This window comes from Aquimarina macrocephali JAMB N27, from assembly GCF_000520995.1.
GTDB classification, from domain to species: Bacteria; Bacteroidota; Bacteroidia; order Flavobacteriales; family Flavobacteriaceae; genus Aquimarina; species Aquimarina macrocephali.
Window position 1 is genome coordinate 1 of the sequence record NZ_JACA01000036.1, and the last position, 57671, is coordinate 57671.

Sequence of the window (57671 nt, forward strand, 5' to 3'; positions counted from 1 at the left end):
TTTTTTTTGTGTTAATACGATCATGATTTTGATTTTTTTGTTTAGATACTTCTGGATATTCTTTTATTGCTTTATTATTTTACGAGTGATCACTCGATCCTTGGTTATTATTTTTAAAGTATACAATCCTGTTTTGTAAGCACTCATATTAATAGAAACTACACCTTTGTTATTTGGGATACGTTTTATAGTAGTACTTCTCCCATTATTTAATGCTGTTAAGGCTATAGTAACAGGTGATTTTTCTACCTGACCAGTTTGTATGTACAGTATATTTTGAACCGGGTTAGGATAGGTTGTTATCTCTTTTTGATGAAGATTTTCTTTTTTTGCTGTTCTGGTTTTTTCTGGGCAAAATTCTGTTTCAGGATCTTTTAACCAATTAGCCCCATTTGCCGGATGTCCTACTATACAATCAATAGAATTGTATCGAGCATTCATATAATCTAATTTACTGTTATTGGATGCTATCAAGCTAGTTAGATTATTACTGCTACATGTTAAAATCTCCAAAGTAGTGTTTTTACTTACATCTAAACTCTTTAGCTTATTACTATGACAACGTAATTGTTTCAATTTAGTATTCTTACTTACATTTAGACTTGTTAGATTATTAAAGGCAGGTGTTAAGTAAATTAATTTAGTGCTTTTACTTGTGTTTAAGCTTTTTAATTTATTATAAGAACAATTTAAATGCTCTAATTTAGTACTGTTACTTATATCTAATTGTGTTAGTTTATTATGTTCACAATACAATGTTTTTAATTCTTTTTGTCTGCCTAGTTTTAGTTCGGTTATCTTATTATTACGACAATTCAATTCCTGTACTTTCCTGCTATTTGGTAAAAACAGTTTATTTAACTTATTGTTACTACAATTTAATTCGATCAAATTACGGCTGAGTATTGTTAGTGATTCTAGGTTGTTTCGGTTACATGTTATCGTTTCTAATTTAGTATTCTTGCTAAGATCTAAACGGGTTACTTTATAGTTTTTATAGAAAAATAATGCTAATAATTTTGTGTTTTTGCTAAGATCGATTTCTCTAATACGAGTTTTCCAAATTGATAAACTATTAATGTTTTTAAAAGCTTCAATACCAATAAGGTTAGATACTTGACTGCCAGAAACAAATATATGCTGTGTATATGCCTGGGCTTCGCTAACTTCTATTTTGCCATTGTTATTGGTGTCAATATTATGATCTTCGAGTAATGCTCTTTTAAATCTGGCATCAGGAATAACAACTTCCTGCGCTTGTAGTGATAGGGTAAGTGTTATTAATGCAATACAACTGCATATCCATTTTTTTTGTGTTAATACGATCATGATTTTGGTTTTTTTTGTTGAACGGCGAATTTAAATACGGGAGTGATGATGTATGTCCTGATTTCTTGATTATAAAAGAATCAGGACACATTGAGACCTATAATTAGGGAGTTGTGTAGAAAAATAAAATCTTAAATTGTTTGTAAGTTGATGATTTTCCATTCGACTGAATGCCCATTACCAAGGTAAATTTTAACAATTTAAAATACGATAAATTCAGTTTTTGATAGCACTGATAAAAAGGTAAAGGATGAAAAAAATAACAATTCTATTAGTTCTTCTCTCAATTCAATTTGGGTTTTCACAAAGTAGTACAGAATTTTTTACTAAAGCAGATAGCTTTTTTAAAACCTATGTATCTAATGGGAGGGTGAATTATAAAACCATAAAAAAGGATCCATCTTCATTAAACGAATTGTTGGAGATGGCTGCAACCATAAAAGTTAGTACAAGCAAACCAAAAACGTATCAGGCTTTTTATATCAACGCTTATAACTTGGCAGTAATAAAAGGGATAGTGGATAAATACCCAACAAAATCACCATTAGATATTAAAGGTTTTTTTGATAAAACGATCTATATATTAGGAGGCAAAAAAACAACACTTAATGATCTGGAAAATAAGATCCTTCGCAAAAATTTCCCTAAGGAAGCTCGATTTCACTTTGTGTTAGTATGTGCAGGTTTGGGATGCCCTCCAATTATACCTTCGGCTTATAAACCGTCAACATTAGAAGATCAATTGCAACGTCAAACGGTAAAAGCTTTAAATAACCCTAATTTTATTAAAGTGAAGGGTAATAAAGTACGGTTGTCACAAATTTTTGAATGGTATAAGGTAGATTTTACTCAGAATGGATCAGAGGTAGATTTTGTAAATAAATTCCGAAAAGAGAAAATTCCGGCAAAAGCCAAAGTATCATATTACTCCTATGATTGGAGTTTAAATCAAGTTAAATAATCACAATTTTTTCAAAATAATCTATAACAACAAATAAGAATTTTTTTCAAAGTTTTTTATACGAAAGCTACTTTGAAAGAGAATACTTATGTAAAAAATCGCAATAATGAAAACCAAAAGAATACTAATTACAGCGCTAAGCATTTTTGTTATGGCCATAGGATTAGCACAGGATGAGGATTCTGGAAAATCAAATATCCAGGAGTTTACACCTTCTAAACTTTTAAAGAAAGGACAATGGGATATTAAATTTTTTAATAGCATATACACACAAACAGAACAAACCGACTCGGGATCTAAATCGGTAACTATAGATAGACAAACTTTTTTTACCAATACTACTGAAATATTTACCGGAATTAGTAAAAATTCTAGAGTTAATATTGGGCTTATCTTTCAGGTTAGAGCAAATACTTATGGAGGAGCAGGAGCATTGGAAGTACTGAATTTTAAAGATAATACTACTGATGCCAGAAGTGGACTTACTACAATTGCACCATCAATAAGAATACAGCCTTTTAAAAATGTTGCGAATTTTTCTTTTACCAGTTCGTTTTTTATCCCTGTGTTTGAAGATGTTCCAAATGCACCTTATTTAGATAAAAGAAGTTTTTTCTGGGAGACTAAGTTTTTCTATGATAAAACTTTTGGAGGTAACAAATGGCAGATTTTTACAGAAGCAGATTTAGGATATAATTTTGGAGAAAAGTCAGTAGATGCTGATCCAGCCAGTGAAAATATATCAGAACGATTTGCAAATAATAGTTTGTTTGTGCCATTAAGTGCTTTTTTGAGTTATTTCCCAAGTTCAAAATCTACAGTTTTTGTAAATGCCCAACAAGCTTTTTTGTTTGATTTAGGAAATGATTTTGATCAGGATTATACACAGTTAGGATTTGGTGGTAAATATCAGCTGACTAAAGTTCTTAATTTAGAAGCATCCTTCGGTAAGATTGTTAGGGGAAATAATTTTCAAGGATTAGGGCAAACATTTAGTTTAGGTTTAAGAGCGTTATTCTAGAATACTAGTATAAAAATCGTATTTTCAGCAGTAAAAAAAGAGCATGAAAAATATTTCTCTACTGTTGTTAGCCTTTATTTTTTGTACGTGTTCTGGGCAAGGACCTAAGATTAATGGGGTTAGTTTTGTGGGTTCTCCAGAGGAGATTACTTCTGTAGAGATTGATCCTGTTGTAGAAGTCAATGCCAATTGGGCTGCAGTGATGCCTTTTGGATTTATAAAATATTTAGAGACTCCCACTGTAGTTTTTAATATCGAAAGGCAATGGTGGGGAGAGCGAAGAGATGGAGCCAAAAAAACGATTGAATTACTGCATGATAGAAAAATTAAGGTGATGCTAAAACCTCAAATTTGGGTGTGGAGAGGAGAGTTTACGGGTAATATCAGTATGAAATCTGAAGAAGACTGGAAAACACTCGAAAAATCATACGAAGATTTTATATTACTCTATGCAGTATTGGCAGAAGAGATGCAGGTTCCAATATTTTGTATCGGTACAGAATTACATACGTTCGTTCAGAAAAGACCCGAGTTTTGGAATCATTTGATTACCAAAATACGATCGGTATATAAAGGAAAATTAACCTATGCAGAAAACTGGGATCAGTTTGATAAAGCACCTTTTTGGGATCAATTGGATTATATAGGTGTAGATGCTTATTTTCCAATTTCTCAAAGTAAAACACCAACAGTAGAGGAGTTTAAGGAAGGATGGCAAAAACATAAAAGTAATATTATCACATTACAAACCAAAATGAAGAAACCTGTTTTATTTACAGAATATGGCTATCGAAGTCTTCATTTTACAGGAAAAGAGCCTTGGGATTCTAGTCGTATTGATGGTAAAGTTGATCTCGAAGGACAAAATAATGCATTGACCGCTTTGTATCAGGAATTTTGGAATGAACCTTGGTTTGCAGGAGGATTTCTTTGGAAATGGTACCATAATCACAATAAAGTTGGAGGAGAGCGTAATAATCGATTTACGATACAAAACAAACCTTCAGAACAACTAATAAAAGAGTTTTACTCAACAAACAAATGAATCTTTCCCGAATTGTTTTCATCATATTTTTTACCACTTGTTTCGCCTTTGGGCAAAACAAAGTGGTTTCCGAAATTCGTATACAAGGAAATAATAAGACTAAGACTTCGGCTATCACAAGGCTCACCAATATTGAGCAAGGAAAGGCCCTGGATTCTTTACAGATCGAAGAGGATATTAAGAGATTAAAGAGATTACCTTCTATAGCACATGCCTACTACCAGGTTAATGAAAAAGAAGAAGGCTATGAGGTGATTTATGGGATAGAAGAAAATTTTACGATCATCCCTTCTGCCAATCTCTATACGACTAATAATGATGAATTTGCTTTTAGAGTGGGATTGTATGAGTTTAATTTATTTGGCCGAAATATAACCCTGGGAGGATTGTATCAAAATGATATTTACAGCTCTTATGGAGCAAATCTAAGGGCACCCTTTTTGTTTAGTAAGAAATTAGGGGTAGCATTTAATTATAGTAATCTTACTACCGAAGAACCTGTGTTTCTAGAAAATGGTACAGCAGATTATAAGTATAACAATACCTCGTATGAAGTATTAGGGTTATATCAATTTAATCTTCAGAATCGTATTGAGTTGGGAGTGAATTATTTTAATGAAGATTATACATATAAACGCGGTGCTACTGAAGCAGGAATACCACAAGATTTTGATGTTAATAAGCTATTATATAAGCTAATATATGAATACGATGATTTGGATTATGATTACCAATATGTGTCGGGATTTAAAAGCACATTAAATTTACAATATGTGGTGAGTACCGAAAACGTCTTACCCGATTTTCTTATTGGGTGGAACGATTTTTTATACCATAAAAGAGTAGGTAAAAAAGGAAATTGGTCTTCCAGGCTACGATTAGGGTTAGCGAGCAATGATGATTCTCCATTTGCACCGTTTGCAGTAGATAATAATCTTAATATTAGAGGTGTTGGGAACACTATTGATCGAGGAACGGGAGTGATTGTCCTTAATACCGAGTATAGACACACATTGTATGAAAAAGATTGGTTTGTGTTGCAAAGCAATGTCTTTGTAGATGGAGGAAGCTGGCGTAATCCGGGAGGAGATTTTGAGGATTTTGGAGAGTCTCAAAATTTCAGATTATACCCTGGTGTAGGTTTACGTTTTATGCATAAACGAATTTTTAATGCCATTTTTAGAATCGATTATGGGCATGGGGTTACAGACGATGCTACCAAAGGATTTGTATTTGGGATTGGGCAATATTTTTAATGATCTGTTTTATCCAATATAGCAAAGAGCTAGGCTTTGCATAAAGCAAAAACCCTATTGAGTTAATAGTATAAATGGTTAACCAAAATCATTTAAGCATTGATGCACTAATGGAGATCCCATACAACAACCATTGAATAATGAACCACCACCACAAAAGGTACATATTTTCAGGAGGATATGTTTGGCAATTTCCTGCTCGACCTCAATTAACAGATTCTTGCTCATCTTAGCTTAATCTTTGAGCACCACTTAAATTTAAAATGTTTTTTTAACATAATTAAGGTTTTAAAAATATAATTTTCCTGAACAATTAAAGACATTCAGGTTTATGTCTATTCTTACAAGAATTTTTTTTCTTCAAAATCGCCTTTTTGCACCCATACTCACCTATTCGTTAAAAAGAAGTTAATTAATTACCGAACGTTTGGTAAAAAACTATATGTTTATATATTTGTATTCGTATTAGAAGTAAAATATCAAGTTTAGACAAGATCAATTACTGGAAAGAGTAAACATCAAAACAGAATTATTATGGAACAGAAATTCCCACTACCTCCGTTTTCAGAAGAAACAGCAAAACAAAAAGTACAAATGGCAGAAGATGCCTGGAATACAAAAGACCCAGAAAAAGTTAGCCTGGCCTACACTATAGATAGCGAGTGGAGAAACAGAGATCATTTTCTGAAAGGAAGAGATAAAATCGTTGCGTTTCTTACCCAAAAATGGGAAAAAGAACTTACCTATAAATTAAAGAAAGAGTATTGGGCACATACAGATAATCGCATAGCGGTAAGATTCGAATATGAATATGAGAATGAAACAGGAGATTGGTATAGAGCATACGGAAATGAAATGTGGGAATTTGACGTAAATGGTTTAATGAAAAAGAGATATGCAAGTATCAATGATATTGCTATAACCGAAGGAGAGAGAAAGTATATTTAGAAATTATCTCAGCAAGAAACAAAACTTATCTCGGCGGGTTACCTAAACGAACATAGAACTCGTTAAAATACAACAGAAAAGAAAAGATAGTAATCGTACTATTTTTTTATATTATAAAATTACCGAACGTTCGGTAATTAAATTGAATTACTAACATTACACTTTTAGAATCATGAGAACAATAAAAATCACATTAGGAATTGCAGTACTTGCAATGATTACACTAACAATGTATTCTTTTACGAAGAATTTAGAAACAGGTAATAAGGATACTAAGTCACGACATACATCAACACTATATAAAACTGTTGAAGTAAATGGATTGGATATATTTTACAGAGAAGCAGGGGCAAAAAATAAGCCTACCATTCTATTGTTGCATGGGTACCCCACATCATCCCATATGTTTAGAAATCTGATTGTAGACCTGGCAGATGATTATCATATTCTGGCACCGGATTACCCTGGATACGGAAGATCAGAACAGCCATTGCTATCAGAATTTGACTATACTTTTGATAATATGGCTACTATTGTTGAAGGTTTTTTGGCCACACTAGAAGTGAAGAAGTTTAGTTTATACCTTATGGATTATGGTGCTCCTGTAGGGTTTAGGGTTGCTTCTAAATACCCTAATCGAATAGAATCATTAATTGTTCAAAACGGTAATGCTTATAATGAAGGTATTAGAGAGTTTTGGGATCCTCTTAAAACATATTGGAATGACCCATCGGTTAAAAATGGTAAAGCTTTAGAGGGTTTTCATAAGCTAGAAGGATTAAAGTGGCAATATACCCATGGTGTTCAGGAGGTTAATAAAATTAGTCCGGACAATTGGGAAATTGATTTGCAGCATTTAACACGAAAAGAAAATAATGAGATTCAATTAGCTATGTTTTATGATTACAGAACTAATATTCCGTTATACCCTAAATGGCAAAAATACTTACGAGATTATCAACCGCCCACATTAATTGTTTGGGGTAAAAATGATCATATTTTTCCAGCCGAAGGCGCATATCCTTATAAGAGAGATTTAAAGAATATAGATTTTCATTTATTAGATACTGGACATTTTGCATTAGAAGAAAAAGGAGATGAAATCGCAGGTTACATTCTTAAATTTTTAAAGAAAAATAACATTAAATAGAGCGTTTAAATCAATAAATAATACGAAACGACTTTTATATTAATCTATATAGAAGTCGTTTTTTTCTATGGTATGAAACGCCATTCAATCTTGATCCTGGTATTTGGAATACGCAACCTTTTTTCATGCCTGTAATCTACTAAGTATAAAAATATATGCAGATGAGATCTTTTTATGGTATTTTAATTTCCTTTACCTTTTTGTTTTTGTCATGCAATAGTGATGATGATACTATTACTGAAAATACGATTAAATCTTTAGTTTTCGGAAAATATTCTGGAGAGTGTCTTGAAAATTGTTTTAATGTATTTGAAATTGATACAGAAAAAATAGCAAAAGACAATACTGTAAATTACTATTCCAATGACTTTACATTTAAAAGCTCATTTGTGTATTCTAAAGAAGTATTTGAAAAATATAATTCATTGTTATCAGGCATTCCTGATGAATTAAAAAATGGAACTGGCAAGGTATATGGGTGTCCAGATTGCGTAGATCAGGGAGCGTTTTATTTTAGAATACTAATGTCTGATGGAAAAGTAAAGAAATATAATATTGATGTGGATACTACAGAAGACCAAAGTACAGAAATCGTAGTGTTTAAAAATAAGATTACTAATACTATTGAAGAACTAAGGCTTATAAATTAACAACCTTTTCTTTATAGTAGCGATATAAATCTTCAGAAGAAGCTCCCATCCATTTTCGCATATGAATATTTAAAAAATGATATTGTAAACGCCATACACCAATCTCTTCATAACGTCTGGCAGAAGTAATCACATGTTTGGGGATGATTACAAACTGGTTTATAGCAAAAAGGCGATCTACCAAATCATTATCTTCATAAACAATAAAAGACTCATCATAACCATCAATTTGCCGAAATAGAGCCAAGGTTATAAATTGACTCTGATCACCACCTCGACATCGTTTACTTTTAAATTGTGTTAACCATCCAAGAAATTGCAACCACCAATGATTAGAATCAAATTTCATTCTGAAACATCCTGCATTATTTCCTTTCTTAACCTCTGCTATAATATCGGTATCAAAACCTTGAGGAGGAAAAGAATCCGCATGAAGAAAGTACAGAATATCACCTTTTGCAGTATTACCGCCTGTATTTAGTTGTTTGGCTCGACCTTTTTTTGATGAAAGAAGCTTAATCAAAATTGATTCGTTCTCTACTATGGTATTTACAATATCTTGAGAACCGTCGACACTACCGCCATCTACAATGATAATTTCTTTTATATTTTCTTTAGTATCACAAGATCTAATTAAGTGAGAAATCAGACGACTAATTGTTTCTGCCTCATTTAATATGGGGATAATAATGGATATTTTCAATTTTACTAAGAATTCGATTATACTGTAAATTTACTCATTTAAGCTCCATTCATATTCTTTATTTACCTTTTGTTTTCTAATCTAGTACAACTGCTGCAGGATAATCTTTTGATTGCTCATTTAGTTTCCAATCGTATTCCTTATACCCTTTTTTTGATTGTTTGTCAATTTTTATTGCAGCGTATCTGTTAATAAAATCCTTAACATCACCACCATTTACTTTAAAATCCCTTTTGTACCAGGTAAATATTTTCGAAACTATTACTTTATCTTTTGTAATTGTATTTCGGGTAGGGTCATTAATAAACTTTTCAGTTTGACTATCCAGAGCGGTATTAAGGTTATCAGCAGTATATGCTCTGTTCCATACAACGGGACAAGAAATCGATGCACAGTTGATTGCAAAGTGAATTCTTGGGTCACCAAATTTCCTTAGAATTTTGTGTTCTAACTCACCTAAACTATACCATACTCCATCAATTTTGAAGAATTTTTTCCCCCAGGGATCTTCAAGATCTTTAATGCTTTTTAAGGGATAACTGTCTATAACAAGCTTTATAGTATAAGCATTATAAGCGTTGATCCAATACGCCAATTTCTCTTCTCTTGTCCAATTTTCTTGAGGCGGATTATCAGAAAGTTGTTTAAAATATCGGTATAATTGAGAGCTGTCTCTCATGAATCCGTTATAATCTACTTTTCCATCATCAGATACATTTAGTAGTAATGCTTGATCCCAAATGATATGATCAAAACTGTTTTGTGACTGAATCTGATTTATTGATAATATGGCAAATAGCACTAATATAATTTTTGGAGCTTTCATTTTTTTAGGTTTTAGATGGTTATTATTTAGTTTTTATTAACTCTTCTTTTAAAATCTATGGTTTTAGTAGAGAATCAGGAAATGAACTTACAGTTAAAATTTAGTTTTAGTTGATTTTTGGGTTAATAATCAGGTATGCGAGGTATAGAGTAAATAGGAAGTTTATGATAGAGAAAATGACTCTAACTATTTGATTGTCAGTTGTTGATGTTGAGGATGATTTTTTGGGTTAATAAAAATTTCTGCTAGTAGCAGGCATGTTTTTTTTAGGTAAATTTTAACTTTTTAAAAAGCCATAATCAACTACTTATTTTCTTAAAATTTTGTATTAGAATAAAAAACCAGACAAGAAATGAGTGAAATTCTATACTATTTTACTATTCGTTTAAACTCCAATTGTATTTTTTGAAGCTCTTTTTTGCGTTAGTATTAATAGTAATTTTGGAGTATTTATTTAAAAAATGAATTAAAGAACCTTCAGTTTTAAAATCTTTTGCAAACCAGGTAAATATTTTAGAAAGTTGAACACTATTAGAAGTTATTGTATTTTGTTTAGTATCATTGATAAAGTCAATAGTTAATTTTTCTAACTCCCGATCTACATTTTGAGCTGTGAACGCTTTGTTTAATAACCGAGGGCAAGAAATAGAAGCACAATTGATACCAAAATGAATCCTGGGATCCCCCATTTTTCGTAAAATTCTATGTTCTACATCATTAAGAGTATACCATTTGTTTCCTAGTTTAAAAAAACGCAAATCCCATGGATTCTTAATGTCTTTGATACTTTTTAAAGGATAATTATCGAGGATTAATTTTATGGTAAATGCATTATATACATTCATCCAATATGCCAATGTATCAGATTTACTCCAGCTTTTTGTTGGGATATTTTTACGTAATGCTGCCAGATAAGATTTAAGTGCCAAATGGTCTTGTTTAAAACCGATATAATTCACAATACCATTAGCAGAGACATGTTTCTGTAGCAAATCATTCCATGGTTGATGATTAAATGCTTTGACGATATTGACTTTTGGATCTTCCTTTATTGTAGTTGTTTCTTTTTGTTGTTGTGCAGCCTCCTCAACTTCTTCTTCTTCTTCTTCGGGTTCTACTTTTTCAATCGCTGTATCTGGTGCTTTTTCTTCTACTGGAACAATGATTTTAGGAGAATTTATTTTTTCTTCGGCTGTTGTGTGCTCACCGGGAGTAGTATTTTGAATGGCTTTTTTACTTCCGCCGCAGGCAACAAAAAAACAAATTAAGACGATAAAAAATAGGTTCTTCATTAAATAATCACTTTTTAATTTAACTAAGATACATTTCCTGTTGGATAATACTCCGAGTAGGATGAAGATTCTTTGAAAAACTAAATGTGATATACTTTTTGGTGTTTTTTAATTTTGAAATTCGTCAATTCGAGTGCTTCAACTTTAGGGGAAGAAGCACTTAAACTGACACTTTTTACCTTAACGCTACCAAATATAGAACCATAGATTATCAATCTGTATGAATCTCTAAGGGGTCTACCAAATTATCTGTAGTGTCATCATTAGGATTTGTTCTAACATAGAATCCATAATCGGCTTCTACACCATGTACATTTGGAATCTCCATAATACCTTTCTTTAATAATCTACCCAATTCTTCTGGATGAAGTCGATATCCACTAGCTAGGTTAATCATTCCTACCGAAGAACCATGGGCCCCTTCTATTTCGAATACATCGTGTTCTACATTGGCTATTTCATCACGATTGAGTCCTGAAAAAGCAAGAATACTATGTGTGTAGTGACCATTAAGAACCCAGGAATCTTGTCCAAAGTCCATAAAAGGGACTTCATCTTCTCCAGAAAGCCCTCCGACGTTACCAATCATATCCTGTAATGCTTCACCGACTTCTTCTCTAAAAGCTCCTCTTACAAGATCAGGTGCTTCGTCTGCCTCACTGATTTTTGGAGCAATCAAAGTAGCATCAAGTATCCAGCCAATAGGTCCTAAAACGAATAAAAATGCTCTCAACAGTTTGATATACCACGGGATATCTACATCAACATCAATTCCACTGGTAAATACATTTACAAATCCATCATGCCAGCGAATAGAGCCTTTTACATTGTAGAATTTTCTGAAAAATAGGAGTAAAACCCCATCCCATTCTATAGTTGCTCCCGATTTTTCGGCCTCACCACTTATCTGAATTCCCAAGTCATGCATACTCATTTGCATAGCATTTATAGTGGCTCCCTCGATACTTTCTCCTACTTTTTCTTGTGCTTTTTTTGCTAACACAGTGTCCATAGCATCTCTGGATATAATAATTTGGATCCCGGTATTTTCTGGAACAATGGAATGATTTTCTGGCATTTGAGCAGATTCTCCAGGTAATGCCAATGTGGCGATTAATGCAGGAGTGGTATCCAACATCGTACTATTGTTTACTTGTGGGTTTTGTGGCTGTCCCGGCGGAAACCCAACCTGTACATGTTCTATTTGTGAGACAGCTCCCAGATAGAAATCAGTATTCCAAGTGGATCTGTTAGGGATTTCATCTTCTTCAAAGACAGAGCCTTCTATTCCCCCTATCAACGAATTATAAATAGGAATATCCATATTTTTCAAGATATCATCGATCAAACCTGTGGCAAATGTACCTACAAGCCCACCGATATCTTCTGGTGTAGCTTCTTCTACCTCTTCAACAGATAAAGCAGCAACCGGTGATGAACCAGAAACACCCCGTACAAAAGGGCTAAGTTTCATCCAAATATCAAATGGAGAAGCATCAGAATCTCCATTTTTAAACTCACCGGTAATGTGTAAACCTAGCCTGGCATTATTAGTGGCAGGTTCTCTGACCTCTACGGTTGGTTCATTGATTTGAATTTGAATATCTCCAAATTCAAATGATGAAGGAATAACTTCTGTAGCATATAAATGAGTAACAATTCCCTTAATAATATCTACGTTGATACCGACCGCAATTTTTACTTCTCCTAAGTCCATACTCGTTTTTTTTGTTGTTAATACTGGAACTTAAAAAAAAGTATTATATAAATAGTGATCAAGGGGTTAAAGACTGATGTTTAGTGGGTTAATAAACTGTTTGTGATTTTGTTGTATAATTAATTCCTTTAAAAAATAAAGTTTAAAATGTAATGTCTAGTCTATAATACTGCTGTATAGACTATTCATAAAGACTGGCTAATGCTTGTGTGAATAGAGTGACTTCTTCGATAGTCCCTGTACTTATTCTACACCAATCAAAGAAAGGAGGAAACGGTCGACCTATTAAAACTCCTTTTTCTAACATTTCTTTATGTAATGTGCGTATATCTTTTCCAGACTTGAAGAAGATAAAGTTGGTATGCGATTTTACGTAGGGGAGTTTAAAAGTATCCAGAGTTTTATAAATCATATCTTTTGCTTCCCGGGTTTTTTGTAGACTAAAGTTATAAAACTCCTTGTCATTCAATGCTTCTTTAGCTGCGGCGATAGCAGGAACATTACTATAGGCCACCATATTTCTTCGAAGTTTTTCTGCTAAAGCTGGTTTTGCGATAAGATAACCAATACGAAGACCCGCCATACCATATACTTTTGAAAATGTTCTGGATACGATAACATCTTTTTCTTGTTTTACGAGTTCGACCATCGAAGGGTAATCAGGATCTTCGATATAGTCATAGTAAGCTTCGTCACTAAATAAAATAGTCTTATTACTAATAGCATCACAAAAATCTATTAGCTTTTTTGAAGGGAGAACAGTAGAAGTTGGATTGTTGGGGTTACAAAGAAAAACTAGTTTTGTTTTTGAAGAAATTCGTTTTTCGATCTCAGCCATATCATATCCTTTATCGTCACCTACAGGTACCCAATTTACTTCTGCACCCCATTGCTTGGCATATGTCATCATAGCCAGAAAAGTAGGTTTCCCCGCAATAATCTCTCCTCCATTCGAAGCAAAAGTAAGCCCTGTGATTTTTAACCCTTCTGTAGAACCACCGCAGATAATAATATGATCCTTGGTTACTCCTTCTTTTTGAGCTAAAATTGTGGCTAGTTCATCGGCATATGCATATGGATATCGACAGCTATGATCAAAAGCAGCTATAATGGCTTTTCTTACCTTTTCTGAAGGACCATAAGGATTCTCATTAGAACTTAATCGTATACGTTTTGATAGTGGTCTGGGATTGAATTTATTGATTTCTTCTAATGTTAGAGCATTAGTGATACCTAAACCTCCTAATAATGCAAAACTCCCTCCCAACGAAGTAGATTTTAACCATTGTCTTCTATCCATGATATTTTATCTTTAAAATGATTTGCTTTCTAAAGATAACAATTTATTGATTTTAAAGCTCTTAAGGGTTTGATTAAACTTCGTAAGTTTTGAAATTTGACTATACTATATGTTGAAGTAACTTAAATAATAATCCACTTACAATAGCTGCTATCGGAAGCGTGAGTACCCATGATAATAATATTTTAGAAATCATCTTAGGGTTTGCTTTTTTGGTTACGGTGCCAATCCCAAATATAGAACCAACAGATACATGTGTTGTAGAAACAGGTAAACCATGAATACTTGCTGTAGTTACTAATAGACCAGTAATCATATTAGCAGTAAACCCTTGTCCAGAATTCATAGGAGTGATTTTTTTACTCATAATAACACCAACTTTTTTGGCATTTATAAGCCCTCCTAATGCCATGGTTATAGCAACAGCAATCATTCCCCACTTAATATCCATAGAATTAATGATTAATAGTAACCCTACAATTTTAGGAGTATCATTAAGTCCTCGTGCAAAACTAACAATCCCGGCGCTTAGATAATGTAAACTGTCTAATATTTTCTGTGAATTAATACCTAATAATTTCCCGTTGTAGGTTTCTACTTTGGTGTGGTGGATAGAAGCTGTAATCTTGGTTTCTGTAGCAACTGTGTTCATATGATGTGCAGAAACTGTTATCGCTTCTGCTTCTTGCTTTTTATCAATATAGATACCACTGTTTTTTGTGATATTAAGTTTTTTCCTAATATATCTAAAAATGATATACAATAATAAACTTAATACAGCAGCCATTAATGGACTTACAATAAGAGGAACTAAAAACGTTTTCCCAAGTTTTGCAAAATTAAACTCGGTACCAATGGCCATTACTCCGGCGCCAAAAAGAGCACCTACAAGGCTATGAGTTGTTGATATAGGCATTCCTATTTTTGTGGCAATAAATACAGTAAAAGCAGCTCCAAGAGCAATGGAGATAGCAAAAATTGGCATTTGGATTAATTCATTAGGAACCAGTCCTTTTCCAGAAAAGTTTTTTACCAATTCTTCTGCCAAAAAGATAGCAGCAACAGAACCTGAGAATGTTGTTATTGTAGCCCAATTTATTGCTTTTTTGTAATTAGTAGTTCCGCTTCCGAAGAGTGTGGCAACGCCTTTAAAATTATCATTTGCACCATTACTATAAGCCAAGAAACAAGCAGCAATAAAAAGAAGAATCAATATCATCAGTATCCAGTTAAGAATTAGTTGTCCATAATCCGACGTATTGTATTGTATTACCTTACAGCATCTATGAAAGAAAACAAAAAAAGAAGCCGAAGGCAAATACTTGTCTTCGACTTCTCAGGTTATAGTTAATTAGCCCTCGCTTTTAACAGCATCCACCTCCATCATAATGGTAGGTAGATTCGCTAATAAATATATCATCTCTGTTTAAATCAGCTATAGCACCAGCGGTCTTATCACATATAGCTATTGGTTGATTCTTAAGTAATACGTGACCATTTTTATCATCAAAATAGTCTTCATCGCCATAGTATATTGCTGCTTTTCCTGTAAATATACAGGGGCCATCTTCTGGCATTGGATCTTTGATTGCAGCTACTTCTATAGATTCTATGTAGATCAATTCATCAGTATCATAATGTTTTGGATCCAAAATTCTATAAGGTTTACGTGCTCTTATTTCTATAGTACCAAAACCTACATCGGTTAACGCTTTTACATATTCTGCAATAGGTAAACTTCCGCTTAAGCATAAAGCTCTTAATCGCTCATCGTTACGTAATGTATCATTCATCGGTTGCTCGCAAGTTGGATCACTCATAACCAATCTTCCATGTGGTTTTAATACACGATACATTTCTTCGATTGCTTTTCGAAGATCATCTGCTTTAAAAATATTAAACAAACAATTTTGTGCGGCAACATCAATACTATTATCTTCTACAGGAAGATTAAGAGCATCTCCATATCTTAGATCAACAAACTCACTTTTAAACCAGTCATTTTGAGCTTCAGCTTCTTCAAAATTCTTACGAGAAGCCTCCAACATTTCATTAACAACATCAATCCCTATAACACCACCTTTTTGACGAGAAAAATATGAGAATTGTAATAATTCCATTCCACCTCCAACACCTACATATAAGGTTTTTGGAGAATTAGTTAGGTCACGTGCATTTACCGTACTACCACAGCCATAATTCATTTCCTGCATAATTTTAGGAATCTTAAGCCCGGGTAGTTCCCAGATTGGGTTAGTAGTACAGCATAAACCTATATCTGGAGTTAATGCTGCTTCTTTATACACATCGTGAGTGGTATTTAAGTAGCTCATATATTAATTTTTGTCTTTCCAATTAAGAAGGAAATATAAGTTATTTTGGGTTATAATCAGTTTTGTCGAAAAGCGAGGAAAAAACTTTCACTACTACTTACAATGATTTTATTAATTCTTTAAATAATAGTATCATTTCTGGCTCTGCTTTTCCTGCCATTGCAATAATTTCATCGATATTTATCGGTTTTAAATTATCGGGATCACATTCGTCAGTAAGAACAGAAACAGCTGCTACAGATAGATCCAGATGATTCGCTACAATCACTTCGGGAACAGTACTCATTCCTACTGCATCGGCACCGATAATTTTAAGATAACGATACTCTGCACGAGTCTCGAGTTGAGGACCTACTACAGACGCATATACTCCTTTATGAAGATTGATATTATTGTCTTTGGCGATAGATTCAAGTTTTGCACTTATATCTGCATCATAAGGAGCACTCATATCTGTAAAACGACTTCCTAACTGTTCTACACCTTTAAAAGCCAGAGGTGAGCTTCCTTGTAAGTTAATATGATCATCGATAAGCATTAATTCTCCTTTTTTGAAATTGAGATTAACAGCTCCAGAGGCATTAGAAACTAATAAAGTTTTGATCCCTAGTTTGTGCATGATACGTACCGGGTAGGTAACATCCTGAAGCGAATATCCTTCGTAAAGATGAAAACGCCCTTGCATGACTATTACATTTTTACCTTCTAGTTTTCCATAAATTAATTTTCCTTTATGAAATTCTACAGTAGCTGTTGGGAAATTTGGAATATGATTATAACTTACTTCTTTAATGATATCTATTTCATTAATTAATTGTCCTAATCCAGTTCCTAGTATGATTCCTATTTCAGGATTTTCAAAGCCTTTTTTCTGAAGGAATTCTGTGGTTTCTTCGATGTATTTGATCATATTGTTTTGTTAGCTTATAATACCAATTTAACTTTCTAATTACGCATTAAATAGTTTATTTTCCTCAATTTTTTTGTTAAAATATTTTACCATAACTAAGGCTATGCAAAAATATTTTGCCTTAATCTTGAAAAAATAATTCAATTTAATTATACGTCATCAAAAAATTAAATTGGTAGAAATTTTTGAAAAACAGCAATGTCTTTAATATCTTCATAATAATCAATATCATTGCGTTCTTCCAATAATTTTAGGTTTTCTTTTTGAATATTGTTTAGTGTATCCTTAAGAACGGTTTCTGTTCCCCAGGTTTTATTTTTAAAAACTTGTGAATTTAAGGATTTCATTCCAAATAAATAGTATCCTCCATCTTCTGCAGGGCCAATTACATACTCATGAGATGTCAAAGCCAGAAATGCATTTTCTATATCTTTTTGGGTTAAATCGTACATATCACTTCCGATAATGATAATATTTTGATATCCATTAGCAAAACCTGCTGCAAAAGCATACTCCATTCGCTGCCCCAAATCATCTCCAACCTGTTGCTTTTTGGTATAAATCTCTGGATTCCAGGAGTCGTTATCTCTTATTTGTACAGAATAATGAACTTCTTTATGAACTTCTACATTTTTAGTAATTTCAACTGTATGTTGTAGTAGGAATTTATAAATATCCAAAGCTGGCTGATCTCCAATAGTGGCTGCCAGTCTGGTTTTACATTTACCCAATTCTGGATTTCGGGTAAAGATTAGAAGTAGATTTTTTTCTTTCAATTCAAGGAGTTTTTTTTTCTTTATGTAACCATTTACTCCATTCTTCAGAATAGGTATGGACTTCATCTGTTAATTCTTCTTTAGAATTTAGAATAGGGAGGCCTTTATTTTTCCATTCAAAAATACCACCATACAAATTATAAACATTAATATATCCAGCATTTTTTAGCTGTTCTGAGATATCTTCTGATCGAATGCCAATACTGCAATAAACGACTATATGAGAATCTTTAGGGATATGTTGTTGTGTAATAGATTCTATTTTGAAATAATCATACCCAACATGAATTGCTTCTTTTAAATGACTTATCTGATATTCTTTTTTCTCTCTTACATCGAATACTAGTACTGTATCCTGAATGGCTTTTAATGTTGAAACCGAAATATAAGGAATACTTTCGTTATTGTATTGACGTAGCAATTCATCTAATGAATTCTGAGCACTAGCTATAATTGAAAAAAATAATGATATTGAAAGTATAAAAATCTTCATTTAGAATCTCAAGAAATATTAAGCTACTGTTCCCTGGCAACTACTTCCTGCTCCTGCCGTACATCCATAACAATGTTGCGAAATGATAATATTTCTGTCCTGAAGTAATTCTTCGTTATATTCACTTATATGTTTTACTTTACTTGCTACTTTGAGATCTAGCATCTGATTAAAATCACAATCATATAACCACCCATCCCAACTTACAGAGATGGTATTAGTACACATTATATTTGCTACCGCATCAGGATTATATGCTTCTACCAGAGCATACATATAATCTTCATAATTTTCTGAAGCGATTAGGTAATCCAAAAACCTACTGATAGGTAAGTTGGTAATGGCAAAAAGATTATGGAATTGGATATTGAAATCTTCTAACAACGCCTTTTTAAAATCTTTCTCCATTGATCCTTGGTCTCCTGGTAAAAATGCTCCCGAAGGATTGTATACCAAATCTAACCTTAAGCTACTGCCAGGCATACCATACCCTCTGTCATTAAGCTCCTGAAGAGCTTTTATAGACTTATCAAAAACACCATTGCCACGTTGCTTATCTGTTTTTCCTCTGGTCCAGTGAGGCATAGAAGAGACTACATGTACGTTATGTTTTTTGAAAAAATCAGGAAGGTCATAGTATTTTTTATTTGCTCTAATAATAGTAAGATTACTACGTACAATAAAATCTTTGATTCCTGCTTTACTTGCTTCTTCTACAAACCATCTAAAGTTAGGATTCATTTCTGGGGCTCCTCCTGTTAGGTCCAAGGTATGCGCACCAGTTTTTTTAATAACATCCAGGCATTGCTGCATGGTTTCTCTGGTCATAATTTCTTTACGATCGGGGCCTGCATCTACATGACAATGCTCACAAACCTGATTGCACATATACCCCACATTAATCTGTAAAACTTCAAGCGTATTAGGGCGCAAAGTAGTATGACCAATTTCTGATATTTTATCGGCAAATCTGGGGAGTTCACCACTAGCAAAAATTCCATTATTCAAGATTTCTAATTGCCTGTTGGCATTTGCTAACTGATCATTGCGCTTATGTAAAGATTGTTTTGTTTTAGCTTCTGACATCTTCCGTTCTTGGGTTATATTTCTTTTGGGACTAATCTAATTTGATTTCATTTAGTTTAAAACAAGCCAGGATAAGTGGCTTATAAATTTTTGTTCCTGGTAAGACCAAATCTATCTACATAGAAAGCTTATCATATTTGTTCATCATCTGTACTCCATGAACCAAAGTGGCACCACTTTCTATAGCAGCACCAGCATGTACCGCCTCCATCATCTCTTCTTTTGTAATCCCTCGTTGTAGCCCGTCTTTAGTATAAGCATCGATACAGTAAGGGCATTTCACAACATGAGAAACAGCAAGTGCAATTAATGATTTTTCTCGGGCACTTAGTGCTCCTTCTTCAAAAACCTTACCGTAGTAATCAAAGAATTTGGTACCTAATTCTTCACTCCATTCAGTGATTTTTCCAAATTTTCTTAAGTCGGCAGGGTCATAATATGTTTTTGACATATGGGATTGTTTTTTTTGAGTTACAGACATGTAATGTTATGTCGTTAATGGTATAGATATACTTACATTAGAAATTATTTATTTCTTTAAAAAGTATGTGAATTCTTAAAGATATGTAAGATAAAAAACCCTAATTAATAAATGAACTATTTTTTTGGCAAAAATATAGGAATTACACTACAAACTAATTACGATATTAATATTACGTTAAGAAAAAAGCTTAATTTAGGCGTTGAAGTTCGACAGTTCTTCTTTTAATACTATGAAGCCAAAATTGAAGCTATGAGGAAAAAAGTAACCCTAAAACAACTTGCCAGAGAATTAAACCTTTCTATTTCTACAGTTTCAAAATCGTTAAAAAACGACTCAGAGATCAGTCAAAAGACAATTACTCGAGTACATGAACTTGCTGACTTTTATAATTATAAACCAAATGCACTGGCAGTAAGTTTAAAAAGTAATAAGACCAAAACTATTGGAGTGATATTACCCGAAATTCTCAATCATTTTTTTGCAAAAGTCCTATACGGAATTGAACAGGAAGCTTCAGAAAATGGATATAAAATTGTGACTTGCATTACAAATGAATCTTATAAAAAAGAAGTAGAATATGTAGAGATGTTAAACTATAGTAGTGTCGATGGTTTTATAGTATCACTAAGTCATGAAACACAAGTTCTCAATGAATTCGAACATTTTAAAGAACTAAAAAGGGATAATGTACCCTTAGTAATGTTTGATAGAGTGACAGAAGAGATCGAATGTGATAAAGTGATTGTTGATGATAAACAGGCTTCAAAAACAGCGGCGAAATATCTTATTGATACTGGTTGTAAAAAGATAGCCGTAATTACAACAATTGGCGGCCTTAGCGTAGCTAAGTTACGTTTAGAAGGGGCAAAAGAAGCTGTAGGTGCCAATGATGAAGTATCCCTAATAGAATTGGTAGTGAAGGATTCTAATACTAATGAATATGAAATAGAGAAATTCCTTAAAAATAATGATATTGATGCGGTTCTTGGATTAGATGAAACAGCTGCTGCGATCACCATAAATATGTCACATAAATTAGGATATAAAATTCCTGAAGATATTTCGGTTATTGGATTTACCGATGGTTTGTTATCTAAATATTCGTACCCAAAACTTACTACCGTTTCTCAACATGCCGAGGATTTAGGAGTAAAAGCTGCTCAGATTTTAGTAAGCCAACTAGATGATTTTGTTGAAAATTATAAGACAAATACCGAGATTGTCAAAACATCCTTAATATTAAGAGATTCTACCTATTAAAATACAAGCCGAGGTAAACATCTAAATAATTATAGTGAATAAAGATAAGGGTACTACAAAAGAAGAAAATCCGATTAGGTTTTCGGTTTTGGATCGTGATGCACAGTTACAAAGTGCAAAAAACGAAACTTATGATCTTGTTGTGATCGGAGGAGGAGTTACTGGAGCAGGAACTGTTCTAGATGCTGCTTCTAGAGGTTTAAAGGTGTGTCTGGTAGAGAAAAATGATTTTGCCTCTGGTACCAGTAATAAATCTACTAAACTTATTCATGGAGGACTTAGATATCTAAAACAAATGGAAATAGGCCTGGTTAAAGAATCAGGAAGTGAACGGGCAACGGTACATAAATTAGCCCCACATTTGGTAATGCCAGAAAAAATGCTGCTTCCTATTATCGAAGGGGGCACGTATGGTAAGTTTATGGCATCCATAGGATTAAAAATCTATGATTTTTTGGCTAATGTAGAAGGTGATGATAAACGAAAAATGCTTAGCGCACAAGAAACATTAAATAAAGAACCTTTACTTAGTAAAGAAGGACTTACAGGAGGAGGGTATTACGCAGAATATAGGACAGATGATGCAAGACTTACTATAGAGTTACTAAAAAAAGCAGCTTCTTTTGGTGCTAATAGTATCAATTATTGTGAAATGACTTCTTTTAATTATGATGAAGAAGGTAAGATTAGAAGTCTAAAATGCATAGATCATAATACGAAGAAAAGTTTTTCAATTCGATCCGGGAATTATGTTTCGGCAGCAGGGCCTTGGGTAGATTTGCTGCGAGAAAAAGATCACTCGATGAGTAGTAAGCATTTGCATTTAACCAAAGGTGTACATCTTGTTTTCTCAAGAGAGCGGTTTCCTCTTACACAATCTATTTACTTTGATGTCTCAGACGGAAGGATGATTTTTGCTATTCCCAGAGGAAGAGCAACTTATGTAGGAACTACAGATACAAATTATAATGCGAATCTTAATCGGGTAGTTGCTACAAAAGAAGATGCAGGATATTTGCTGAAAGCTGTAAATCATATGTTTCCCGGTTTAAAACTTACCAAGGATGATATTGAGTCGAATTGGGCAGGAATACGACCTTTGATTCATGAGGATGGTAAAGACCCATCAGAATTATCTAGAAAAGACGAAATCTTTGTGTCAAAAACAGGATTGATTTCTATAGCAGGAGGAAAACTTACCGGATATCGTAAAATGGCACAACGCGTAATCGATACCGTACTTAAAACCATGAGTGATAAAACGAGCAGTAAGTTTTCCGAATCACATACCCAGAAAATACCGCTAACCAGTACACCTCTTAAAGATACCGAAGAAGTACATGCATACCAGCATAAGATTACTAAACAACTCAAAGCTTTAAAAATAGAGGATCCCTATTATGGTTGGTACCTTACTTCGACTTATGGTAAACAAGCAGATATCATTATTGGTAAAGTAAATTATTTTCTTAATGATGAGGTAGCAGAACGATTGATACGGGCAGAGCTATGGTATTGTGTGCATTACGAAATGACTAATAGCTTAGCAGATTTCTTTGTGAGAAGAACAGGAAGACTCTATTTTGATATTAATAGCGTTCATAGATATAGAATATTGATTCAGGAAGATCTTATCAAATACCTAAATTGGGATAAAATTCGTCTTGAAACCGAAAACATATATCTGGACTTACTGCTTCAAGATGCTGTTACATACTATGAAAAAGAATTTGAATAAAATGGGTTAAAACCTGCCAACCACTCCAATTTGTCTGGCACCTATTCGTAAATTCCATCGGATTTTGTGTTTTTTAGAGCCAAAAGCATAACGTTTATCCTTCTTTAGATAATTATCAACACTGTCAACAATAAATACACTCATTACTAACCCAAGTGTTACGTCGGTCAACCAATGTGCACCATCCCACAATCGCGAAACTGGAGTGATCAGGCCTAGAGCATAAATTCCACCCTTCACAAATAAGTTATCAAATTGTTTAGCAAATGCATGTGCTGTAGTAAACGCCAAAATTGCATGTCCAGAGGGAAAGGAGTGATGTCCAGCTTCATTAGACCAAAAACGGAAACTTAAGTTCCCTTTGCCTTCTAGTGGTCGTGCACGACCCACAGCAGTTTTACCTAATGTTTGAAGAAGTCCTCCTGCAGTTGCAGATGCAATAAGAAGAACGCCAGTTCGTCTGATTTTTTCATTTTTTGTAATAAGCCCTAAAGTATAAACGCTAGTTGTTAAACCATAGTTTAATATAGGTTTTCCAAATCTAAAACCAGCTTCTTTTATAAGATCAGGAACCCCATCTCCTTGTTTTGTGAATACCTTATCGGCAGGCTCTTCTACTGCCAAAAGAATAGCATTCCCGGCGATAACTCCACCAAAGGTTAGCCAGTCTTTTTCTTTCCACCTTAATGGACTTGTATAAACATGTTTTACACCACCATAAACAGACACACCATCATGCTTTATCATTTGCCAGGTGGTCATTTTATGTTGAGTGTCTAGTGTATCACTAACATTTTGAGAATCTTGCACATCGTGAGAATCCTGAGAATGAATTGTGAAAGTAGAAACGAGTAAAATGCAGATTAGCAGTATTTTAGTGTGCGTCATAGTAGAAATTTGCTATGCAAAAATAGTAACTTATTCATAATAAATCATATGACCAGAGCTATTTAAACAAAAAAAGAGTTGTGATGCAAGGATAAAAAATTAAATTTTTTGCAGATACATTTTTTGAAATTGAGAAGGAGACATACCGCTTTTTTGTTTAAATAATTTTGAAAAATGAGAATAATCATCATATCCTAAATCCCAGGCGATTTCTGTTAAATTATTTTCAGAATATAAAATTTGTCTTTTAGCTTCCAGAATAACTCTTTCTAAAATAAGATCTGTTGTCGTTTTTCCGACGGTCTCTTTACATATTCGATTTAGATGCTTTACACTTATATTCATAGTTTCTGCATATACAATAGCAGATTTTTGCCTCTTATATTTTTCTTCAATCAATTGCTCAAACTTATGTAGTTTCATCGTAAGGTTTTTAGAGTTTATCAGATCTTCCAAATTATCTTTTAGAACAAGACGTGATAATTCTATATAAATTAGATCAATAAGATTAACTAATTTCTGTTTTTTTAATAATGCGTTAGATCGAGATTCATTTAAAATAGAAACAAAAAGAGGCTCAATCAGTGCCTGTGTGTTTTTATCCAGATAGATACAGGGGGAGTTTTGATTTGAGAAAAAAAACGGAAATATAGAGAGATTTTTATTCTGGCATATTGCTTCGTAAAATTCTTTAGAATGAAAAATAATATACCCCTTGCCTTTTGTAGTAAATTTCCAAAAATGTGTCTGACCAGGCCTTAAAAGAAAAACACTACCGGGTTTAATTTGATAGGATTCAAAATCAATTTCGTGAACCCCTGTTCCTTCAATAAACAAAACAGAAAGATAGAAATTATGCTTGTGTGGATGTGATATTATATCTCGATTATTTAATAAATGAGTTGTAAAGTCATTTGCATAAAAATTTTCAATGCTTCCGGTATCGTGAAATTGTGTAATATCTAAAATAGGAAGATTCGTCATATATCAATAATGTCTTAATTATACAAATAAAAGTGTAAATAATAAAATATACAAATGCTAAAATATCTATATTTTGCAGTAAAAATAGTAGTTTTATGAAAACTGTGGTAAATATCTTAAAGGGAAAATGTTCAAAGTGTGAAGAAGGAGATATTTTTATTAAAAAAAGAGGGGTGTTTGCATTGCAATTGCCTAAAATGAATGAGAAATGTCCACATTGTAATCATAAATTTTTGATTGAACCAGGTTACTTTTATGGGGCAATGTATGTGAGTTATGGTCTAACTGTGGCTGAAGGAATTGTAATTTATTTGTTAAGTAGTTTTTTTATAGTAAAACCAATTCACTTCTTTATTATTTTATCTATCAGCGCCGTATTATTGAGTACTACAAACTATAAATATGCCAGAATATTTTGGATATATTTGTTTACTAAAAAAGAAAAAAAAGAATCAGAATTTACTAATTCATTTATTCGAGAAGGTACAAAAGAAACAGAATTACCATAACTATACTTTATATGATATTTTTAGGAAACATAAAGGAGTATCTTCAATTAGAGACAATCAATAGTCAAAATAGTAAAATACTAAATGAAACTATAGAAAGTAGTTTGACTATTCTATGGTTTGAATCTGATCAAAATGAACTCATAATTGATGGAAAGAAGCAAGCATTCTCTAAGAATGAAATTGTTTTCTTGACAGAGTTTCATAATGTTATAATCAAAAATATTGATTGTATTAGGTTTTTAAGATTTAATAGACCTTTCTATTGTATTCTTGATCATGATACCGAAGTAGGCTGTAAAGGCATCTTATTCTTTGGAGCATCACAATTACCAATCATTCAAATTCCGGAAGAAGAACTAGATAAATTCGAGACGTTATGGAAAATGTTTACCATAGAGATGCAATCTAATGATAGTTTGCAAATAGAGATGTTGCAAATGATGCTTAAACGATATTTGATTCTATGTGCCAGAATTTATAAGTTAAAAGAGAATTTCCCCAATGAAAAAGAGGATTCTGATATTGTAAGAGAGTTTAATTTTTTGGTAGAACAACACTTCAAGACAAAGCATCATGTATCTGAGTATGCCGAGTTGTTATACAAATCTCCAAAGACATTGTCTAATATTTTTTCAAAGATGGGCTCCAAAACGCCCTTACAATATATACAAGATCGAAAAATGCTGGAAGCGAGAAGACTTTTGCATTATACAAATATGCAGATAAAAGAAATAGCTTATGAAATCGGATATGAGGACGTACAGGCATTCAGTAGATTTTTTAAAAACCAGGAAGGGAGTTCTCCTTCAGAATTTAAAGAAAAAGTAAGCTAGGAAAAATTGCCAACACTTCGGGAATAGTTACCTAACAAGAACTTACTTCTCTACACCATCTTTGCATTGTCAAATTGAGTATTAATCTAAAGAATAAGACAATGAAAAATTTAGTAATAACATTAACTTTAATCATATCAGGTCTAACAAGTGTGTATGCACAATTACCTGATCCCGGATTTACTGTAGATCAAAATACAGCAATCGTAATTACAGATCCTCAAAACGATTTTTTAAGCCCTAATGGTGTAACCTGGGGAGTAGTAGGAGAAAGTGTTACTGCAAATAATACTGTTGATAATATCGAAGCATTATTTAAGGTAGCGCAGCAAAAGAATATTACAGTTTTTGTCTCTCCACATTATTATTATCCTCATGATCATACCTGGAAAATAGAAGGAGCATTAGAAGCATTAATGCATAAAATTAATATGTTTGATAGAAAAGATGCATTATCTACAGAGGGTTTTGAAGGTTCTGGAGCAGATTGGTTAGACAAGTACAAAAAATATATTAAAAAGGATAATGTAATTGTAACAAGTCCTCACAAAGTGTATGGGCCAGAATCCAACGATTTGGCTTTACAATTACGCAAACATGGGTATAGTAAAGTAATATTGGCAGGTATGTCTGCAAACCTTTGTACAGAATCCCATATGAGAGATCTTATTGAATCTGGTTTTGATGTTGCTGTAGTAAAAGATGCAACCGCAGGAGCTATTTTACCAGGTCTAAATGCTTATGAGGCAGCAGTAGTAAACTTTCAAATGATAGCTAGTCATGTTTTTACAACCAAAGACATCGTTAAAGAAATAAGTACTTCTAAACAATAAATGGCAGGATTATAAAAAAAGTGAAATGTGATTATTTCACAATTGATGATTGATTTTTTATGATAGGAACCCTTGTGAATAATTATTCACAAGGGTTTGTTTATTCTTTGTATTACCAGTTGCGCCAAGGAAATTGTTTACTATCTCACCTGTAAATCTCTCAGGAAATATCACGAATTTAAGCTTAAAATAAGGTTGTTCTCGGCAATTTTACTGTGAATGCGGTAAGTGCTATAAATCAACCTAGTAGTAATTTAAAAAAAAGTACGGATAGTAGCATTCGGACTTGTTATGTGGAATAATTTTTAGGGTCTGTCGGCATTTAAATGTTGTATATATAAACAATAAAATCTTAGAATTATGAAAATGAAAAGAAATCAATTCATCATCCTGTTTTTAATCTCAATAAGTTTTTTGGCTTGCAATAATGATGATGATAACAATGTAGCACAAAGTGATTTTGGAATCTTTAAATCAATAAATGATACGACCGCAGAAATGAATGGTACAATTACGAGTAACACCCCAACTCATTTTAATAACCTATTGGCAAAATATCCCAAGCTGAAAAGGGTAAATATGTTGGATTGTCCTGGTTCTGAAGATGATGATGCTAATTTGATCGTTTCCAAAAAAATGCATGATAGTGGTGTAGAATTTCATTTATCTGCTCGTTCGGTCATTGCTTCTGGAGCGGTAGATATGTATGTCGGAGGAGTAAAAAGAACACGTGAACAAGGAAGTCGTATCGGAGTACATTCCTGGGGAGCTGCTCCCGGACAACCAATCGCTACTTCATATCCCGTAGGTCATGCTGTGCATTTACCATATATCAATTATTATAAGTCGGTAGGATTTACGCAGAAAGAAGCAGAAGATTTTTATTATTTCACTATTAAAGCCGCTCCGGCAGAAAGCGTACACTGGATGACAGAAGAAGAGATAACCCAATATAAAGTAACAAAATAACAAAGTATGAAAAATCATTTTAAAGTATTAAATATATTGGTGGTAGCCTGCGCTATTTTAAATTGTGTAGCCTGCTCAAATGATGATGATTCCGCAATAATGCCAACAACAGGAACAGTTAATCCAGGTGATGATCCTAATTTCAAGATTGTAAAAAATACAGATGCTGGATTTGATTCATTTAACAGAAAAGTTATGGTCTTTGATATTCCAATTTATGCTGCAGCTGCAGTAGAAGATACTAAACTATTGCATGCTGCTAATTTAATGGCTCAGTATTTAGATAATGACGAAGATGGTTCGATTGACAATACAACGATTCACAATTCGATGAAATCTAACAAAGCTTTTTTGTTTATGTGGAAAACAGAAGCAGATAGAGATAATTTTAATCCCCCTGCTGGATTTGAAGTTGGGCAAGATTTAGGAGCAGATGAGACCGTACCAACATGGCATACAAATGGGCATACAGGATCATTTGATGCTGCTTTAGAAGAAGTGTGGCATATTGTTGCTAATGGGGGGGCATGAAAGAGCTTATCCAGGTATTTTTAGTTCTCAATCTGGATCAGAAATCAGTAAAGCAATGGATGCTGCTCGTGGAGGAAACTTTCAATCCCCTCCAGAAAATTACCCAGCTAATGCCTGGTATACTTATGATGATATTACTTGCGATTACAATTGCCAGGTTGGAGAATATTTATATTGGATAATGAGTTCTATGCTCGGTGCTCAGGAAAATAGACTAGGTGAAATTGATAACGAGTGGAAATTAAACACTAGAGCCAAAGTAGAGGCAATCGATACAAAAGCCTGGGCAATATTTACGAATTCAGCATATAAAATGCCTGCAAAATTGCCAGATGGTACTTATAAAAGATAATAAAATAGGGTAAAGTATATTTTGATTGTTGTTTATATATAACATCTAAATGTATTTTAGTTTTTTGTGAGAATAGATATTCTTCTGTAGAAAACTCGATATGTATATTGTAGAAGAGGTAATAGCAAGAGATGATATTCGTATAAATGTTGTAATAGAAAATATTGATTAATAAAGTGTTGTGGGGCGTTTCTGTGTTGTAGTAATGTGATCACGCCCCTGCAACCACAAATTATAAATATGATGGATAGAAAGAAATTTTTAAAAAATGGGATGGCAGGAATAGGCTCTATTATAGCAATCCCAACGTTAATAACATCATGTAGTAAGAATGATGATGACTCAGGAAATACTGTAGATGCTGGTTCATGTGTCATTTCTCCAGTCGAGACAGCAGGGCCATTTCCAATAAAAACACCGACAGATTTGGTAAAAGAAAATATAATTGGTGATCGTACAGGGATTCCATTAAAAATAACAATACAGGTGCAAAATGTAAATAATAATTGTGGGCCATTAGCAGGTGTTTTTGTGGATATTTGGCAATGCGATGCAAAGGGAAACTATTCTGAATATTCTGGTCAGTTAGATGGGGATTTTACGAGTCAAAAATTTCTAAGAGGAAGGCAAACCACAGATGCCAATGGTAATGCTTCGTTTATAAGTATATATCCAGGATGGTATCCTGGTAGAGCTCCCCATCTTCACTTAGAAATTTTGAAATCATCAGGAGAATCATTGCTTATTACTCAAGTTGCTTTTCCAGAAAATATTTCTAAAGCAGTTTATGCTACTACGAATTATAAAGGAGATTTTGATACTTCAAATACCCAGGATGGTATATTTTCGGGTGATATTAATCGTAGTATAGCGAATTCTGTAACAGGAAATACAACCGATGGTTATATCCTTACAGAGACGATAAAGGTATCAGGGTGAATTTAAAATGCTAGAAATCTTATAGTTTTTGGTATAAAAAAGAGATATTATTTTTAGAATCTTATAAAAACAAAAAACCTAAACATTTGTTCAGGTTTTTTGTGGTGTAACTCCTTCAGATAAATATCAATATATTTTTCCTCACAAACTCAGATGATTTTTTGAAGGCACCTTTTTCTTATAGATTATTTTCTTAATACACCCAGCCAGTTACTCCTTCATATTTATATCCGGCGTTAATACCTTCAGAATAATTTTTGGTATATAGATGATCAGAATTTCTGGTATGATAAAAGCGATATAGCTTTTTTCTTCCATTACCGGGTTTTTTATGTATTAAAACAAGCCTGGAAACATCTTTCCAGCCTTTACTGATTAAAGTTAAAATTTCAGTAGGGCTAGTTGTTAGTACAAAATCTATTTTTCTTGGATGTAATAAAAAGTATAATTCGTTATGTGTATTAAAATCGATTTCTCGGCGAGATCTGGCTACATCGGTTCTAAAAGAAACTCCTTCTCTGCTCCCTATTCCAATGCCTTGGCCTCCTTGTGTTTTATATGTATGAAGAGATGCAGATCCTCCGCTATAATATCGATACACGTTTTGAGAACTTAAAGCCCTTGATTTTGTGTTGATATTGCCTTCGGTTTGATTAGAAACTTGCTCCAGAGGTACATCTTCACCTTCTGATTCACAAGAAGTCAATAATAGACATATTGCAAAAATCAAATTTAAAATTGAAACTAAGAATTTGGTTTTTTTCATGGCTTTAAGAGTTTTAAAAATTAGTATTTGATGAATTAATTTTATGGTTGGTACATATTTCATCCCCTACAGAATTCAAAAATATGAAGATGGATACAAGAAATACAAAGTAATATTCTTGATATTTATAAATTTAAACCAATAATTTGTACATGTCGCATGGTTTAATTTTTGCTGTTATATACCAAATTATGCATTGATAATAGTTAGTTTTATAGATTGAATGAAATATTCACAATATTTTTTTGATAGTTTTATTCCTTACTATTTTTTAATATCATTTACTTATATATTTAATTAAAAGATATGATTTTTGAATGCTGTTAAGCAGATTTCAAGGACTATAAAAATCACTTTAATGATCAGGAAGTATTCGTTTTTAGGTTACCTGCTAATTTTATTTGTTTTTGTGCAACCATTACGAGGACAAACTAAGAGTTCTAATAGTGCTCAGGATTTATTAGATTTTAATGAATTAAAAGAGGTAATAGCGGCGCAACCAGAAGATTCCTTAAAATTAGAAGTAGCACAGGCCTCTCTTGATAAAGCCAGATATCGATTAGATACACTACGTATGGCTAACGCGTATTATTTTTTATCCAAATTTAACCGTTCTAATCAATTACGCTATGCCGATAGTCTTATTGTAATTACCAAAGGTAAAAGTTATGAAAGATACCCGGCTTTGGGTTATTTGCGTAAAGGTAATGTGCGTTATGAAGAAGGAAATTACAAAGAGGCTTTAGAATTTTATCTAATAGCATCAAAATCTGCAAAAGAAAACGGCAATGAACTGCTATACCTTAAGTTGAAATTTAATATAGGATTATTAAAAAATACTGCAGGAGAAAGAGAAGAAGCACAAGCTATTTTTTTGGAGTATTTAAATTTTTTAGATCAAAACCCTAAACTTAAAACCTCAAACCTTTACAATAGAGTGCTGTTTGCTCTCACTGATTCATACATTTATAGTAATCAATTTAATCTAGCCGAAGATTATATTGATAAAGGGATTCAAGAAGCATTAAAAACAAATGATATATCTATATATTCTAATTTTGTTGTGTATTCGGGGATGTATAAATATTTCTCTAAAAACTATAATCAAGCAATTGACAGCCTTGAAAAAGGAAAAAACCTAATACAAAAATCTGATGAGGTAAAGACAAGAATTGCTATCTGTGATTATTATATTGCCCGTTCATACCAGGATCAGGGTAAGGTAGAGCAGAGTATGCAATATTTTAAAAATGTAGATCGTATTCTCAAAGAAACTGAAGATGTTATTCCCGAATTAATAGATACATATGATTATTTGATTGCTGATTCTAAAGCAAAAAAAAATCTTGAAAAGCAAATTGAATACATCAATACACTATTAAGATTGGACAGTATTAGACATGCTAATCAAATCTATCTAACCAAAAACATTAATGAAAGATATGATACAGTAGAATTGATTTCTGAAAAAGAAAAATTAATAGATCAGTTGCAACACGATAAATTCTTAAAAGAAGAAACCATAACTATTCTAATAGTGTTTCTTGTCATTTTGATCATAGTTGCTACATATGGTTTTCGCAAAAGCTATGTAAACAAAAGGCGTTTTTTAAGATTACTTGAAGATCAAAAAACCAAAGAAAGTAATCTGCTAGATTTTGTTGATATCAGTGCTAATATTTCAAAAAAACAAGATATAGATATCCCAAAAGATGTTATAGAAACTGTATTAAAAAAACTTCATAATTTTGAAAACTCGACTAAGTTTTCTAAAAAACATTATACACTTAATTCATTAGCCAAAGAGTTAAATACAAATAGTGCGTATTTATCAAAGATTATAAATGTGTATAAAAATGTGAACTTTGCAAATTATCTAAATAATTTAAGAATTGATTTTGCGGTAGATGAACTTGCCTCTAATAAATCATTACGTTCCTATACGATTAAGGCTATTGCAGAAGAGGTAGGGTTTAAAAATGCACAATCGTTTTCTTCTGCGTTCTATAAAAAAACAGGCATTTATCCATCTTACTTCATTAAACATTTAGAGATATAAAGTAAAGGCTTATAGTGTCTACTTCAATGTTTTTATACCTTAAATTTATAAATATCAACTAGTATGTCATATTAGGAGTTAGTTAAAAGCTATATTTTTAATATTAAGAACACACAAACCGAAATTGTTATGAAAACAAATAAGAAAATAAAATCATTTAAGTTAGAAAAGATAAAAATTACCAAATTGGCTAATGCAAATACAATCAAGGGAGGTGATAGTATACCACCTGCCACAGAAAGATTTTGCAATACGAAGAAATGTTTCACCAAACTAACCAAAACAGTTCCCGTAGAGGAATAGGGTAGTTTTTTAATGATATATAATAAAAAAAACCCGAACATTTGTTCGGGTTTTTAAGGTGGTGCCTCCAGGAATCGAACCAGGGACACAAGGATTTTCAGTCCTTTGCTCTACCAACTGAGCTAAGGCACCTTGCTGTAAGCGGATGCAAATATAGAACGCTTTTTTTAATACACAAAAGAAAAAATTAAAAAAATCGTTTTGTACTTTTGCGACTTACAAAATAAAGTATGAATCTCATTATTGATGTAGGGAATACATATACCAAAATAGGAATTTTTGAAGAATCAAAAATTATCTATAAAAATAAGATTGAACAACATCGTTTTAAAGAGGCAATCCAAAAAATCAAAGAAGAATACCCTTTGATCACCGATGCTATCCTTTCTTCAGTATCTAATATAGCAGAGAATCATATAACATATATTAAAAATTTGTATAACACGCTTATATTAGATCACCTGGTAGAAATGCCATTCAAGAACCTGTATGAGACCCCATCTACACTAGGGATAGATCGATTGGCTTTGGTGGCAGCAGCTGTAAATCAATTTCCTAATAAGGATGTATTGGTAATTGATGCAGGAACTTGTATAACATATGATTTCAAAAACAAAAAAGAAGAGTATCTTGGTGGCGCAATTGGACCAGGAGTTCGGCTAAGATATGAGAGTCTTCATAATTATACGGCAAAACTACCATTGTTACAGGTAACTGATCCAAAAAATCATATAGGAAACAGTACAGAAGAGGCAATACATTCTGGAGTAGTTTTTGGAATTTTGCATGAAATTAATGGAGTAATTGAAGAATATTGCAACATTTATACTGATTTAACAGTTATTTTAACTGGTGGAGATGCACATTTTTTGTCTAAAAGATTAAAAAATAGCATATTTGCCACTTCTAATTTTTTGTTGGAGGGATTAAACCACATTTTAGCTTTTAATAATAGTAAATGATAAAGAAGATTTTAGTGATCATATTGGTACACGTTACCATAATATCTTACGCTCAGGAAGGGACTTCGTCTCCGTATTCTTTTTATGGGATAGGGATTCCGAAGTTCAAAGGAACAGTAGAAAACAGATCGATGGGGGGATTGAGTATATATACAGATAGTATCCATGTAAACCTTCAAAACCCCGCGTCTTATGGAGAATTGAGACTTACAACATATACAGTAGGAGCATCATATCGTAGATATAAGATTAGTAATACCAATCAATCATCATCGGGAGAGAATGCCTCATTAGATTATTTGGCTATTGGTATTCCTGCTGGTAAATTTGGCTTTGGCTTTGGGGTTATTCCTCTTACCTCTGTCGGATATGAACTCAATAGTGTTAAAGATGATGGAAGTGAACTTCGATTTGCCGGAAGTGGAGGGCTTAATAAGGTCTTTTTGGCAACAGGGTTCAAAGTTAACAAGAATCTGAGTATAGGTATAGATTTAAATTATAACTTTGGAAATATTGAAAATAAGACAATATTACGAAGACCAGGTGTTCAATTTGATACCAGAGAAATAAATAGTTCAGATTTATCATCTTTTAGTTTATCTTTTGGGGTGACATATAAAACTATGATCACAGAGAAACTAGAATTAGTTGCTTCTGCAGTATCAACACCTTCTTTTGAATTAACAACAGATAGTACAAGAGAGCTCGCTACGATTGTTATCGATAATAGTGGTAGAGAAGGAGTTGTGGAAAGACGAGATGTTGCTGTAGAAGATAAAGAAATAGATCTTCCCGCCGAATTTAAATTTGGTGCCGGGATTGGGGAACGCAAAAAATGGTTTGTAGGAGCAGAGTATATATACATGGATTCTGGAAAATTTACTAATCTTACATCTAGCCAGGATAATGTTGTATATGAGAACGCTTCAAAATTCAAAGCAGGAGGGTATTATATTCCTAATTATAATTCGTTGACAGGCTATTTTAGCAGGGTGGTATACCGTGCTGGATTTCGTTATGAAGAGACAGGATTAAATATTAATAACGGTTCGATTAATGAGTTTGGCATATCTTTTGGAGTAGGCCTACCAGTTGGTAGATTATTCTCGAATACTAATATAGGTTTTGAGTATGGTCAACGGGGAACAACAAATTTTGGGCTGGTTAAAGAAGAGTTTTTTAATATCTCTTTAAGTTTATCATTAAATGATAAATGGTTCAGAAAAATAAAATTTAATTAAATACAATAATTACTACAGCTATGAATACTAAAGTTTTATTTATAATAGCAACAGGATTAGTTTTAAGTACTACGAAAGTAAGTGCTCAGGCTACAGACTGTGCAACTACAGCATCCATCGCTTATGAGCATGCTAAGGTGAAGAATTATGCTGCTGCAGAGGAGCCTCTGTGGAAAGTGAGAAAAGAATGCCCTACATATAGTGTCGCAACATATCAATTTGGACAAAAATTGTTAGTAGCTAAGTATAAAAAAGCTTCTGCTGCAGAGAAATCTGCTCTTGCAAATGAAATAATTAAACTATGGAAAGAGCGTTTTCAATATTTCCCGGCAAAAACTAAAATTGGTGATATGCATTCTGATATAGGTCAGTTAATGTATGATAATAAAACCGGAACCAAAGAAAGTCAGTTTGCAGAGTTTGATATAGCATATACAAAAGATAAGAAAAACTTTAAAAGGCCTAAGAAATTATATACCTATTTCTCTCTTTTTGTAGACCTTCATGGTGAAGGGAAAAAAGAACTTCAGGGAGTTTTTGATCTATATGATGATATTACAGAAAAGATAGAAAATGAAGAAAGTAGATTGGCAGAAATAATAGCAGGTCTTACAGAAAAAGAAGAAGCAGGGACTACATTATCATCTAAAGAGAAAAGAAAACTAAAAAACTCAGGAATCAACCTAACTGCTTTTAGTAAAGTAAAAGCAGGAATTAACCAGAAACTTGGAGAGTTAGCTGATTGTAAAAATCTAATACCTCTTTATACTGGGCAGTTTGAGTCCAAAAAAACAGATGTTAGCTGGTTAAAAGGTGCTGCAGGAAGAATGTCAGGAAAAGACTGTACAGGAGATCCATTGTTCTTTAAATTGGTTGAGGCTTTACATAAAGCAGAACCATCAGCAAAAACAGCATATTATTTAGGGATCTTAGCACAAAAGGATAGAAAAATGACTACAGCAAGGAAATACTATGACCAAGCTGCAGAAATGGAAGAAAAATCTAGAGATAAGGCTAAAGTATATTTCAAAATTGCAGAAATGCTTAAAAAGCAAGGAGCAAAAGGTAAAGCTAGGTCCTATTATAGAAAAACACTTAAGCATAGACCATCTATGGGAGTTTGTTACCTTAGAATTGCAAGTATGATAGCAGGTAGTGCAAATAGTTGTGGAGCTGATGTGTTTAGCAAAAGAGCAGTATATTGGTTAGCAGAAAACTATGCTAGAAGAGCAGGAAAAGTAGATCCAAGTTTAAGATCTACCGCAAATAAGTTTGCAGCTAACTATCATGCTAAAGCACCAACAAAAACTGATATCTTTAATAACCCAGAAAAAAAATCTATAAGTATTGGATGCTGGATTGGTGAAACGGTTAGAGTGCCAAAGCTATAATGCAGAATAAAAATATATATACAATAATGAACATTGTCACAGCATTTGCTGTGACAATGTTTTTTTCATGTCAATCAACATCAAAAAATGATCTGGGAGATATAGGTATAGAAGACGCTCCTATTGCAGAGGGATATGAGGTAAATCTTAAATATACAGATTCAGGAAGACTTACAGCAATACTTAAAACATCAAAAATATTAGATTATTCTAACAAATCTTTTGTGTACCATGAATTCCCAGAAGGTATCGTGTTAGATATCATTGATAAAGAAGGAAAAGTAAGTGTAGTTACTTCAGATTATGCAATTTCTTACGAGCAAACAGGCCTAATCGATATGAGAGGTAATGTAGATATACGAACTGCTGATAGTACCCATTTACAAGCCAAACAGTTATATTGGGATCAAAATATTAATTGGATATTCACAGATCAACCCTATAAAAGTTATTTGCCAGATGGGACAATTAATGAAGCAGATGGTTTTGATGCTAATCAGGATTTTACTATCTTGAATTCACGAATAAATGATGGGGTAATGTTTATAGAGGAGTAATCCAGTACTATGATGAAAGTATTTAGATTTTTTGAGTATGCCTATTTGGCTATCATGTGTTTTTTTATTTATGAAGCATATGTAGAGTGGGGACAAGAAGGCGGAAGAAGTATGCTTTATATTTTCTTTGCAATCGCCGCAATTTTTATGTTTTTCTTTAAAAGAAACTTTAGAAAACGATTTGACGCCAATAACAAAGACTAATTCATGGAATTACATATCATTGTTATTATTCTTTCTCTTATTCTTTCAGCTTTTTTTTCAGGAATGGAAATCGCCTATGTTTCTTCTAATAAAATACACATAGAGATTGAGAAAAAACAAGGAGGATTTATCTCAAATATTCTGGCTCGCTTAACAAAAAAACCTTCCAAATTTATTGCAACCATGCTTGTTGGTAATAATGTAGCATTGGTTATATATGGGTTTTATATGGGCGAAATATTGATGAAAGTTATAGCAGGATATTTTCCTGAAATAGCAGGTAGCGTTACTTTGTTGCTGCAGACAACTATTTCGACGTTAGTGATTCTAATTACAGCAGAATTTTTACCCAAAGTGTTCTTTCAGATTTATTCTAATACATTACTTAAAGCCTTTTCGTTTCCGGCATATATCTTTTATGTTGTATTTACACCTATTTCATCATTTGTAATTTGGGTTTCTGATTTTGTGCTAAAAAAATTTTTGAAAACAGATGGAGATCAAGTTCAACTTGCTTTTAGTAAAACAGAACTGGGAGATTATATAAATGAGCAAATGGAAACTATCGAAGAGCATGACGAAATTGATAGCGAAATCCAGATTTTTCAAAATGCTTTGGACTTTTCAGACGTCAAGTCAAGAGAAGTAATGGTTCCCAGAACGGAGATAGTAGGAGTAGAAAAATTACAATCAATAGAAGAAGTAAGCACCTTATTTATAGATACAGGTCTGTCAAAAATAATTGTTTATAATAATACTGTAGACGATATTATTGGGTATGTACATTCTTTTGAATTATTTAAAAAACCTAAATCGTTAAGGGCAATTCTTTTACCAGTGGTTTTTGTTCCAGAAACAATGTTTGTTAAAGATGTATTGAATCTTCTGACCAAAAAAGGTAAAAGTATAGCTGTAGTGATCGATGAGTATGGAGGTACCAGTGGTGTTATTACTGTAGAAGATATTGTAGAAGAGCTTTTTGGTGAGATTGAAGACGAGCATGATTCTATAGCGCTTATCGAAGAACAATTATCAGAAAATGACTATCGATTTTCTGCAAGAATAGAAGTAGATCATATCAACGAGTCTTATAAGTTAGACCTTCCGGAAGATGAAAACTATGAAACACTGGGAGGGATGATTGTAAACCATACCGAAGAAATTCCTCAGCAAGGTGAAGAGGTAAAAATAGATGGTTTCAAAATTAAAATTATAGAAACTTCTAATACTAAAATTGAGATTGTAGAATTACATGTGATACCAGAGGATTAATAATACTGTTGCGATGAGCACAAAAACACAAAATCAGGGGGTTGTAGTATTTATTATAGTTTATATCATTATTGTGATATGTGACTTGGTTTGTAGTGGTAATGATGCATATTCGAGCTTTAGAGGTATTACAAAACCTTCAATTCTGGGTTCATTAATCACCTTCTTTTTAATACGTAGAAAAGGCCTCGGTATTTCTATATTTAGATTAATGATATTGGCCTTGTTGTTTTCTTTAGCCGGAGATGTACTGCTTTTATTTGTCATACAATCTCAACTTTTCTTTATTGCAGGTTTAGTTATGTTTTTGTTGGCACATGTAATGTATATTTTGGTCTTTCTTAAAAAACATAATAAGCATAAAAAAAATAAGGTGTTTCTTGTGCTAACAGTTGCGTATGGTGTAGGCTTGTTTTATTTGTTATACCCTGGGCTAGGAGATATGTTGTTTCCTGTGATGGTGTATATGATAGTAATTTTATTAATGTCAAATGCATCATATCTAAGAGAGAAGCGTGTTTCTCAGATAAGTTATCTCATGGTTTTTATAGGCTCTTTGTTTTTTATGATCTCTGATAGCATTTTAGCAGTTACAATGTTTTACCAGCCTTTACCTATGAGTAACATATGGATTATGGTTACATATGCGACAGCTCAGCTTTTGATAGTTTTAGGTGTTTTAAGACAAAAAAACCAAATTTTTTAAAGTAATAAAAGTACGTAAAAACCGGACTATTGTATATTAAAAACTGAAAGAGTTAAAACTTCATAAGACTTTCAGTTTTTTAATTGGTATTATTACAATAAAATGGTACTTTCGCCCACTATATTTTGAATAAATTATAAAATACCATGGCAGTTTTAAATAAAATCAGACAGCGTTCGGTTTTTCTAATCGTAATCATTGCACTAGCACTTTTCTCTTTTGTGTTAGCGGATTTGATTCGTAATGGAGGAGCCATTTCCCAGAAAGCTGAAAATACGATTGCAACAATAAACGGAAAAGATATTGATCGAACTGAGTTTGCTAGAAAAGTAGAACTAGCATCAAGAAGTTTTGGAGGAGGAACATCAAGCATCCAGGCAGTAAATTATGTGTGGAATCAAGAATTGAGAGAAACAGTTTTTGAAGAGCAATTCGAAGAGCTAAATATTAGAGTAGGAGAAGATCAGGTAAACCAATTGTTAGAAGAATCATTAGCAAGTAACCCTACATTTTTAAACGAAGCTGGAGTTTTTGATAAAGCCAAAATGCAAGAGTATGTTGCTAATGTAAAAGCTACTTCGCCACAAGCATATCAACAATGGTTAGATTTTGAAGTTTCTGTAAGTAAAGGTGCTAGAGAGCAAACTTATCTTAATATGATTAAAGCTGGTGTAGGATCTACTCTAAAAGAAGGAGAGCTGGCTTATAAAATGGAAAACGACAATGTAGATATCAAATATGTACAACTTCCGTTTTCAAGTATTGAAGATACAGAAGTAGAGGTGACTGATGCAGAAATTAAAGCGTATATCGATGCTCATAAAGATCAATATAAAGCAGAAGCTTCAAGAAGTATACGTTATGTGTTATTTAATGAAGTTCCTAGCGAAGAAGATGAGAATCAGGTAAAAGCAGAAGTAGCTGCATTATTAGATGATAAAGTAGAATTTAATGAAGCAACCAAAACGAATGATTCGATTTTGGGATTCAAAAATATTGATGTAAAAGATGCAGAAGAGTTTGTAAATCAAAATTCTGCTGTAAAGTTTGATGGTGGATTTAAGTTTAAAAAAGATTTACCAACTACAGAGGCAGATACAATTTATAACCTTGGTATAGGAGATGTGTATGGTCCATATAAAGATGGAGATTATATTAAAATTTCAAAGGTAGTTGCGCAAAAGCAAATACCAGACTCGGTTAAAGCAAGTCATATTTTGGTTTCTTGGGCTGGATTAGGTACTGCAGGTGATACAAAACGAACTAAAGAAGAAGCAAAGACCTTAGCAGATAGTATTATTGCAGTAACCAAAGCAGATAATACACAATTCTCGGCGCTGGCAACACAATTCTCTGCAGATACTTCTAGTAAAGATAAAGGAGGGGATCTTGGGTATTTCTCACCAGGTAGAATGGTTCCTGCTTTTAATGATTATTGTTTCGAAAACAAAACTGGAGATCAGGGAATTATAGAAACACAATTTGGATATCATATTATAAATATAGAAGATCAAAAAAATGAGCAAAAAGCTATAAAAGTAGCTACAGTAGCTCAAAAGGTTGAGCCAAGTGAAAAAACTATCAATGCTATTTTTACTGAAACAACCAAATTTCAGATTTCAGCTAGAGATAAAGATTTTGAGGAAGTTTCTAAAGAAAATGAATTAGCTGTACGACCAGTAAATAAAATCAAAGAATTAGATGAAAATATTCCTGGGTTAGGAGCTAGAAGAGCAATTGTGCAATGGGCTTTTAACGAGGAATCTAAAGTAGGTGAAATAAAACGCTTTGATATTCCTGAAGGTTATGCGGTAGTTCAATTAACTGAAAAAGAAGATGAGGGATCAATGAAAGTAGAAGATGCAAGTTTAACTATAAAACCAATCTTGGTTAAAGAAAAGAAGGCAGAAAAATTAAAAAGTAAAATTTCTGGTAGCGCACTTGATGCAATCGCTCAAAGTCAAGGGCAAACTGTGAAAGTTGCTTCTGCATTAACCATGAAAACTCCAACTATTGGTGGAGCGGGAACTGAACCAAAAGTAGTGGGAGCAGCCTTTGCTTTAGAATCAGGAAAGATGTCTGGTCCTATTGTTGGTAATAATGGAGTGTATGTTATAGAAGTAACTAAGAAAACACCAGCCAGTGGTTTAGATACATACATGAGCTATGCATCACAAGCTTCTAAAACTCAGACAGGAGCAGTTAATACTAAAGTTTTTGAAGCACTTAAAGAGGCTGCAGAAATAGAAGATAAGAGATCTAAATTCTACTAGAAGATATAGTAGATTGATATGATAAAATAAAAAATCCTGAAGAATTATTCTTCAGGATTTTTTATTTTATCAGTTCTAATTTTTTGTTTCTAACCTCTAACCTCTAACCTCTAACCTCTAACCTTTTGTTCCCATTTCCAGGCAGAAGTAAGAGAATCGTCTAAACTACTTTTTGCTTTCCATCCTAGTTCATTATTTGCTTTAGTAGTATCTGCATAGGCTGCTGTGATATCGCCTTCTCTTCTTTCTACAATTTTATAATTTAATTTTTCCTTAGATACTTTTTCAAAGGATTGTATAACTTCAAGAACAGAACTTCCTGTTCCGGTGCCTACATTAAATACTTCGTAATTAGATGCATTCTTACCGTCTAGCAATCGTTGTAAGGCTACTACGTGAGCTTTTGCAAGATCTACGACATGTATGTAGTCTCTAATGCAAGTTCCGTCTGATGTAGGGTAATCATCACCAAACACAGACAATTGCTCTCTTAGTCCTATTGCAGTTTGTGTAATAAAAGGAATCAGGTTTTGAGGAACCCCAATAGGTAGTTCTCCGATTTCTGCCGAAGGATGCGCTCCAATTGGATTAAAATAACGTAAAGCAATAGCTTTTAAGGCTGGGTGTACTTTGCAGGTATCTCTTATGATCTCTTCTCCAATCTGTTTTGTGTTTCCGTAAGGAGATTCTGCTGTTTTAACCGGGGCATCTTCTGTGATTGGTAACTCATCTGCTTGGCCATATACAGTGCAGGAAGAACTAAAAATAAAACTAGCCGATGCTTTGTCGGCTAATTGTTGCAGGATATATACCAGAGTCGATAAATTATTCTCATAGTATAATAAAGGTTTTTCTACGCTTTCACCTACGGCTTTTGATGCTGCAAAATGAATAACCCCTTCTATGTCATTATGACGTTTAAAGAACTCTTGAACCTTATCCTTTTCTCTAAGATCAAATTTTTCAAAAACAAGATCTTTTCCTGTGATTTCACAAATTCCTTTAATCACATCGGGTGATGAATTCGAACAATTGTCAATAACAACAACTTCATACCCTTTGTTTTGTAACTCTACAACGGTGTGAGAACCAATAAACCCCAATCCCCCCGTGACTAAGATTTTCATATGTAAAATGATTTAATATTCGCACCAACGAAGGAACAATAATTAAAGGATTTTAGCAACTTCTTGATTTACAAATTCTAAAAATCGCTCATCTTTTTCTGTAAATGGATCTGAGCTCTCAGAGTCAATATCAATCTGGCCGATATTTTCTCCGTTCTTGAATAGAGGGACTACGATTTCGGATTTAACAGTTAGGCTGCATGCAATATAATTATTTTGCGCTTGCACATCCGGAACCACAAAATTCTCATTAGAAATAGCAACCTGACCACAGATTCCTTTTCCAAAGGGAATGATTTCGTGATCTGTTTTTTCGCCAACATATGTGCGTAGCTTTAACTCTTCTTTATCTTGGTTTTTAAAATAAAAACCAACCCAGTCATAGTGGTCTATATTTTCTTTAAGTAGTTTGCAAATCATATACAATCTATCTGTGACAGATTCATCATTATCTTTAAGTATATGAGTAACTTGGGGTTTTAAATCTTCAAAAAGCATTCCTGTACAATTTTTTCCCGGCAAAAATATCTAAAAAAATTATAAAAGCCTCTTATTTAGAATGGTATTGTTTTGTTAAAAAATCTTTCAAAAAATAAAAATGCATTGGTGATTGTTTTATATATAGAGTATTTTTGATGCCTTAATAGTAAAGAAACTAGATTAATTTTTAATATATAATTACATATATAGTGTTTTGAAAACAACAGGAAGATTTTTTGTAGTAGTAGTGTTTATGGCTCTAGCGGTCATATCTTGTAATAAAGACAAGAAGCCCGAATCGGTTATTATTGATGAAAGTGTAAATGAAACTGTAGATTATAATAAGACAGATTCTAGATCAGAAGTTAAGTTTTCTGATGTGAAAATTCAAGAAATATATGGTTTGTATCTATCTGTAAAGGCTGCTTTGGTAAATTCTAAAAGTGATGTTGTACAGGTAGAAACAAAAAAATTAGAAGCTGTTATTGAAGATTCAGAAGAGAATGTGCAACTTAAAGCAGTTTCAAAACTCATTTCACTAACCAAAGACATTAAAAAGCAACGTGATTTTTTTGTTACATTAACTAGTGAAGTGGAAAAACTAGTTGGTAACGCTGAAATTACATCGGGAGAAGTGTATAAGCAGTTCTGTCCTATGGCATTTGATGGAGAAGGAGGATATTGGTTATCTGATTCTGAAGAGGTTAGAAATCCGTATTATGGAAAAGGGATGCTTGTCTGCGGAAGTGTAGAAAAGACGTTTAAATAACAGGTGAATTCATGTTATTTTAATATAAAATATAAAAAATATTTTGTCTATAGAGAAGTAAGAAAATACTTATGATAGAAATATTGATTATATTTAAAGAAATCAAGTACGTAGATAAACTAATTTTGAGGGAAATCGGTGATATTAAAAATGTACTGGATTAGTATTGTAATTGGGATAAAACAAAAAGGATATGATTGAGAAAAAATTAGTCTTGTTGATTTTTTCTGTACTCTTTTTTTCCTGTAGTGAAGCAAAAATAGTTTCTGGGCCTACAGCCCGGACGGTTGCTCTTATAGAAAAATCTAAAGCACTACAGTTACGGGGAAAAAAAGTTGAACAGAGTATGCTCAGAAAAAAAGATTCGATAGTAATGCTTATCGGTGGGCCGAGTATACAAGTCACTTCAAATGATAAAGATTTTGTAAACATAGAGAGCATGTCTAGTGAGTTTATTTTGGATATGAAATATGCTACTTCTGATAATTTTTTAAAGGAAAAAGTCTATTCTTGTGCCAAATGCTTTGTTAGAAAAGATGTGGCAGAAGCACTTATAAAGGTAAATAATGATTTACTTGCTCAAGGGTATAGAATACAATTTTTTGACTGCTATCGCCCATACAGTGTGCAGAAAAAAATGTGGAAGATTTTTCCTAATCCTGGATATGTTGCAGATCCTAAGGGGGGATCAGTGCATAATAGAGGAGCAGCTGTAGATATTACTTTAGTCAGATCAGCAGGTGGGCATGTTGATATGGGTACAGACTTTGACCATTTTGGAAAAAAAGCACATCATTCTTACAGCTCACTTTCGCAAACGGTACTTGGACATCGTAAGCTATTAAGGGAAGCTATGGAGAAGCATGGCTTTAAGACTATAAAAACAGAATGGTGGCACTATAATTTTAAAGGAAATACAAAGTATAAAATATCGGATTTCAAGTGGAAATGTGATTAATACCTGAGGTAGGCAATGACTAAAAAAAACGACACTCATCTTAATGAATGCCGTTTTTAGAGCACAATAATTGTAAAAATCGGAAAAATCATGCTTTGTATTTAGAACTGCTTGACTTCTGTGCTGCCTTCCATAGCAACAGTCGAAGCTTTACCTGCAGTTACTGTATTTTGTACAGCATCAAAATAGGTAGTGCCTACAAATCCTTGATGTTTTACTGCGCGAAATCCATCTTTTTGTAGCGCAAATTCCCTTTCTTGTAATTCAGAATAGCCTGCCATTCCTCTTTCTTTATATGCTTTAGATAATTCAAACATACTTGTGTTTAATGCATGAAATCCTGCAAGAGTAATAAATTGAAATTTATATCCCATGGCGGCTAACTCTTCTCTAAATGTTTCCATTTCTGAAACAGAAAGCTTTGCAGCCCAATTAAAAGAAGGAGAACAATTGTACGCCAGCATTTGATCTGGATATTTGGCATGGATAGCTTCAGCAAATTTACGAGCTTGTTCTAAATCTGGATTACTGGTTTCCATCCAAATTAGATCCGCATATGGCGCATATGATAGTCCTCTGTCTATACCTTGCTCTATTCCGTTATTTACATGAAAGAAACCTTCATCTGTGCGTTCTCCTGTAACAAACTTTCTGTCACGTTCGTCTACATCACTGGTCAATAAATTGGCTGCATCGGCATCGGTACGCGCAATAATAACTGCTGGTACTCCCATTACATCTGCAGCAAGACGAGCTGCTACTAATTTGTTAATCGCCTCCTGAGTGGGAACTAATACTTTTCCACCAAGGTGCCCACACTTTTTTGCAGAACTTAATTGATCCTCAAAATGAACTCCACTGGCGCCCGACTCAATCATAGATTTCATCAATTCAAAAGCATTTAGGTTTCCTCCAAAACCAGCTTCGGCATCTGCTACGATAGGAACTAAATAATCCTTTTTGTTTTCTTCACCATTTACTACTTGTATTTGATCTGCTCTTAGCAAAGCGTTATTGATTCTCTTTACTACTTGCGGAACACTATTAACAGGGTATAGAGATTGATCCGGATACATTTGCCCTGCAAGATTAGCATCTGCAGCCACCTGCCATCCGCTTAAATATATAGCTTCTAACCCAGCTTCTACTTCCTGTACTGCCTGATTACCTGTTAGCGCACCTAATCCCGCTATAAACCCCTGTGTTTTTAATTTCATCCATAGTTTTTCCGAACCTTGTTTGGCTACACTATGTTCGATTTTGTATGATCCTTGTAATTTTACTACTTCTTCGGCAGTATACGGACGTTCTACATTTTTCCATCTTGGATTTGTAGTCCAATCGATAATCAATTCTTCTATTCTTTGTTCTGTGTTCATGACTTATTGATTTTACTATATATTGATTTATTTTATATGTATTGATATGCTCTATTGGTGAGGAATTCTTCAAACTCATCAGATGTTACCAGTTTTTCGAAAATCTGGATGGCATTTTGATAATTTTCGGTTTCGAAGAGTGAACTTCCTACCTGCTTTTTAATTACCTTAAGTTCATCTTTAAAAAGACTGTTAAATAACGAGTTATTGAGTGTTCTGCCGTCATCTAAAGTCACTTCCTGTTGTAGCCATTGCCATATTTGAGTTCTGCTAATTTCTGCAGTAGCTGCATCTTCCATTAGATGGTATAGTGCTACTGCTCCATTACCTCCTAACCAGGTTGCGATATAATGAATTCCTACATTAATATTTTGCCGTATTCCTTTTTCGGTAATGGTACCTTTTGGGATCGCTAAAAGATCATTTTCGGTAATGTTTATATCATCACGTTTAACATCCATTTGATTAGGGTTTGGCATATGAGTATCAAATACACGCATTGCCAATGCTACCAGTCCTGGATGTGCTACCCATGTGCCGTCATGACCGTTTTTTACTTCTCGTTCTTTATCGGCTTGTACTTTGGCATAAGCAATTGCATTTCTGTCTTCGTCTTCTTTAATCGGGATTTGTGCAGCCATACCACCTATTGCCAGGATATTCCTTTTATGACATCTTTGAATTACCAGCTTGCTATATGCATCCATAAAAGGGCTGGTCATTGTTACCTGGGCACGATCTGGAACTACGAATCCTGGATGATTTCTTAATTTTTTAATGTAGCTGAAAATATAATCCCATCTTCCGCAATTCAATCCAACGATATGATCTTTTAATGCATAGATAATTTCATCGAGTTGAAAACTTGCTGTAATAGTTTCTACCAAAACAGTCACTTTTACTGTTCCGTGTTCCATACCTAAATATTCTTCAGAAAAATCAATCACATCATTCCACCATATAGCTTCGGTAAAATGCTCTAGTTTAGGGATGTAATAATAAGGTCCAGTACCGTTTTCTTTAAGCTGTTCATTGTTATGAAACAGATACAAAGCAAAATCAAATAGGGAAGCAGATATTTCTTCTCCTTTTGTTAAAAGGTGTTTTTCGTTAAGATGTAAACCTCTGGGTCTTACGATTAATGTGGCTGTTTTTTCATTGAGCTTATAGGTTTTGTCTCTTTTTGGGTTATAAAACGAAATAGTTTTGTTAACCGCATCTTTCAAGTTTTTTTGTCCTTGAAGACAGTTTTCCCAAAGGGGAGTATTGCTATCCTCGAAGTCGGCCATAAATGTTTTGGCGCCAGAGTTTAAAGCGTTAATTACCATTTTTCTCTCAACAGGCCCTGTGATTTCGACTCTTCGATCTTGTAGATCCATAGGAATTGGTGCGGCTGCCCATTCGCTATTGCGAATCTCCTTGGTGTTTTCTGGAAAAGAAGGGTGAGTTCCCAAATCAAATAGTTGTTGTTGGCTTTCACGGTTTTTTAAAAGGACTAATCGCCTTTCATTAAAACGATTTTGTAAGGCTTCTAAAAAGATCAGGGCTCCATCGGTCAATATTTCGGGATGGTAGTTTTTAACTTCTTTGGCGAAGCTAATTTTCTGACTAAGGTTTGTTTGAATTTCCATCTGTTTAAAAATTTAAATGACTGGTTAATCTATTGATATAATGCGCCTGTCAATGATGATTTTTCTTAATACCCATTATGGGCTTCCATGACTAATATCGTTTGAGTGAACAATATTATAAAAAAGTTTTTTATAAAACAAGCGAACGTTCGCTAAATGTGAACTTTTTGTTTTTTCGAGAATTACGCAAAAATGGTTACTTTTGAACTTATGGCAATAGCAGAAGAATATATTAGATTGATTTTTGGCCTGAAAATCAAGCAGATACGAACAGAGAAGGATTTATCTCTTTTTGGATTATCGAAGTTATGCGGACTTTCTAAATCGTATTTAAATGAAATAGAAAAAGGAAAAAAGTACCCTAAGACAGATAAAATTATCAAACTTGCTGAGACATTTGATGTTCCTTATGATAATTTGGTTTCTCTAAAATTGGATAAAAATCTGGCACCTATTGGTGAAATTTTGCAATCTGGGATATTAGATGAGATTCCGTTAGAACTGTTCGGGATACAGCAAAGCGATTTAATTGATATTATAGCAAATGCACCATCAAAAGTTAATGCATTTATAAGTACGATTATTGAGATTGCACAGCATTATAATATGAGCAGAGAAGGTTTTTATCTGGCTTCATTGCGATCTTATCAAGAGGCACATAATAACTTTTTTAAAGACCTTGAAGATAAGGCTGTACGATGTGCAAACTCATATCAGTTGGATTTAGGCGGAAAAATTACTTCGGCTGATTTAGAGGATATTCTTAAAGAAGAATATGGGTATACAATTAATGCCGCCGGGATTCCTAAACAGGAAGAATTGGATAACCTGAGATCGGTATTTGTGCCATCTACTAAAACACTTTTACTATCAGATCGAGTAGATGAAGCTCAAAAAACTTTTATTTATGCTAAGGAGCTAGGGTATCAATATCTGGAAATTACCGAAAGACCTTATACCTTTTCATGGATAAAGTATGATAATTTTGAAGAAGTGTTACATAATTTTTATGCGTCGTACTTTGCTGGAGCCTTAATTATTCCCAGAGCTCATTTGAAAGAACATCTTAAAGAGTTATTTTCAATGAAACGATTTTCTGAGAAAGCTTTTCATAAGATTATGAAATTGTACAACGCTTCTCCAGAATCTTTTTATCAACGTCTTACCAATGTATTGCCAAAAGATTTTGGTATGCAAAATGTATTCTTTCTCCGGTTTACTCATAAACTAGGGGCAGAGAAGTTTAATTTGGTTAAAGAGCTGCACATCACACATCAACAGCAACCTCATGCTAATGAGGTGAATGAGCATTACTGTAGACGGTGGATGGCTATAAAGATTTTACAGCATACAGCTACTGAGGATTTGGATTACGCGTTTAATATCCAAATCTCTGATTATGTAGATACAGACCAGCAATACCTGGTATTTACTTCGGCAACAAAGGACCCTTTTAGAAAAGACTATTATCGTAGTATTGGAATTGGATTTTTAAAGTCCTCTACTCTAGAGAAAAAAATCAATTTTGTTAATGATGCAAAAATATTAGAGGAAAAAGTAGGAGTCACTTGCGAATCATGTTCGCTGGTAGATTGTGAAGTTAGGATGGCTCCTCCAAAGCAATTATTAGCTAAGGAGAAACATAAAAAGACGGCAGAGTTGGTAGAAGGTATTATGAAACAATATTCTTAGTATTAGACAAGTTTAAAGATTGCCTTTTCGGTAAAAGAAAACCCCATCCTGAATTTTCAGAATGGGGTTTTGTACTCTTAACAAATTTATATTCACAAACTTGCTAAATATTTTTGCTGTCGCCGGACGACTACATCATTCCTGGCATACCTCCGCCCATTGGTGGCATTGCACCTCCGGCTGGAGCATCTTCTTTAATGTCTATTAGTGCACATTCTGTAGTAAGAATCATACCTGATACAGAAGCTGCATTTTCAAGAGCTATACGTGTTACCTTTTTAGGATCGATGATTCCTGCTTTTAGCATATCTACATAATCTTCAGATTTGGCATCATATCCAAAATTGTCTTTACCTTCAAGAACTTTAGAAATTACTACAGACCCTTCGCCTCCAGCATTTTCTACAATTGTTCTAAGTGGTGATTCGATTGCACGGTTTACAATTTGTACACCTGTAGCCTCATCAGCGTTCTCGGTTTTTACTTTGTCTAATACAGCTTTAGCTCTTACCAAGGCAACACCACCACCGGCAACAATACCTTCTTCTACAGCAGCACGAGTAGCATGAAGTGCATCATCTACACGGTCTTTCTTTTCTTTCATTTCTACTTCAGAAGCAGCACCTACATATAGTACGGCAACACCACCAGCTAACTTTGCTAAACGCTCTTGTAGCTTCTCTTTGTCATAGTCAGAAGTAGTAGTTTCTATTTGTGCTTTGATTTGATTTACTCTGTTTTTGATTAAATCATTATCACCAGAACCATTAACTACAGTAGTGTTATCCTTATCAATAGCCACTTTTTCAGCAGTACCTAAGTGCTCAATAGTAGTGTTTTCTAATGTAAAACCACGCTCTTCAGAAATTACAGTACCTCCTGTTAGGATAGCAATATCTTCTAACATTGCTTTACGTCTGTCTCCAAAACCTGGAGCTTTTACAGCTGCAATTTTAAGTGCTCCACGTAGTTTATTTACTACAAGTGTTGCTAATGCTTCTCCATCTACATCTTCTGCGATGATCAAAAGTGGTTTTCCAGTTTGAGCAACAGGCTCTAAGACAGGAAGAAGGTCTTTCATAGCAGAAATCTTCTTGTCATAAAGTAAGATATATGGTGTTTCCAGATCAGCTGTCATTTTTTCGCTGTTGGTCACAAAGTATGGAGAAAGGTATCCTCTATCAAATTGCATTCCTTCTACGATATCTACAGTGGTATCTGTTCCTTTTGCTTCTTCTACTGTGATTACTCCTTCTTTACCAACTTTCTCAAAAGCTTTGGCAATAAGATCTCCAATAGTTTCATCATTGTTAGCAGAAATAGCTGCTACTTGTTTGATTTTATCAGAAGAGTCACCTACTTCTTTTGTTTGTTTTGAAAGATCTTCTGTGATCGCTTTTACAGCTTTATCAATACCACGCTTAAGATCCATTGGATTTGCGCCAGCTGCTACATTCTTAAGCCCTTCTTTTACGATAGCTTGTGCTAATACTGTTGCTGTGGTAGTACCATCTCCTGCAAGATCATTCGTCTTAGAAGCTACTTCTTTTACCATTTGTGCTCCCATATTCTCAAGAGCATCCTCAAGTTCAACTTCTTTAGCTACAGAAACACCATCTTTGGTTACTGTGGGAGCTCCAAAAGATTTACTGATAATTACATTACGACCTTTAGGTCCTAAAGTTACTTTTACCGCATTAGCTAATGCATCTACACCACGTTTGATACCGTCACGTGCTTCTATGTCAAATTTTATGTCTTTTGCCATAATTAATTTTTTTAAAAAATTAAAATCCAAATCTCAACATTCAAAACTTCCAGAATATCTTAATGGAATTTATTGAATAAAGTAGTGGATTTGTTTTTTTGTGATTTTTAAATTGATACTTTCTTATACGATAGCAAGGATATCATCCTCACGCATGATTAAATAATCCTTTCCATCTAATTTTAATTCGGTACCAGAATATTTACCGTAAAGTACGGTATCACCAACTTTAACAGTCATGTCGTGATCTTTTTTACCGCCACCTACAGCAGCTACTTTACCTTTTTGTTGTTTTTCCTGGGCTGAGTCAGGAATAAATAATCCTGATGCTGTCTGCGTCTCTGCGGGAAGTGGCTCTACAACTACGCGGTCTGAAAGAGGTTTGATGTTTACTCCCATTATGATTTGTTGTTTTTTTTGTTAAAATTAAAATGAAATCTTCGATGCTTCTTATTTCAGAAATTATGCCAGTGGGGCGATACTGACAAATTGAAACAAAAAATGTCGACTATATGACAAGTCGACATTTTTGTTGTTGCTTTTTTTAAAAGATGTTATTCTTTGTCATCTTTTCCTGTTGCTGGAGGAGTTACAGGAGTTTCTACCTGAACATCTTCAGTGTTAACTTTTGATTCTGGAATAGAACTTCCACCCATTAAATCTATATTAGATAGTAGGATTAATACCAGTAATAGCGTAGCTAAAGTCCAAGTACTCTTGTCTAAGAAATCTGTAGTCTTTTTTACACCACCTAGTTGTTGTGTTCCACCACCACCAAAAGAAGAAGATAATCCACCTCCTTTAGGGTTCTGTACCATAATTACTATTACCAGTAAAAAAGATACGATAACGATTAGTATTAAAAATATTGAAAACGTTGTCATTATATTGTTATTTATTTTCTTGTAATTTTTTTATCGCTCGAATTTGGTCTGCAAAGAAACCACTTTTTTCGGGATTTTTCAAAATTAATATGCTATAAGCCTGAATTGCTTTTTTATAGTTTTTTTGAACCAAATATACTCTGGCCAAAGTTTCTGTCATTAATTCGTCTGAAGAGACCAGGTTTTCCTTAGCCAGATTGCGTGCAGGAGTATTTTTGTTAGCAGGTTGTATCTTAGGATTATTAGTGATAAACTCATCAATTAGATCGAATTTATGTTTTTGGTCTAATGATTTGACGTGCTTTTTTTCTTCAATTTCAGGAATTGGAGTCTTGATTTCCTGGTTAGAATCTCTATCTATTGGATTTAAAGAGGTTAATTTTAACCATTCTGCAAAAGAATGTGTTTCTTTTTTATTAAAATCCAGAGGTTTATCAATTTGTAAAGTTTCTTCTGGAGTTTTGTTTTTGTCTTGAGTATTTTTTGATTGATCTTTTTCTGTTAAATCAGGAGTTTCAGACTCCGCAAATTCGATTTGTTTGTAAGAGCTGATTTCTTTTCTTTTAGAAAATAAAGTAGGATCCAGAACATCCTCTGCTTCTTCTATTTTCATTCTTACAGCATCATTCATATCCATTCTGGGGAGTGTTTTAATCTCTTCAGGATCGATAACTCTTATGTCAGACTTATGTTTCTTTTTTACTTCTTCACGATTATTACTTTCTTTAAAAAGATCAGAAGTAATAAAATCAAATAACACACTTCGATCTGTAGTATATGCTGCAGTGGTTTTTAATTCCTGATTATATCTAAAACTTTCCTCATCCTTCAGGGATTTTAATACCAATGATCTTGCCGACTGAAAATAAGGGAATGTCCTTGTTATTTTTTCAAGGGATTTTGCCTGCTCCTTATTTAATTGGGCAGGATTTTGAAGCAAATATGAAAACTCTTTAATATTCAATTAGTACTAATTATGTATTTTATTTATTATTCAACTCTTTGATAATAATAGCTATTGTTTTTACCATCTGGCAAGGGTGGCGTTAAACATATCTTGTGTGATTCTTTCAAAAATTACATCCAAGGCCTGATCTCTTATCGTGTTTTCTGATGAAGAAGCGGGGTAATCAAAGAAAAAAGAAAAACGTTGTTCCAGATCTTGAGTAGGGTCTTTTGTGTCATAAAACCTCATGTTTACTGCGATAGTTAACCGGTTTTGAGCAGCTGTTATATTTGATGTTGCTGTATTTGGAGAAACATAATCTTGTACGATTTCTCCTTCGTATATAATATCTCCTCCAGAAGTAGAAAGGCTAAGATTAGTTTGATTAAGGATTAAATCTTGTAGCTGATTGGTAAAAGTTTGATCGGCTCCAGGAAAAATTCTCGGGGATTGATTTTGGAAAAAATTAACTTGAAATGTCTTTGTGTCGGGAGAAATATTTGTTCCGGTAAAGGAATATGCTCCACATCCCTGAAACAAGATTATTACAATTAGTATTGCTGCTATATGTTTTAATGTTCTCATCAATGTTATAAATCGTATTGTTTTATTTTTCTGTACAAGGTGCGTTCACTAATCCCTAATTCTTCTGCTGCTGCTTTGCGTTTACCTCTATGACGTTCTAAAGACTTTTTAATCAATTCCAGTTCTTTATCATGCAATGATAATGTTTCTTCTTCTTCAATCTCCTCAGCAAAATGATATTTATCATCTTCTTGTCGCTGGATTGCAATTTGAGATGGTATTTCGAGCACTTCAGAGGTTGTTGCCGGTCTTGTAGGCTCTTCAAAATGTGTTTCTTCTTTCTTCTCTTGGTAAATTTTCTGAATTAACCCTTCGTTATCTTTTTGTACTTGTTGCGTATTACCACTTTGCATTAGCTCCATGGTTAGTTTTTTGAGATCATTAAGATCACTTTTCATATCAAAAAGCACTTTATACAATATCTCTCTTTCGTTACTGAAATCACTTTCTTTTTTATCTGCAGAAATTACTGCGGGTAAATTACTTCCGATATTTGGTAAATACCCATGTAGGGTAGCTCCTGTTATCATTCTGTTTTGTTCAAGGACTGAAATTTGCTCTGCAACGTTGCGCAGTTGTCTGATATTACCACTCCAACGATGTTTTTCTAGCAGGATAACGGCATCTTCACTTAGACGAATTGTAGGCATCTTGTATTTGGTAGCAAAGTCAGAAGCAAATTTTCTAAATAGTAAATGAATGTCTTCTTTGCGATTTCTTAGTGGGGGTAAAAGAATTTCTACTGTACTAAGACGATAGTAGAGATCTTCTCTAAACTTACCTTTTTTAATGGCTTCAAACATATTAACGTTGGTAGCTGCTACAATACGAACATCTGTTTTTTGAACTTTTGATGACCCTACTTTAATAAATTCACCATTCTCTAATACTCTTAATAAACGTACTTGTGTAGTAAGAGGTAATTCTCCTACTTCGTCTAGAAATATAGTTCCGCCATCGGCTACTTCAAAATAACCATTTCGAGTTTGTGTGGCCCCTGTAAAAGCTCCTTTTTCATGACCAAAAAGTTCACTATCTATTGTGCCTTCTGGTATTGCTCCGCAGTTTACAGCAATGTATTTACCATGTTTACGATGAGATAGAGAGTGTATGATTTTAGGAATACTTTCTTTACCTACACCACTTTCCCCGGTCACTAAAACCGAAATATCGGTTGGGGCTACCTGGATCGCTTTTTCCACGGCACGGTTTAACTTAGGATCGTTTCCTATGATTCCGAATCGTTGTTTTATGGCTTGAATTGATTCCATTTATGGAGTTTGTTTTTTTGTTTTAATTGTATGTCTACAGTTGTAATTAATTATTCTCAGAATATCCAATCGCTTCACCAAGTAAAGTTGCACTGGTGCACTCATCTATACGAACCATTACAAAATCACCAATTTGATATTCTCCTTTTGGAAATATAGCTACAATATTTTTTGTAGTTCTCCCGCTCCAATGTTGATCAGATTTTTTAGATTCTTTTTCAATTAATACTTCAAAAGTTTGTCCGAGATAGCTCTGATGCCTATATGCACAGTGTGTTCGTTGTAATGCAATAACTTCTGCCAGTCTTCGTTTTTTTACATCTTCAGGAACATCATCTTCTAATTTACGCTCGGCAAGTGTTCCTGGTCTTTCAGAATAAGCATACATATATCCATGTTCATATTTTACATATTCTAATAGAGATAATGTATCTTGATGATCTTCTTCTGTTTCTGTAGGGAAACCGATAATCATATCTTGAGTAATTGCGCAATCTGGGATTATTTTTTTAATATTATCAACCAAATCCATATACTCTTGTCGAGTGTGTAAGCGATTCATTTCCTTAAGAATACGATCACTTCCGCTTTGTATAGGAAGATGGATATGCTTACAAATATTTTTATGTTTTGCCATAATCTCTATTACATCTAGTGTCATATCCTGAGGATTAGATGTAGAAAAACGAATGCGTAATTTTGGATATCTCTCGGCTGCCATATCCAGCAATTTGGTAAAATCTACTGCTGTAGCTTTTTGAAAATCACTAGCGTTGCCAAAATCTTTTTTCAGACCACCGCCATACCATAAATAACTATCTACATTTTGCCCTAATAAAGTAATTTCTTTAAAATTTTTAGATACCAGATCATCTATTTCTTTTAAGATACTTTGGGGATCCCGACTACGTTCTCTACCTCTGGTAAATGGTACTACGCAAAATGTACACATATTGTCGCAACCACGGGTAATAGATACAAAGGCAGATACTCCATTACTTTGTAAGCGAACAGGTGCAATATCACCATAAGTTTCTTCTTTAGAGAGGACAACATTAACAGCATTACGTCCTGCATCTACTTCTTCGATTAGGTTAGGGAGATCTTTATATGCATCAGGCCCAACTACAAGATCAACTATTTTTTCTTCTTCTAGGAATTTACTTTTTAGACGCTCTGCCATACAACCAAGAACCCCAACTTTCATTTTTGGGTTGATTCTTTTTACGGCATTATACTTTTCTAGTCTTTTTCTAACTGTTTGCTCAGCTTTTTCTCTAATAGAACACGTGTTTACTAATACCAAATCAGCATCTTCGAGATTCTGGGTGGTATTAAAACCTTGTTTAGCCAGAATGGAAGCGACAATTTCACTATCACTAAAATTCATCTGGCAACCGTAACTTTCTATAAAAAGCTTACGTTTATTTTCTTTGTTCTGATCAAGAGCAAGTGACTGTCCCTGTATGCTTTCGTCAATAATCTTCTCCATAAAAATAATTCCTTATCGATTGGGGTCAAATAGTGTGCAAAGATACTTTTTAATACGATTTATGACAAAGTGGCAGAGGTTTATTTTCTAAAAAATCTATATTTGATAACTTTCAACCCATAAATGTAGATGTAATGACAAATAAACTCTTTGAGAAAATAGAAAACAGTAAGCCTTTGGATTTTGGTGATATTTTTAATAAAAGTATTGAACTTTTTAAAAAAGTATGGCTTCAGGGATTTGTACACTTGCTTATTTCTATATTGATTATGCTTCCTTTATTTTTTGTGATGTATATTCCTATTATTGCTCTTGCAGGTTTATCAGGATTCGAAAGTAGTTATGGAGGATATGGTGACTACGGGTATCCTAGTGAAGAACTATCTGTAGGTTTAATGTTTTTGTTTATTATATTGGTTTTGGTTATAACGATGATTGCTTCTGCACTTCAATTTGGGATTACAGCACATTTTTATAGGGTCTGTAAACAGGTAGATTTAGGTTTACCAGAGACATCTTCATATTTTATGTTTCTTAAGGGGAAATATTTAGGAAAAGTGTTTGCATTGGCAATAGCAACATTTGGAATAGCGATTTTGGCTGCAATGCTATGCTACCTTCCGATTTTTTATGTAATGGTTCCTTTACAATTATTAGGAGTGATATTTGCCTTTCATCCCGAGTATAGCGCTTCAGATCTTATAAAAGCTAGCTTTAAACTGGGTAATAAAATTTGGGGTATTTCATTCGGCTTAATAATAGTAGCATCTATTTTATCTCAACTAGTTGGGATGGTATTATGCTTTGTAGGGATATTTTTTACAGCCTCTTTTGTT

General features: G+C 33.4%; 58 protein-coding genes and 1 tRNA gene (1 of these 59 running past the window's edge). 30 read left to right on the forward strand and 29 right to left on the reverse strand.

The window, feature by feature from the left end; translation table 11 throughout:
• Window positions 1–63: 63 nt before the first annotated feature.
• Complete coding sequence (locus Z054_RS0119200) at window positions 64–1329, reverse strand: T9SS type A sorting domain-containing protein (protein WP_024771666.1); 1266 nt, start codon at window positions 1327–1329, stop codon at window positions 64–66.
• A gap of 250 nt (window positions 1330–1579) precedes the next feature.
• Between Z054_RS0119200 and Z054_RS0119205 the strand changes: the two genes are divergently transcribed.
• From Z054_RS0119205 to Z054_RS0119220, 4 genes are all read left to right on the forward strand, one after another.
• Window positions 1580–2290, forward strand: a complete 711-nt coding sequence (locus Z054_RS0119205) for a DUF547 domain-containing protein (RefSeq protein ID WP_024771667.1) — start codon at window positions 1580–1582, stop codon at window positions 2288–2290.
• A gap of 106 nt (window positions 2291–2396) precedes the next feature.
• Complete coding sequence (locus tag Z054_RS0119210) at window positions 2397–3311, forward strand: hypothetical protein (RefSeq protein ID WP_024771668.1); 915 nt, start codon at window positions 2397–2399, stop codon at window positions 3309–3311.
• Between the two features lie 43 nt (window positions 3312–3354).
• Window positions 3355–4356 (forward strand): glycoside hydrolase family 113, encoded by a 1002-nt coding sequence (locus Z054_RS0119215; RefSeq protein WP_024771669.1) that lies wholly within the window; start codon window positions 3355–3357, stop codon window positions 4354–4356.
• Window positions 4353–5612 (forward strand): POTRA domain-containing protein, encoded by a 1260-nt coding sequence (locus Z054_RS0119220; protein WP_024771670.1) that lies wholly within the window; start codon window positions 4353–4355, stop codon window positions 5610–5612. The genes Z054_RS0119215 and Z054_RS0119220 overlap by 4 nt, the downstream gene beginning before the upstream one ends.
• Before the next feature lie 78 nt (window positions 5613–5690).
• Here Z054_RS0119220 and Z054_RS31810 read toward each other — a convergent pair whose 3' ends face one another.
• Window positions 5691–5840, reverse strand: a complete 150-nt coding sequence (locus Z054_RS31810) for a hypothetical protein (RefSeq protein WP_161635312.1) — start codon at window positions 5838–5840, stop codon at window positions 5691–5693.
• Window positions 5841–6146: 306 nt separating this feature from the next.
• Between Z054_RS31810 and Z054_RS0119225 the strand changes: the two genes are divergently transcribed.
• The 3 genes from Z054_RS0119225 to Z054_RS0119235 all read left to right on the forward strand — a co-directional run bounded on the left by Z054_RS0119225 (window position 6147) and on the right by Z054_RS0119235 (window position 8360).
• Window positions 6147–6560: a nuclear transport factor 2 family protein gene (locus tag Z054_RS0119225; protein ID WP_024771671.1), complete on the forward strand. Its 414-nt coding sequence runs from the start codon at window positions 6147–6149 to the stop codon at window positions 6558–6560.
• Between the two features lie 172 nt (window positions 6561–6732).
• Window positions 6733–7710 carry an alpha/beta fold hydrolase gene (locus Z054_RS0119230; protein WP_024771672.1) on the forward strand — a complete coding sequence of 326 codons (978 nt, stop codon included), beginning with the start codon at window positions 6733–6735 and terminating at the stop codon, window positions 7708–7710.
• A 161-nt stretch (window positions 7711–7871) separates the two neighbouring features.
• On the forward strand, window positions 7872–8360 hold the full coding sequence (locus Z054_RS0119235) for a hypothetical protein (RefSeq protein ID WP_152538612.1): 489 nt from the start codon (window positions 7872–7874) through the stop codon (window positions 8358–8360).
• Here Z054_RS0119235 and Z054_RS0119240 read toward each other — a convergent pair.
• The 12 genes from Z054_RS0119240 to Z054_RS0119295 all read right to left on the reverse strand — a co-directional run bounded on the left by Z054_RS0119240 (window position 8350) and on the right by Z054_RS0119295 (window position 20247).
• A complete protein-coding gene (locus tag Z054_RS0119240) occupies window positions 8350–9063 on the reverse strand; it encodes a TIGR04283 family arsenosugar biosynthesis glycosyltransferase (protein WP_035092733.1) in 714 nt (237 codons plus the stop codon). The two genes, Z054_RS0119235 and Z054_RS0119240, sit on opposite strands and share 11 nt — an antisense overlap.
• A 76-nt stretch (window positions 9064–9139) precedes the next feature.
• Entirely contained in the window at window positions 9140–9889 is a 750-nt protein-coding gene (locus Z054_RS0119245; protein ID WP_024771675.1) for a DUF547 domain-containing protein, read from the reverse strand.
• A 377-nt stretch (window positions 9890–10266) separates the two neighbouring features.
• Window positions 10267–11181, reverse strand: a complete 915-nt coding sequence (locus tag Z054_RS0119250) for a DUF547 domain-containing protein (protein ID WP_024771676.1) — start codon at window positions 11179–11181, stop codon at window positions 10267–10269.
• 211 nt (window positions 11182–11392) lie between these two features.
• Window positions 11393–12898 carry a hypothetical protein gene (locus tag Z054_RS0119255; RefSeq protein ID WP_024771677.1) on the reverse strand — a complete coding sequence of 502 codons (1506 nt, stop codon included), beginning with the start codon at window positions 12896–12898 and terminating at the stop codon, window positions 11393–11395.
• Window positions 12899–13079: 181 nt separating this feature from the next.
• On the reverse strand, window positions 13080–14198 hold the full coding sequence (locus Z054_RS0119260; protein ID WP_024771678.1) for a pyridoxal phosphate-dependent aminotransferase: 1119 nt from the start codon (window positions 14196–14198) through the stop codon (window positions 13080–13082).
• A 100-nt stretch (window positions 14199–14298) separates the two neighbouring features.
• Window positions 14299–15417: an inorganic phosphate transporter gene (locus tag Z054_RS0119265; protein ID WP_024771679.1), complete on the reverse strand. Its 1119-nt coding sequence runs from the start codon at window positions 15415–15417 to the stop codon at window positions 14299–14301.
• A gap of 145 nt (window positions 15418–15562) precedes the next feature.
• Window positions 15563–16531 (reverse strand): arsenosugar biosynthesis arsenite methyltransferase ArsM, encoded by a 969-nt coding sequence (gene arsM, locus Z054_RS0119270; protein WP_024771680.1) that lies wholly within the window; start codon window positions 16529–16531, stop codon window positions 15563–15565.
• Between the two features lie 97 nt (window positions 16532–16628).
• Window positions 16629–17441 (reverse strand): purine-nucleoside phosphorylase, encoded by an 813-nt coding sequence (locus Z054_RS0119275; protein ID WP_024771681.1) that lies wholly within the window; start codon window positions 17439–17441, stop codon window positions 16629–16631.
• Window positions 17442–17608: 167 nt separating this feature from the next.
• Window positions 17609–18217 (reverse strand): TIGR04282 family arsenosugar biosynthesis glycosyltransferase, encoded by a 609-nt coding sequence (locus Z054_RS0119280; protein ID WP_024771682.1) that lies wholly within the window; start codon window positions 18215–18217, stop codon window positions 17609–17611.
• Window position 18218: 1 nt separating this feature from the next.
• Entirely contained in the window at window positions 18219–18710 is a 492-nt protein-coding gene (locus Z054_RS0119285; protein WP_024771683.1) for a rhodanese-like domain-containing protein, read from the reverse strand.
• An 18-nt stretch (window positions 18711–18728) separates the two neighbouring features.
• Entirely contained in the window at window positions 18729–19796 is a 1068-nt protein-coding gene (arsS, locus tag Z054_RS0119290; RefSeq protein WP_024771684.1) for an arsenosugar biosynthesis radical SAM (seleno)protein ArsS, read from the reverse strand.
• A gap of 115 nt (window positions 19797–19911) precedes the next feature.
• On the reverse strand, window positions 19912–20247 hold the full coding sequence (locus tag Z054_RS0119295; protein WP_024771685.1) for an arsenosugar biosynthesis-associated peroxidase-like protein: 336 nt from the start codon (window positions 20245–20247) through the stop codon (window positions 19912–19914).
• A gap of 282 nt (window positions 20248–20529) precedes the next feature.
• Here Z054_RS0119295 and Z054_RS0119300 point away from each other — a divergent pair, with 282 nt between their 5' ends.
• On the forward strand, window positions 20530–21540 hold the full coding sequence (locus tag Z054_RS0119300) for a LacI family DNA-binding transcriptional regulator (protein WP_024771686.1): 1011 nt from the start codon (window positions 20530–20532) through the stop codon (window positions 21538–21540).
• A 34-nt stretch (window positions 21541–21574) separates the two neighbouring features.
• Entirely contained in the window at window positions 21575–23278 is a 1704-nt protein-coding gene (locus tag Z054_RS0119305; RefSeq protein ID WP_024771687.1) for a glycerol-3-phosphate dehydrogenase/oxidase, read from the forward strand.
• A gap of 6 nt (window positions 23279–23284) precedes the next feature.
• Here Z054_RS0119305 and Z054_RS0119310 read toward each other — a convergent pair whose 3' ends face one another.
• Window positions 23285–24166, reverse strand: coding sequence for a phosphatase PAP2 family protein (locus tag Z054_RS0119310; RefSeq protein WP_024771688.1), 882 nt, complete (start codon window positions 24164–24166; stop codon window positions 23285–23287).
• 99 nt (window positions 24167–24265) lie between these two features.
• The gene (locus Z054_RS0119315) at window positions 24266–25150 is read right to left on the reverse strand and encodes an AraC family transcriptional regulator (RefSeq protein ID WP_024771689.1); all 885 of its coding nucleotides are present in this window, start codon (window positions 25148–25150) and stop codon (window positions 24266–24268) included.
• Between the two features lie 95 nt (window positions 25151–25245).
• Between Z054_RS0119315 and Z054_RS0119320 the strand changes: the two genes are divergently transcribed.
• From Z054_RS0119320 to Z054_RS0119350, 7 genes are all read left to right on the forward strand, one after another.
• On the forward strand, window positions 25246–25659 hold the full coding sequence (locus tag Z054_RS0119320; RefSeq protein WP_024771690.1) for a hypothetical protein: 414 nt from the start codon (window positions 25246–25248) through the stop codon (window positions 25657–25659).
• An 11-nt stretch (window positions 25660–25670) separates the two neighbouring features.
• Window positions 25671–26495 carry a helix-turn-helix domain-containing protein gene (locus Z054_RS28865; RefSeq protein WP_035092737.1) on the forward strand — a complete coding sequence of 275 codons (825 nt, stop codon included), beginning with the start codon at window positions 25671–25673 and terminating at the stop codon, window positions 26493–26495.
• Window positions 26496–26596: 101 nt separating this feature from the next.
• On the forward strand, window positions 26597–27328 hold the full coding sequence (locus tag Z054_RS0119330) for an isochorismatase family protein (protein WP_024771691.1): 732 nt from the start codon (window positions 26597–26599) through the stop codon (window positions 27326–27328).
• Between the two features lie 360 nt (window positions 27329–27688).
• A complete protein-coding gene (locus Z054_RS28870) occupies window positions 27689–28297 on the forward strand; it encodes a hypothetical protein (protein WP_051473816.1) in 609 nt (202 codons plus the stop codon).
• A gap of 6 nt (window positions 28298–28303) precedes the next feature.
• Complete coding sequence (locus Z054_RS32160) at window positions 28304–28828, forward strand: hypothetical protein (protein ID WP_051473818.1); 525 nt, start codon at window positions 28304–28306, stop codon at window positions 28826–28828.
• Entirely contained in the window at window positions 28815–29180 is a 366-nt protein-coding gene (locus tag Z054_RS0119345; RefSeq protein WP_024771692.1) for a hypothetical protein, read from the forward strand. Before Z054_RS32160 ends, Z054_RS0119345 begins: the two co-directional genes overlap by 14 nt.
• A 243-nt stretch (window positions 29181–29423) precedes the next feature.
• Entirely contained in the window at window positions 29424–30119 is a 696-nt protein-coding gene (locus Z054_RS0119350) for a dioxygenase family protein (protein WP_024771693.1), read from the forward strand.
• A 193-nt stretch (window positions 30120–30312) separates the two neighbouring features.
• On the opposite strand, the gene Z054_RS0119355 is transcribed toward Z054_RS0119350, so the two are convergent.
• Window positions 30313–30885, reverse strand: coding sequence for a hypothetical protein (locus Z054_RS0119355; RefSeq protein WP_152538613.1), 573 nt, complete (start codon window positions 30883–30885; stop codon window positions 30313–30315).
• Window positions 30886–31243: 358 nt separating this feature from the next.
• On the opposite strand from Z054_RS0119355, the gene Z054_RS0119360 reads away from it, so the two are divergent.
• Window positions 31244–32944 (forward strand): helix-turn-helix transcriptional regulator, encoded by a 1701-nt coding sequence (locus Z054_RS0119360; protein WP_035092745.1) that lies wholly within the window; start codon window positions 31244–31246, stop codon window positions 32942–32944.
• Window positions 32945–33073: 129 nt separating this feature from the next.
• Window positions 33074–33247 (forward strand): hypothetical protein, encoded by a 174-nt coding sequence (locus Z054_RS31815; protein WP_161635313.1) that lies wholly within the window; start codon window positions 33074–33076, stop codon window positions 33245–33247.
• A gap of 59 nt (window positions 33248–33306) precedes the next feature.
• Here the strand turns inward: Z054_RS31815 and Z054_RS0119370 are convergent.
• Window positions 33307–33379 (reverse strand) — tRNA-Phe (locus tag Z054_RS0119370).
• Between the two features lie 98 nt (window positions 33380–33477).
• Here Z054_RS0119370 and Z054_RS0119375 point away from each other — a divergent pair.
• The 8 genes from Z054_RS0119375 to Z054_RS0119410 all read left to right on the forward strand — a co-directional run bounded on the left by Z054_RS0119375 (window position 33478) and on the right by Z054_RS0119410 (window position 41853).
• A complete protein-coding gene (locus tag Z054_RS0119375; protein ID WP_024771696.1) occupies window positions 33478–34209 on the forward strand; it encodes a type III pantothenate kinase in 732 nt (243 codons plus the stop codon).
• The gene (locus Z054_RS0119380; protein WP_024771697.1) at window positions 34206–35450 is read left to right on the forward strand and encodes a porin family protein; all 1245 of its coding nucleotides are present in this window, start codon (window positions 34206–34208) and stop codon (window positions 35448–35450) included. The genes Z054_RS0119375 and Z054_RS0119380 overlap by 4 nt, the downstream gene beginning before the upstream one ends.
• A gap of 20 nt (window positions 35451–35470) precedes the next feature.
• Window positions 35471–36841 carry a tetratricopeptide repeat protein gene (locus tag Z054_RS0119385; protein WP_024771698.1) on the forward strand — a complete coding sequence of 457 codons (1371 nt, stop codon included), beginning with the start codon at window positions 35471–35473 and terminating at the stop codon, window positions 36839–36841.
• A gap of 26 nt (window positions 36842–36867) precedes the next feature.
• A complete protein-coding gene (lptC, locus tag Z054_RS0119390; RefSeq protein ID WP_167549790.1) occupies window positions 36868–37398 on the forward strand; it encodes an LPS export ABC transporter periplasmic protein LptC in 531 nt (176 codons plus the stop codon).
• A 9-nt stretch (window positions 37399–37407) separates the two neighbouring features.
• Window positions 37408–37602 carry a hypothetical protein gene (locus Z054_RS0119395; protein ID WP_024771700.1) on the forward strand — a complete coding sequence of 65 codons (195 nt, stop codon included), beginning with the start codon at window positions 37408–37410 and terminating at the stop codon, window positions 37600–37602.
• Between the two features lie 3 nt (window positions 37603–37605).
• On the forward strand, window positions 37606–38874 hold the full coding sequence (locus Z054_RS0119400; protein ID WP_024771701.1) for a hemolysin family protein: 1269 nt from the start codon (window positions 37606–37608) through the stop codon (window positions 38872–38874).
• 13 nt (window positions 38875–38887) lie between these two features.
• Entirely contained in the window at window positions 38888–39580 is a 693-nt protein-coding gene (locus Z054_RS0119405; RefSeq protein ID WP_024771702.1) for a lysoplasmalogenase, read from the forward strand.
• 146 nt (window positions 39581–39726) lie between these two features.
• Window positions 39727–41853, forward strand: coding sequence for a peptidylprolyl isomerase (locus Z054_RS0119410; RefSeq protein WP_024771703.1), 2127 nt, complete (start codon window positions 39727–39729; stop codon window positions 41851–41853).
• Between the two features lie 110 nt (window positions 41854–41963).
• Here the strand turns inward: Z054_RS0119410 and galE are convergent, their stop codons facing one another.
• Together galE and Z054_RS0119420 are read right to left on the reverse strand one after the other, a co-directional pair.
• Window positions 41964–42980: a UDP-glucose 4-epimerase GalE gene (gene galE / locus Z054_RS0119415; protein WP_024771704.1), complete on the reverse strand. Its 1017-nt coding sequence runs from the start codon at window positions 42978–42980 to the stop codon at window positions 41964–41966.
• Window positions 42981–43022: 42 nt separating this feature from the next.
• The gene (locus Z054_RS0119420) at window positions 43023–43478 is read right to left on the reverse strand and encodes a GAF domain-containing protein (RefSeq protein WP_024771705.1); all 456 of its coding nucleotides are present in this window, start codon (window positions 43476–43478) and stop codon (window positions 43023–43025) included.
• A gap of 196 nt (window positions 43479–43674) precedes the next feature.
• On the opposite strand from Z054_RS0119420, the gene Z054_RS0119425 reads away from it, so the two are divergent.
• Both Z054_RS0119425 and Z054_RS0119430 read left to right on the forward strand, forming a co-directional pair.
• Window positions 43675–44229 (forward strand): DUF3347 domain-containing protein, encoded by a 555-nt coding sequence (locus tag Z054_RS0119425; protein WP_152538614.1) that lies wholly within the window; start codon window positions 43675–43677, stop codon window positions 44227–44229.
• Between the two features lie 193 nt (window positions 44230–44422).
• Window positions 44423–45187 carry a M15 family metallopeptidase gene (locus tag Z054_RS0119430; protein ID WP_024771707.1) on the forward strand — a complete coding sequence of 255 codons (765 nt, stop codon included), beginning with the start codon at window positions 44423–44425 and terminating at the stop codon, window positions 45185–45187.
• A gap of 101 nt (window positions 45188–45288) precedes the next feature.
• On the opposite strand, the gene aceA is transcribed toward Z054_RS0119430, so the two are convergent.
• Both aceA and aceB read right to left on the reverse strand, forming a co-directional pair.
• Entirely contained in the window at window positions 45289–46566 is a 1278-nt protein-coding gene (gene aceA / locus Z054_RS0119435; RefSeq protein ID WP_024771708.1) for an isocitrate lyase, read from the reverse strand.
• Between the two features lie 32 nt (window positions 46567–46598).
• Entirely contained in the window at window positions 46599–48197 is a 1599-nt protein-coding gene (aceB, locus tag Z054_RS0119440) for a malate synthase A (RefSeq protein WP_024771709.1), read from the reverse strand.
• Window positions 48198–48413: 216 nt separating this feature from the next.
• Between aceB and Z054_RS0119445 the strand changes: the two genes are divergently transcribed.
• Window positions 48414–49889 (forward strand): helix-turn-helix domain-containing protein, encoded by a 1476-nt coding sequence (locus Z054_RS0119445; RefSeq protein WP_024771710.1) that lies wholly within the window; start codon window positions 48414–48416, stop codon window positions 49887–49889.
• Window positions 49890–50019: 130 nt separating this feature from the next.
• Here the strand turns inward: Z054_RS0119445 and groL are convergent, their stop codons facing one another.
• The 7 genes from groL to miaB all read right to left on the reverse strand — a co-directional run bounded on the left by groL (window position 50020) and on the right by miaB (window position 56835).
• Complete coding sequence (gene groL / locus Z054_RS0119450; protein WP_024771711.1) at window positions 50020–51657, reverse strand: chaperonin GroEL; 1638 nt, start codon at window positions 51655–51657, stop codon at window positions 50020–50022.
• 123 nt (window positions 51658–51780) lie between these two features.
• A complete protein-coding gene (locus Z054_RS0119455) occupies window positions 51781–52056 on the reverse strand; it encodes a co-chaperone GroES (RefSeq protein ID WP_024771712.1) in 276 nt (91 codons plus the stop codon).
• Between the two features lie 155 nt (window positions 52057–52211).
• Window positions 52212–52541 carry a preprotein translocase subunit SecG gene (gene secG / locus Z054_RS0119460; RefSeq protein WP_024771713.1) on the reverse strand — a complete coding sequence of 110 codons (330 nt, stop codon included), beginning with the start codon at window positions 52539–52541 and terminating at the stop codon, window positions 52212–52214.
• Between the two features lie 7 nt (window positions 52542–52548).
• Window positions 52549–53505 (reverse strand): hypothetical protein, encoded by a 957-nt coding sequence (locus Z054_RS0119465; protein WP_024771714.1) that lies wholly within the window; start codon window positions 53503–53505, stop codon window positions 52549–52551.
• A 60-nt stretch (window positions 53506–53565) separates the two neighbouring features.
• On the reverse strand, window positions 53566–54072 hold the full coding sequence (locus Z054_RS0119470; protein ID WP_024771715.1) for an LptE family protein: 507 nt from the start codon (window positions 54070–54072) through the stop codon (window positions 53566–53568).
• Window positions 54073–54077: 5 nt separating this feature from the next.
• On the reverse strand, window positions 54078–55343 hold the full coding sequence (locus Z054_RS0119475; protein WP_024771716.1) for a sigma-54-dependent transcriptional regulator: 1266 nt from the start codon (window positions 55341–55343) through the stop codon (window positions 54078–54080).
• 46 nt (window positions 55344–55389) lie between these two features.
• The gene (gene miaB, locus Z054_RS0119480; protein ID WP_024771717.1) at window positions 55390–56835 is read right to left on the reverse strand and encodes a tRNA (N6-isopentenyl adenosine(37)-C2)-methylthiotransferase MiaB; all 1446 of its coding nucleotides are present in this window, start codon (window positions 56833–56835) and stop codon (window positions 55390–55392) included.
• Window positions 56836–56969: 134 nt separating this feature from the next.
• On the opposite strand from miaB, the gene Z054_RS0119485 reads away from it, so the two are divergent.
• Window positions 56970–57671 carry the 5' portion of a hypothetical protein gene (locus tag Z054_RS0119485; RefSeq protein ID WP_024771718.1) on the forward strand. 87 nt of this gene lie beyond the right edge of the window, so the window shows 702 of its 789 coding nt (coding positions 1–702); it begins with the start codon at window positions 56970–56972; its stop codon lies beyond the right edge, outside the window.

Bases quoted from the DNA above. Each gene is read 5' to 3' on its own strand.
- Z054_RS0119200 (WP_024771666.1), bottom strand. From the start codon at position 1,329: ATGATCGTATTAACACAAAAAAAATGGATATGCAGTTGTATTGCATTA.
- Z054_RS0119205 (WP_024771667.1), top strand. From the start codon at position 1,580: ATGAAAAAAATAACAATTCTATTAGTTCTTCTCTCAATTCAATTTGGG.
- Z054_RS0119210 (WP_024771668.1), top strand. From the start codon at position 2,397: ATGAAAACCAAAAGAATACTAATTACAGCGCTAAGCATTTTTGTTATG.
- Z054_RS0119215 (WP_024771669.1), top strand. From the start codon at position 3,355: ATGAAAAATATTTCTCTACTGTTGTTAGCCTTTATTTTTTGTACGTGT.
- Z054_RS0119220 (WP_024771670.1), top strand. From the start codon at position 4,353: ATGAATCTTTCCCGAATTGTTTTCATCATATTTTTTACCACTTGTTTC.
- Z054_RS31810 (WP_161635312.1), bottom strand. From the start codon at position 5,840: ATGAGCAAGAATCTGTTAATTGAGGTCGAGCAGGAAATTGCCAAACAT.
- Z054_RS0119225 (WP_024771671.1), top strand. From the start codon at position 6,147: ATGGAACAGAAATTCCCACTACCTCCGTTTTCAGAAGAAACAGCAAAA.
- Z054_RS0119230 (WP_024771672.1), top strand. From the start codon at position 6,733: ATGAGAACAATAAAAATCACATTAGGAATTGCAGTACTTGCAATGATT.
- Z054_RS0119235 (WP_152538612.1), top strand. From the start codon at position 7,872: ATGAGATCTTTTTATGGTATTTTAATTTCCTTTACCTTTTTGTTTTTG.
- Z054_RS0119245 (WP_024771675.1), bottom strand. From the start codon at position 9,889: ATGAAAGCTCCAAAAATTATATTAGTGCTATTTGCCATATTATCAATA.
- Z054_RS0119250 (WP_024771676.1), bottom strand. From the start codon at position 11,181: ATGAAGAACCTATTTTTTATCGTCTTAATTTGTTTTTTTGTTGCCTGC.
- Z054_RS0119255 (WP_024771677.1), bottom strand. From the start codon at position 12,898: ATGGACTTAGGAGAAGTAAAAATTGCGGTCGGTATCAACGTAGATATT.
- Z054_RS0119260 (WP_024771678.1), bottom strand. From the start codon at position 14,198: ATGGATAGAAGACAATGGTTAAAATCTACTTCGTTGGGAGGGAGTTTT.
- Z054_RS0119265 (WP_024771679.1), bottom strand. From the start codon at position 15,417: ATGATATTGATTCTTCTTTTTATTGCTGCTTGTTTCTTGGCTTATAGT.
- arsM (WP_024771680.1), bottom strand. From the start codon at position 16,531: ATGAGCTACTTAAATACCACTCACGATGTGTATAAAGAAGCAGCATTA.
- Z054_RS0119275 (WP_024771681.1), bottom strand. From the start codon at position 17,441: ATGATCAAATACATCGAAGAAACCACAGAATTCCTTCAGAAAAAAGGC.
- Z054_RS0119285 (WP_024771683.1), bottom strand. From the start codon at position 18,710: ATGAAGATTTTTATACTTTCAATATCATTATTTTTTTCAATTATAGCT.
- arsS (WP_024771684.1), bottom strand. From the start codon at position 19,796: ATGTCAGAAGCTAAAACAAAACAATCTTTACATAAGCGCAATGATCAG.
- Z054_RS0119295 (WP_024771685.1), bottom strand. From the start codon at position 20,247: ATGTCAAAAACATATTATGACCCTGCCGACTTAAGAAAATTTGGAAAA.
- Z054_RS0119300 (WP_024771686.1), top strand. From the start codon at position 20,530: ATGAGGAAAAAAGTAACCCTAAAACAACTTGCCAGAGAATTAAACCTT.
- Z054_RS0119310 (WP_024771688.1), bottom strand. From the start codon at position 24,166: ATGACGCACACTAAAATACTGCTAATCTGCATTTTACTCGTTTCTACT.
- Z054_RS0119315 (WP_024771689.1), bottom strand. From the start codon at position 25,150: ATGACGAATCTTCCTATTTTAGATATTACACAATTTCACGATACCGGA.
- Z054_RS0119320 (WP_024771690.1), top strand. From the start codon at position 25,246: ATGAAAACTGTGGTAAATATCTTAAAGGGAAAATGTTCAAAGTGTGAA.
- Z054_RS28865 (WP_035092737.1), top strand. From the start codon at position 25,671: ATGATATTTTTAGGAAACATAAAGGAGTATCTTCAATTAGAGACAATC.
- Z054_RS0119330 (WP_024771691.1), top strand. From the start codon at position 26,597: ATGAAAAATTTAGTAATAACATTAACTTTAATCATATCAGGTCTAACA.
- Z054_RS28870 (WP_051473816.1), top strand. From the start codon at position 27,689: ATGAAAATGAAAAGAAATCAATTCATCATCCTGTTTTTAATCTCAATA.
- Z054_RS32160 (WP_051473818.1), top strand. From the start codon at position 28,304: ATGAAAAATCATTTTAAAGTATTAAATATATTGGTGGTAGCCTGCGCT.
- Z054_RS0119345 (WP_024771692.1), top strand. From the start codon at position 28,815: ATGGGGGGGCATGAAAGAGCTTATCCAGGTATTTTTAGTTCTCAATCT.
- Z054_RS0119350 (WP_024771693.1), top strand. From the start codon at position 29,424: ATGGATAGAAAGAAATTTTTAAAAAATGGGATGGCAGGAATAGGCTCT.
- Z054_RS0119355 (WP_152538613.1), bottom strand. From the start codon at position 30,885: ATGAAAAAAACCAAATTCTTAGTTTCAATTTTAAATTTGATTTTTGCA.
- Z054_RS0119360 (WP_035092745.1), top strand. From the start codon at position 31,244: ATGATCAGGAAGTATTCGTTTTTAGGTTACCTGCTAATTTTATTTGTT.
- Z054_RS31815 (WP_161635313.1), top strand. From the start codon at position 33,074: ATGAAAACAAATAAGAAAATAAAATCATTTAAGTTAGAAAAGATAAAA.
- Z054_RS0119375 (WP_024771696.1), top strand. From the start codon at position 33,478: ATGAATCTCATTATTGATGTAGGGAATACATATACCAAAATAGGAATT.
- Z054_RS0119380 (WP_024771697.1), top strand. From the start codon at position 34,206: ATGATAAAGAAGATTTTAGTGATCATATTGGTACACGTTACCATAATA.
- Z054_RS0119385 (WP_024771698.1), top strand. From the start codon at position 35,471: ATGAATACTAAAGTTTTATTTATAATAGCAACAGGATTAGTTTTAAGT.
- lptC (WP_167549790.1), top strand. From the start codon at position 36,868: ATGAACATTGTCACAGCATTTGCTGTGACAATGTTTTTTTCATGTCAA.
- Z054_RS0119395 (WP_024771700.1), top strand. From the start codon at position 37,408: ATGATGAAAGTATTTAGATTTTTTGAGTATGCCTATTTGGCTATCATG.
- Z054_RS0119400 (WP_024771701.1), top strand. From the start codon at position 37,606: ATGGAATTACATATCATTGTTATTATTCTTTCTCTTATTCTTTCAGCT.
- Z054_RS0119405 (WP_024771702.1), top strand. From the start codon at position 38,888: ATGAGCACAAAAACACAAAATCAGGGGGTTGTAGTATTTATTATAGTT.
- Z054_RS0119410 (WP_024771703.1), top strand. From the start codon at position 39,727: ATGGCAGTTTTAAATAAAATCAGACAGCGTTCGGTTTTTCTAATCGTA.
- galE (WP_024771704.1), bottom strand. From the start codon at position 42,980: ATGAAAATCTTAGTCACGGGGGGATTGGGGTTTATTGGTTCTCACACC.
- Z054_RS0119420 (WP_024771705.1), bottom strand. From the start codon at position 43,478: ATGCTTTTTGAAGATTTAAAACCCCAAGTTACTCATATACTTAAAGAT.
- Z054_RS0119430 (WP_024771707.1), top strand. From the start codon at position 44,423: ATGATTGAGAAAAAATTAGTCTTGTTGATTTTTTCTGTACTCTTTTTT.
- aceA (WP_024771708.1), bottom strand. From the start codon at position 46,566: ATGAACACAGAACAAAGAATAGAAGAATTGATTATCGATTGGACTACA.
- aceB (WP_024771709.1), bottom strand. From the start codon at position 48,197: ATGGAAATTCAAACAAACCTTAGTCAGAAAATTAGCTTCGCCAAAGAA.
- groL (WP_024771711.1), bottom strand. From the start codon at position 51,657: ATGGCAAAAGACATAAAATTTGACATAGAAGCACGTGACGGTATCAAA.
- Z054_RS0119455 (WP_024771712.1), bottom strand. From the start codon at position 52,056: ATGGGAGTAAACATCAAACCTCTTTCAGACCGCGTAGTTGTAGAGCCA.
- secG (WP_024771713.1), bottom strand. From the start codon at position 52,541: ATGACAACGTTTTCAATATTTTTAATACTAATCGTTATCGTATCTTTT.
- Z054_RS0119470 (WP_024771715.1), bottom strand. From the start codon at position 54,072: ATGAGAACATTAAAACATATAGCAGCAATACTAATTGTAATAATCTTG.
- Z054_RS0119475 (WP_024771716.1), bottom strand. From the start codon at position 55,343: ATGGAATCAATTCAAGCCATAAAACAACGATTCGGAATCATAGGAAAC.
- miaB (WP_024771717.1), bottom strand. From the start codon at position 56,835: ATGGAGAAGATTATTGACGAAAGCATACAGGGACAGTCACTTGCTCTT.